Source organism: Bradyrhizobium sp. Pa8 (assembly GCF_052588265.1).
Map to the genome: position 1 here is coordinate 5,390,657 of NZ_CP176767.1, position 53,234 is coordinate 5,443,890.

A 53,234-nucleotide genomic window follows, 5' to 3' on the forward strand; every position below is an offset into this window, starting at 1 on the left:
CCCGTCGGCTATTTGCTGTCGCAGGACCCGCTGCTGACCAGGGCCGACCTGCTGGTTCGCCGCACCGGCAAGAGCCCGATGACGGTCAAGCGCCTCGCCGATGCGCTCGGCCTCAGCGAGCGCACGCTGAACCGGAAGTTCCAGGAGCTCACGCGCGAGCCGCCGCAGGCCTTCATCATGCGCCGCCGCGTCGAGCACGCGCGCACGCTGCTGGAGACGACCGCGCAGCCGATCAAGACCATCGCACGCACGGCCGGCTATGAGGACGAGAGCAGCTTTCGCAAGGCCTTCCGCAAGCTCACCTTGATGTCGCCGCAGGCCTATCGCGCGCGGCGGATGGAGCGGACGGCGTAAGCTGCAAGACCAAGACGTCGTTCAGTGGAGAGCCGCGAGCGAGCCCCTTGTTACGCTGTCGCACGCTGCCGCACGACCATCGCCTCGCCGAACGCCTCGAACAGCTTGCGATTGATGGGATTGCGCTGCGGGTCGTATTCGGCGTGCCATTGCACGCCGAGCGCGAAGGTCGGGGCCTCCGCGATGCGGATCGCCTCGATGGTGCCGTCCTCGGCGATGCCCTCGATCAGCACGCGCTTGCCGGGGTCGAGAATGCCCTGGCCGTGCAGCGAATTGACCCTAATCTTCTCGCAGCCGAGCAGCTGCGCGAAGGCGCCTCCGGGCGTGAGGTCGACGTCGTGACGGTCGGCGAACACCACGGTCGGGTCGGGATGAATCTCGCCGTTCTCGAGCCTGGGCATGCGGTGGTTCATGCGGCCGGGGATTTCGCGGATCTCCGGATGCAGCGAGCCGCCGAAGGCGACGTTCATCTCCTGCAGGCCCCGGCAGATGCCGAACAGCGGAATGCCGCGGGACACGCAGGCGACCGACAGCGCCAGTGCCACCTCGTCGCGGTGGATGTCGTAGGGCTCGTGCCGCTCACACGGATCGACATTGAAGCGGGTCGGATGGACGTTGGCGCGGGCGCCGGTGAGCACGATCCCGTCGACCACATCGAGCAGCGCGCCGATATCGGTGATGTCGGGGGCTCCCGCAAACATCATCGGCAAGCCGCCCGAGACCTCGGCCACAGCGCGCAAATTGCGCTCGCCGACCATCTGGACCTGAAATCGATTTTCGACGCGATGGGCGTTCCCGATCACGCCGACGACCGGCTTTCTCATCTCCCGTTCCGACCTCCCGCGTAAGAAGATTCTCCAAACATGCCCTTGGGATGGAACAAATTCAACAGAAGGGATCGCGGGACGGCAATGCTATTTTCGCGCAAATGCCTCCCGGGCCTCGGTTGTCCCCACGACGGGCAGGCCGGCGGCCTTCAGCGCGGTTGTCGCCACGTCGCCCGGCGTGGCCAGCCAGGGCAGGTTCACGTCGATTCCGCGCGTCACGGGCTCCCCGAGCACCCCGCCGAAATCGATCGGCCAAAACCCATTGGGTACCACCTCGGCGGTGAGGGCACGGATGGCGTAGCCGTCGCCCAAGACCGTATCCGCATGGTCGCGGGCGACAAGGCGCGCGGTCTGGGGGTCTTTGGGATCGCCAAAGCTCACGAGCACGGGGATCAGTTCCCCCTGCACCGGGACCATGCCGGCCTGCCGGCTGATATCGTTGAACGAGACGCGGTTGCCGCGCGCGGCGCCATAGGCACGGAGCGCGACATAGTTGATGTCGTCGAGGTCGAGCTTGCCGCCCTGCTGATGCGCCAGCAATGCCACCAGGTTCTTGGCTTTGCCGCCGTCTTGGCCGAGATCGACGAACACAGCCTCCCCGCGCATCGTGGTGCGGCCGCCACGGTTATAGTTGCGGTCGGGCACGACAGCGAGAACGCCGGACCCCGTCTTGATCCCGTCAGGCGTCGTCACCTCGACCGTGAGGCGGTATTTGTGACCGGGCCGGTTGATCCGGATCTGGTCGCCGATCACGATCACGGCCAGAAGCCCGAGCAGACCGGCCCACTTGCTGATGAAACTCAAGCGCCCCCCACCTGTTTTGTCCTCGTCGCTCTGCACCGTTCGCGCGACAGCGTCAAACCAGCGCGTTGACGCGGTCTTGATCGAAAGCGCGTTTGTCGAAAGAGTGCCGCGCCCGCAGCCGCCGAAAAGGACATGATGTGACCATCCTCGCAGACCAACGCCACACAACCCGCACCGATCTGGCTTGGGCAATTTCGGTCGGCGGCATCGGTGTCGTGCTGTTCACGGCGATGCTGGTCTTCACCTGGTATTTTGCGACCACGCTGCTGCTGATCTTCACCGGCATGCTGCTCGGCGTCGCCCTCAACGCGCTGACCAACGCACTCGGCCGCCGCGTGCACCTGCCGCATCCGGTCCGGCTCGCGATCGTCTGCGTCGTGCTTGCGATGCTGCTCGCGGGCGTCGCCTATCTCGGCGGCGCCACCATCGCCGAGCAGGCCTCGCTGCTGAGCAAGACCATCAAGTCGCAGATCGGCAACGTGAAGACCTTCCTGGACAACCACGGGACCGACACCAGCTTCTTCGATCTCGGCAACGCTGGGTCTGACACTTCGGCCAATCCGCCATCGGACTCGACACCCTCGCCAGCAGCACCCCCGCGCGGTTCCTTGCCCGGCGCCGGCGCGCTGGCCTCCAGCGGTGGCGCGATCGTGAGCCAGACCTTCAAGCTGCTGCTCGGTACCATCCACGGTGTGGGAAACATCTTCATCGTGCTGTTCCTGGGGCTGTCCTTCGCCGCCCAGCCCGGGGTCTATCACGACGGCCTGTTGTTCCTGGCGCCGGCGAGGCATCGCACCCGCGTCACCCTGATCATCGACCGCATCAGCGAGACGCTGGAACGCTGGCTGATCGCGCAGATCGTCGTGATGATTGCGGTTGGCATCGTGACCTGGATCGGGCTTGCCATCATCGGCATTCCCGGCTCGTTCATCCTGGGGATTCAGGCGGGCCTGCTCGCCTTCATTCCGACCGTGGGCGCCATCATTGCCGGCGTCGTCGTGGTGCTCGCGAGCCTCGCCTCGGGCTGGATTCCGGCGCTGTCGGCCTTCCTCCTCTTCATGGGCGTGCACGCGATGGAGAGCTATGTGCTGACGCCGATCCTGCAGCGGCAGGCGCTCGACATCCCGCCGGCCACGCTGTTCGCGTTCCAGATCCTGCTCGGCGTCGTATTCGGCATCTGGGGCCTGGCGCTGGCGCTGCCACTGGTCGCCATCGCCAAGGTCATGATCGACCATTTCAAGACGTATGAGGCGCCGCCTCTGGCAGCATGATCCGGAAAAGCGCGCAGCGGTTTTCCGAAAAGATCATGCTCAGGCACCGAGGCGGCGTAAGGCGTCGTGAAACAGCTCAGGTCGTCAGCACGGTCTCGGTGTGCTCGACATCCGGGGGCGAAGCAAAATACTGACCGACGAGGCCGCGCCATTCGGTGAAATTCTCCGAACCGCGGAAATCGACGGTGTGGTTCTCCAGCGTCGCCCACTTCACCATCAGCCGGTAGCGCTGCGGCTTCTCGATCGATTTGTGTAGCTCGAAGCCGTGAAAGCCCTTCGAGCCGCCGAAGGCAGCCTTGGCCTTGGCGACGGCCGCCTCAAAGTCCTTCTCGCTGCCCGGCTTGACGTCGATTTGCGCGATCTCGGTGATCATCGGTTTCCACCCTGTTTGTCTGATGGGTGTGTCTACCGTAGACCGCAGCGAAGAAAAAGGCACCGAATCGGCGCCCTGACCGGTCAAAAATGCGTGCTCTCAGGCGAACAGCAGAGCGGTGCCTGCCACGATGAGCGCGCAACCGATGAACAGCGCGAGCGGCCAGTAGCTACGGCTTTGCGTGTAGCGCCCCTGGGCGCGGCGCTCGGTGATCAGCGCGCGCTCGTATTCATCCGCGGTGGAGAATACGCAGGCGAAGCCGCCGCGTGCCGAGGCCGCAGCGGCTTCGAGCGACATCAGGGCAGCCTGCGGGTTCTGTCGACGGATCGATTCCATAACCACAATGGTAGGGATCGAATGGTAAACAGCGGATTACCGAAGGCGCCTCTTGAGGCGCCTCTTGGCTTCAGGCGGTGGCCGGACGCGCCTGCGGCGCACTAACCCGCGCAGCACTCTGGCGGCGCCAGTTCTCCAGCGACAGCGGCAGCTCCTCCGCCGCCTCGACCCGGTTACGACCGCTGCGCTTGGCCTGGTAGAGTGCGGTGTCGGCCGAGGCCAGCAGCACCTCCAGCTCGGTGCCGGCCGGACCGCCGGCGACGCCGATGCTGACGGTGGTGTCGACCGGGCCCTCATCGACCACGACGCCGGAGGTCTCGAACGCCTCGCGCACGCGCTCGGCAACCAGCACACCCTCCTCCAGCGAACACGGCAGCAGCGCCGCGAACTCCTCGCCGCCGATGCGGCCCGACATGTCGGTCATGCGCAGGTTGCTGACGACGACGGTCGAGAACAGTTTTAGCATCTCGTCGCCGGCGGGATGGCCGAAGCGATCGTTGATCGACTTGAAATGGTCGATGTCGAAGATCATCACGGTCACGGGACGGCCTGCCCTGGCTTCACGCTCGATCACGCGCCCGCAGGCTTCCGAGAAGCCGCGGCGGTTGAGCATGCCGGTCAGGGGATCGGTGGACGCGGCGGTCCGGTGCGCAGTCACCGTGCGCTCCGATACCAGCATGAAGATCACGAACACGGTGCCGACGGCATAGAGAATGAGCTCGACCGCAAACACCGTAACCCAGATGCTGCCGGAGAAGCCGGCATCGTTCGGACGCAGGAAGCTGCCGAGCACGATCGGCAGCATCAGCACGCAGCCGTGCATCACCGGCACCACGAAGGCCGGCCAGCGCCGTTGCAGGCTCTTGCGCCGCTCGACCCAGAGCTCGCTCGCCGTCAGTGCCGCATAGACCGAGACGATGCCGGCGCCGACGATCATGCGCAGCATGGACGCGGCGGGATCAAGCAGCGTCACGGCGGCGGCCCAGGCCAGCGCGCCGACAAGGAGACCCGGCCAATTCGGCTTGCGGCCGTGGAAGACGCGCGCCGCATTCCACACCATGCCGCAGGCGACGAAGCCGACTGCGTTCAGCGCAAGGTAAAGATGCGGGCCGAGCTTGTCGTCGGCCGCGGTCCATAGCGCGACGGACGCTGCGCCGAGGAGATACGCGGTGCCCCACCATTTCAGCGCGGGGCTGTTCTCCTGCTTGCCGAAAAACACCATCATGGCGCCGAGCAGTGCGGCAACCATGGTGGCGACCAAATAGAGCGTGATGCTATCGAGCGACATCATGTCGGCCCCCTTCTAGACATAGCAAGTTACGCGATCGGCCCAGCCGACTTGCGCGCCCTTCCAGATGCGACGCTATGTCCTGCGAGTTCCATTCAGGTTTTCATGCGGGGCCAAGTTTTCGGGAAACACGTCATCAATTTGCATACAAACGAACAACAAAAAGGGCGCTGAAATCAGCGCCCTTTTGCATCTCATTGAAGCCGCTTTCGCGGCGAATGTGACCGAAGCTATTAACGCTTCGAGAACTGGAAGGACCGGCGGGCCTTGGCCTTGCCGTACTTCTTGCGCTCCACCACGCGGGAGTCGCGGGTCAGGAAGCCGCCCTTCTTGAGCACGGTGCGCAGCTCCGGCTCGAAATAGGTGAGCGCCTTGGAGATGCCGTGACGGACGGCACCGGCCTGGCCGGACAGACCACCGCCGGCAACCGTGCAGATCACGTCGTACTGGCCGGAACGCGCGGCCACCGAGAACGGCTGCTCGATCATCATGCGCAGCACGGGACGGGCGAAATAGACCTCGACCTCGCGCGAATTGACCGTGACCTTGCCGGCGCCCGGCTTGATCCAGACGCGGGCGACCGCGTCCTTGCGCTTGCCGGTGGCGTAGGCGCGATTGAACTTGTCGACCTTCTTCTCGTGCTTGGGCGCGTCGGGCGCCGTCGCGGTCTTGAGCTGCGAGAGCTGGTCGAGCGACTGGATGGATTCGGCCATGTTATGCGGCCCTCGTGTTCTTGCGGTTCAACTTGGCGATGTCGATCTTCTCGGGCGTCTGGGCCTCGTGCGGATGATCGGCGCCGCCATAGACGCGGAGGTTGCCCATCTGGACGCGACCGAGCGGACCACGCGGGATCATGCGCTCGACGGCCTTCTCGAGCACGCGCTCGGGATGCTTGCCCTCGAGGATCTGGCGCGCGGTGCGCTCCTTGACGTGGCCGACGTAACCGGTGTGCTTGTAGTAGGTCTTCTGCTCGCGCTTGCGACCGGTGAGGACCGCATGCTGCGCGTTGATGATGATGACGTTGTCGCCGCAATCAACGTGCGGGGTGTAGGTCGGGAGGTGCTTGCCGCGCAGGCGCATGGCGACGATGGTGGCGAGACGGCCGACGACCAGACCCTTGGCGTCGATCAGTACCCACTTCTTCGTCACCTCAGCCGGCTTTGCCGAAAAGGTTTTCATATCGGAGTTTCCGTGGACGGGGGAGACATCGACGCGAACACCGCGTCGGACTGGCGGTTTTCTAGAGAAGAGACGTGCAACGGTCAATGCCCCAGAACATGAATTACAATAGCAAAATCAATATCTTAAAATTATGGTGCTATATTACCTGCAAAAAGCTCAAACATTTGGAATGGAATAGGTCGAGGTGACATGGGCGATCGGATCGGGCGACGTGCCGGACAGCAGCTTCACCTCGCCGACCGCCAGGCGCTTGCCGAGCTTGAGCAGCCGCGCCTCCGCCAGCACGTCCTGGCCGGGCTGGCCCTTGCGCAGGAAGTTGATGTTGAGATTGGTGGTGACCGCGAGCCCGATCGGCCCGATCGCGGACAGCAGCACCACGTACATCGCGAAATCGGCGAGTGCCATCAGCGTCGGGCCGGACACGGTTCCGCCCGGCCGCAGCATCCTTTCGCTGTAGCGCTGGCGCAAAAGGCAGGTCTGGCCGTCGGCGCTCTCGATCGTGATGTCATCGCCACTGAAGGCCTGGGGAAACTCGTCACGGAGAAACTGCTCGACCTCCGCCACGCTCATTTTCGCTAACGCCATGCTTCGCCTCACCCTCGCTTCACGTCCCCTGTTACATTAAGTTATCTGCGTCATCCAATTGCAAGAATCCAACCGGAAACGCTCCGATGCCCGCCCAGGCCGCCCGCGCCCCCTCCCCCCAACCGTCGATCCTGCTGCGCGAGACCATAGGCCCCATCGCGGTCCTGACGCTGAACCGCCCGGCCGCGCGCAACAGCCTGTCGCAGGCGATGATCGCAAGCCTGCATGCCGAGCTCAACGAGATCCGCGACGACAAGGCGATCCGCGGCGTCGTGATCGCTGCCAACGGCCCCGCCTTCTCCGCCGGCCACGACATGAAGGAGCTCACCGCGCGCCGCACTGACCCGGATCGCGGCCGCGCCTTCTTTGCGGAGATGATGACCGCCTGCAGCGCGATGATGCAGGCGGTCGTGCACCTGCCGAAGCCCGTCGTCGCTGCCGTCCAGGGCATCGCGACCGCGGCCGGCTGCCAGCTCGTGGCAAGCTGCGACCTCGCGATCGCCTCGGAAGCGGCGAGCTTCGCCACGCCGGGCGTCGATATCGGGCTGTTCTGCTCCACGCCGATGGTGGCGTTGTCGCGGAACGTGCCGCGCAAGCAGGCGATGGAAATGCTGCTGACCGGCGAGCCGGTCCCGGCCACGCGCGCCCGCGAGATCGGGCTCATCAATCGCGTGGTCGCGGCCGGCACTGAGCGCGACGCCGCAATTGCCCTCGCCGAACAGGTCGCGCTGAAGTCGGCCTACACCGTCAAGCTCGGCAAAGAGGCGTTCTACCGCCAGGCCGAGATGAGCCTTGCGGACGCCTATCGCTATGCGGCAGAGGTGATGACCGAGAACATGATGGCGCGCGACGCCGAGGAAGGCATCGGCGCCTTCATCGAGAAGCGCACGCCGACATGGCGGGATGAATAGAATTCGTCATTGCGAGCGAAGCGAAGCAATCCAGAATCTTTCCACCGAGGCAGTCTGGATTGCTTCGTCGCTTCGCTCCTCGCAATGAAAGCAAAAAGATGAGCCAATGAACCACGACGCCTATCCCGACAATTACATCCGCGGCATCCTCAACAGCGTGAAGTCGATCGCGATGGTCGGCGCCTCGCCGGTCAATGTGCGGCCGAGCTATTTTGCGTTCAAATATCTGGCGCAGCGCGGCTATGACATGATCCCGGTCAATCCCGGCCATGTCGGTAAGGATCTGCTCGGAAAGCCGTTTGTCGCCTCGCTCTCCGACATCGGACGCCCTGTCGACATGATCGACATCTTTCGCAACTCCAGCCACATCATGCCGGTGGTCGAAGAAGCGCTCACGCTGGATCCGCTGCCGAAGGTGATCTGGATGCAGCTCGGCGCGCGCGACGACGCAGCCGCGGCGAAGGCCGAGGCGGCCGGGATCAAGGTCGTGATGAACCGCTGCCCCAAGATCGAGTATGGCCGCTTGTCGTCCGAGATTTCCTGGATGGGCGTCAATTCTCGCACGCTGAGCTCCAAACGGCCGCCGGCGCCGACGCAAGGCATGCGGCTATCCCTCAATCGGATGAGTGTCGGCGGCGGCGACACCGCGGCATCGGATCGCGCCGCCAAAAACAAGAGCGAACAAAGCTGACGGAATCGCGAAGGATTCATTTCGCTCACGCGACAACGCGTAGCACGATCGTTCCGATGTGACGCGGCGCCTTGACGGCGGGCGCGTCGCCGATCAGCATGCCGCGCGATTTCAGATCACAAGAACAGGACGCCCTCAATGAGCGATCGCCTTCCGGGATTTTCAACCCTCGCCGTGCATGCCGGTGCACAACCCGATCCCACCACCGGTGCGCGCGCGACCCCGATTTATCAAACCACCTCTTTCGTCTTCAACGACGCCGACCACGCCGCCTCGCTGTTCGGCCTGCAGGCATTCGGCAACATCTATACCCGCATCGGCAACCCCACCAACGCGGTGCTGGAAGAACGCGTTGCCGCACTCGAAGGGGGCACCGCCGCGCTTGCGGTCGCCTCGGGCCACGCCGCACAGGTCGTGGTGTTGCAGCAATTGCTCCAGCCCGGAGACGAGTTCATCGCCGCGCGCAAGCTTTATGGCGGCTCGATCAACCAGTTCTCGCATGCGTTCAAGAGCTTTGGCTGGAACGTGGTGTGGGCGGATTCCGATGACATCGCCAGCTTCGAGCGCGCGGTGACACCGCGCACGAAAGCCATCTTCATCGAATCGATCGCCAATCCCGGCGGCAGCATCACCGACATCGAGGCGATCTCGACGGTGGCGCGCAAGGCGGGCGTGCCGCTGATCGTCGACAACACGCTGGCCTCGCCCTACCTGATCCGCCCGATCGATCATGGCGCCGACATCGTCGTGCACTCGCTGACGAAATTCTTGGGCGGCCACGGCAATTCGCTCGGCGGCATCATCGTCGATGCCGGCACGTTCGACTGGTCCACGGGCGGCAAATATCCGATGCTGTCGGAGCCGCGGCCCGAATATCACGGCATTCGCCTCCAGGAGACCTTTGGCAACTTCGCTTTCGCAATCGCCTGCCGCGTGCTGGGCCTGCGCGACCTCGGACCGGCGCTGTCGCCGTTCAACGCCTTCATGATTCTGACCGGCATCGAGACGCTGCCGCTGCGCATGCAGAAGCACTGCGACAACGCCAAGGCCGTCGCCGAATTCCTCGCCGGGCATCCGGCGGTGGCCTCGGTGAGCTATGCGGGCTTGGCAAGCGACAAGTACAACCAGCTTGCAAGGAAATACGCGCCGAAGGGTGCAGGCGCCGTGTTCACCTTCAGCCTGAAGGGCGGCTATGACGCCGGCGTCAGCCTGGTGTCGAAGCTGCAGCTGTTCTCGCACCTCGCCAATGTCGGCGACACCCGCTCGCTGGTCATCCACCCGGCCTCGACCACGCACAGCCAACTCGACGACGCCGCCAAGGTGAAGTCCGGCGCCGGCCCCGACGTGGTCAGGCTCTCGATCGGCATCGAGGACAAGGAAGATCTGATCGCGGACCTGGAGCAGGCGCTGAGCGTGTAGTTTTCCAAATCGTTCCGGGGCACACGAAAGCGCGCCCCGGAACGGGCCTCAGTTAACAGTCATTAACCATATCTGCCGCATACATCGTCCTTGGATCGCCCCTTTGATTCGGAGCCGACGATGCTGCGCTGGATGGTGCCTGCCCTTGCGGCCATGCTGACGGTCTCAGCTGCCGTTGCCGCCGATCTGCCGGCCACAGCGAGACGGCGGGCTGCCGTGCCGCCGCAGGAGCCGCCACAGGTCTATGTCGAGACCGATCCGGATGCGCTGATCTCGCCGGCCTATGGCATCGGCAGCTACATCCGCAACCTGCCGGGCACGCCGCTGCTGCCCGGCTCCAACACGTTGCCGGGCTATTACGGACGCCCCTGGGATTACGATTATCAAGGTCCATACTACGGCGGACCGCAGGTCGGCTATTTCTGGCGCCTGCCCTACGCCTGCGGCGTCTACGGCTATTGCTGACCTGATCAGCCGGCCTGACCGACCGGAACCGCGCGCGGCTGCGCGTGTGCAGATTGTCGCGAGGCCAGCCGCTCCACCTGCATCACCGCAAGCGTGAGCACCACGATCGCAACCGCTTGGTGCGAAAGCGCGAGATCGATCGGCACCTGGTTGAGCAGCGTGAGGATCCCGAGCACAGCCTGCAGGCTGACCGCGGCGAACAGGCAGAGCGCACCGCCGGCCGCCGTGCGCGAGCGCACCGCATCGAGCGCATGCAGCGCCGCCAGCACGAACAGCGCATAGGCCGTCATACGGTGCTCGAACTGCACCGTCAGCACGTTGTCGAACATATTGCGCCACCACGGCGTCTCGAACCAGAGCCGGCCGCCTGCGGGAATGAACGCGCCGTCGATCTGCGGCCAGGTGTTGTAGGCACGCCCGGCGCGCAGACCCGCGACCAGCGCGCCGAAATAGATCTGGACGAAGGTCACGATGAGCAGCAGCACGCTCGTGAATTTCAGCCGCGCGGGCGCAATGATCTGCGGACGCTCGGCGAGCCGCCGCACCGTCCAGACGATGCCGGCGAAGATCAGGAGCGCGAGCACCAGATGCGTCGCCAATCGATATTGCGAGACCTCGACACGTTCGGTGAGGCCCGAGGCCACCATCCACCAGCCGACGGCGCCCTGGAGTCCGCCAAGCGCGAACAGCAGCCACAACCGCCGTTTCAACTCACCCGACAGGCCGCCGCGCCACAGGAAGAACAGGAACGGCAAGAGATAGGCAACGCCGATGAAGCGGCCGAGAAAGCGGTGGCTCCATTCCCACCAGAAAATCTCTTTGAACTCGGACAGGCTCATGCCCGCATTGAGCTCGCGATATTGCGGAATTTTCTTGTAGGCCTCGAACGCCTCGGTCCACTGCGCCTCCGACAGCGGCGGCACGCTGCCCGTGACCGGCTTCCATTCGACGATCGACAGGCCGGATTCCGTCAGCCGCGTCGCGCCGCCGACCAGCACCATCAGCGCGATGAGGGCGGCCACGGAAATCAGCCACCAGCGCACGGCGCGATGCGGATTGGTCGGAGCGAAAATCGTCGTCATTTCAGGGGCAAAACCAAGCCTTGTTGCAAAGAGACTTGAACCGGACTGCGTGCCCCTTATAGTCCCCCGCTCCCGCAGCGCAAGTTACGCGAAGGCCGCAGCATTCCGCCATGACGATCCGCACCCGCAAGTTCCTCGGCGCCATCCTGCTCCTGGTGCTGGCCACCGTCTGGGCCCTGCTCGGCATGGCGCTGGCGCAGATGCCATGGATCGCCGAGTCCGGCTGGCGGCAGGCAATCTACTACGTGGTGGTCGGCATGGGCTGGGTGCTGCCGGCGATGCCGATCGTGAGCTGGATGCAGCGGCCGGATCGCGTCAAATCTTAATTCGTAACGCTGGCGGTCGGTTTCACCGGCGCGAAGGCAACACCGGACACCAGCACACGCAGCATGCGCAGCGATTGTATCCGGCCGTCCCAGGAAATCCGCGGCAGTGCGCGCAGATTGGTGCGCCCCTCCGCATCCACGATGCCCGGGATGGTCGAGACGGCGCTGGCAAAGCCGGCCTCCTCCGCCATGACGACATGGCTGCGCCGGAAAGACGAGCGATCGCCGAACGGAAAGGCCAGATGCCTGATCTCGCGGTCGAAGGCCGCTTCCGCGACCGCCTTGCCCATCGTCATCTCGCGCAACGCGGCGGCGTCCTTCATGTTGGCGAGAACGGGATAGTTCACCGTCGCGCTGCCGACCGTGACCAGCGGATCCGCCGCAAGCCTTGCCAGATCCTCCCAATCCATCGACGCTTCGCGCGAGAGCGCGGCGAGGTCGACCCGGTAGCGCGTGCAGAGATCGGCGATCGCAGCCGACAAATCCGCCGGCGGCAACGAGCGCAGCCAGCTCTCGAGATGCGAAAACAGCGCCTGCTTCTCGGCGTTGCCCGTGACGGTGAAACGCTGCTCTTTCTCGCCCATCATCAGGTTGATGCGGCTCTCGCGCGCGATCATCCGCTCGAGCCCGAGCCACCAGGTCTCTCCGACTCCATCGGGAAACGCGGTGGGCACGTAGATCGTGAACGGCACGGCGTGGCGCGCCAGCACCGGATAGGCGAAGCTGATCAGGTCCTTGTTGGCGCCGTCGAAGGTGAGCGCCACGAAGCGCCGCTTCTCCAGCAGCGTCACCGCGCGGCGGCAGACATCGTCCATGCCGAGGAAGTCATATCCCCACCGCTTCAGCGCACCAATGGCGCGATCGAGGAATTGCGGACTGATCTCGCTTTCACGCAGCGGCTGAAACGCGCCGCGCCGCCGCGGCCGCACGTGCTGAAAGCGCAGGATCGCGCCGGCGCCGCGGCTGCGCAGCACGGCCTGACCGGTGAACCAGACCAGTTCAAGCCGCAACCGCTCCAGCCATCTGTCGTCGGATGCCAATATCCCACCTCCGCGTTCGCCTGATTGTCATTACCCTTTGTTGACATTTCTTTGCAAAGGTCGACCACAGGCCGAAATACGCAAATTTTTCGTTTCTCGACAGGTTTCGTGAATGACAATGGCTGCGGCGATGCAAAGCCGGACGGCAGAATCGCCAGCGCGGTCGAAAGCGAGCCGTATCGCGCATGTCGATATCGTCACCGATCTGGCCGAGGCCGAGACGGTCTGGCGCGCGCTCGAGGAGATCGGCCACCTCTTCACGCCCTACCAGCGTTTCGACCTGCTCAGCCCATGGCAGCGGCTGGTCGGCAGCCACGAAGGCGCCAGTCCCTTCATCGTCATTGCCCGCGACGCCGAGCGCCGGCCGCTCCTGCTGCTGCCGCTCTCACTGCGGCAAAGCCATGGCGTGCGCACGGCCTGCTTCATGGGCGGCAAGCACACGACCTTCAACATGGGCCTTTGGAACGCCGAGTTCGCAGCCCAGGTCGCCATCGCCGATCTCGACGCGCTGCTTGCGACGCTGCGCGAGCATGCCGACGTGCTCGCGCTGACGCAGCAGCCGCTGCGCTGGTACGACCAGCACAACCCGTTCGCGCAGCTGCCGCGGCAGAGTGCGATCAACGGCTGCCCTCTCCTGGCGATGGAGCCGGGCGGGCCGCCCGCATCGCGGATCAGCAACTCCTTCCGCCGCCGGCTCAAGAGCAAGGAAAAGAAGCTCCAGGCGCTTGCCGGCTATCGCTATCACCTCGCCACCACGGATGCGGACGTCTCCCGCCTGCTCGACTGGTTCTTCCGCGTCAAGCCGGCGCGGATGGCCGAACAGAAACTGCCCAACGTCTTTGCCGAGCCCGGCGTCGAAGCATTCATCCGCAGCGCGTGCCTGTCGGCGCGCCGCGAAGGCCGCGTCATCGACATCCATGCGCTCGAGTGCGACGACGAGGTGATCGCGATCTTCGCCGGCGTCGCCGACGGCCAGCGCTTCTCGATGATGTTCAACACCTACACGATGTCCGAGCACGCCCGCTACAGCCCCGGGCTGATCCTGATGCGCTACATCATCGACCACTACGCCGAACGCGGCTACCGCTCGCTCGATCTCGGCATCGGCTCGGACGATTACAAGCGCATGTTCTGCAAGGACGACGACGACATTTTCGACAGCTTCGTGCCCCTGACCGCGCGGGGAAAACTCGCGGCGATGGCGATGTCCTCGCTAAGCCACGGCAAACGGCTGGTGAAGCAGAACCAGATGTTGTTCGATCTGGCGCGGCGGCTGCGGCAGACGTTCGGGTAAGCGTCGAAGACTTTCACTCTCTCCGCTTGCGCGGCTGGCCCTTACCCTCCCCCTCCAGGTAGGGGAATCGCATATGGCTGCGGAGGGCTGTTGCCAAGCGGTTGGAACTGGATTCTTTGGGTCTCTCTCGCTTCCCGAGGGAGACCAGAATGCGCCAGCTCAAGCGCCTGCTTCGACCGCTCAAGGATCCTCGCGCCAGCAACGTTCGACACGATCTGGTGGAGATCATCGTCATTGCCCTGGCGGCAACACTGGCCGGCGCCAAGAATTGCACGGAGTTCGAGTTCTTCGGCAAAGGTCGAGAGGAGTTGTTGCGTCAATTCTTGCAGCTCAGATACGGCATTCCCAGCCACGATACGTTCAGTAACGTCTTCCGCGCTCTGGACCCTAAAGGGCTGGAGGCGGTTTTGCGCAAGTTCAGCAAGAGCTTCGGCGTCAAGGGCGTGGTCAGTATCGATGGCAAGGCGTTACGCGGCGCCTTCGCGCGGGGCCGGCAGGCCACGCCGCTGCATATGGTCAATGTCTGGGCGGCAGGCACACGCATGGCGTTGGCTCAGAGGAAGGCTCCCAATCGCAACGAGGTTGCCGGGGTTCTCGAAGTCCTGGCTTTGCTTGATCTGGATGGCGCTCTTGTCACAGCTGACGCCCTGCATTGCCGCCCCGACATTGCCCAGGCCATTCGCGACCGCAACGGGCATTATGTATTGGCGATCAAGAGCAATCGTGGTCGGCTCTTCAAGGCCGCCAAGGCGCTGCTGGACACTGCTCGGAAGCCAGCACGCGCGTCCCAGCCCAAGGCGTCGGCTCACGGCCGCATCGAACGTCGGCAAGCCGTCGTCGCGCCGGCACCGGATTTGGCAAAGCAATACGCCTTCCCCGCGATCGCTGCCGTCGGCCGCATCGACAGTTGGCGCTCCAGCACGGGCAAGACGGCCAAGCACACAGCTCGATACTTTCTGGCCTCACGCCTGCTGCCGGCCAAGAAGCTGCTGGAGGCCGTCCGCGCCCACTGGAGCATCGAGAACAACCTGCACTGGGTCCTTGACGTCCTGTTCGACGAGGATGCCTGCCGCAGCCGCAGGGACCACGCCCCCGAAAATCTTGCCGTCATCCGCAAGCTGGCCATCAATGCCCTGCAAGCCACGCCGGGTCCGGCACGAACGAGCCATAAAATGCTTCAGGCGAGGTGGAACAACGACTTCCTCCTCACTGTCCTTGCTCATATGCGATAGCCCTACCCTCCAGGGGAGGGTCGCTACGCATGGAGCAAAGCGAAATGCGCAGCGGGGTGGGGTGACGGTCTCTCCCCACCCAACAGTGCCCGTGGGGAGAGATCACCCCACTCCACCCCGTCTCGCCGCGCTGGCGCGCCGCGAGCCGACCCTCCCCCTCCAGCGGAGGGTAAGGGGCGGCACCGATGTCGCGCCCAACTGAACGATAGACCGATGGCGAGCGCTCTCGCCTACGCCGCCACGACGCGCGGCGTCTCCGCCGCGTCCGACGGCTGCACCGGCCTGCTCAGCATCGTCACCTCGCTGAAGCCGACCGCCCTCAGCTGCTCGCACATCAGCGCGCGGGCATCCGGCGCCATCGAGGCATCGGGCACCACGACGGCGCGGGCATGCGCCGTCAGCAGTTCCGCCGGGAGGTCCAAGGCGCTGCCGGCGTCCACCAGCACGTGGTCGTAGGCGCGGAGCAGCGCATCGATCGCGAGCGTTACCCGCGGCGATTGCAGCAGGCTGCGGTCGAAGCCGGGACGGCCGGCCATAACCAGGTGCAGCCGCGAGAGCTTGTCCCGGGTGATGATTTGCGCGAACGAAGCCTCGCCCTGCATCAGCTCGGCGAGGCCGGGAGCCGAAGCATCGACGGACACCGCGGCGATGGTCGGCGAGGATGCGGCGAGATCGACCACAACGACGCGCGTATCGCGCGCCAGGTGCCGGGCCAGCGTCAGCGTCGACAGCGTGATGGCTTCGCCGGCCGCGGTGCCGAGCACCGTGACCTTCTTCGCCGCCGGTCCCGCAGCTCGCAGGCTGTCGGCGAGAAGCTCGATCTCGGCGAATTCAGTGACGTCGGCATCGGCCGTCATCTCGGGCTGAAGCGGCGTAAGGTCTTCCACAACCGGATCGAGCATCGGTTCGGCCACCGGCTGGACCACCGGCGGGACTATCGGCTCTTGGCGCACCGGCGTCTGCGTTTGCGCCGGCGTGAACACGGCCACCGCGCGCGGCGCGGTCTGGCGCAGCAGCTCGCCGGTGACGACGACGCCGGACGAGAGCAGCAGCGTCGCGATCGTCGCGATCAGCACGATCGGCAGCTTCTTCGGATAGGCCGGCGTATTCGAGACGATGGCGCGCGAGATGATGCGGCCCTCCGCCGGCGCGGTATCGATGCTCTCGCGGGCGCTGGCCTCGCGATACTTCCCAAGATACGTCTCGAGCAGGTCGCGCTGGGCCTTGGCTTCGCGCTCGAGCGCGCGGAGCTGGACATCCTGACCGTTGGTCGAGGTTGCCTGCTTCTTGAGCTGATCGAGGCTCGCCGTCAGGCCGTCGACCCGGCCACTGGCGATCCGCGCATCGCTTTCGAGCGAGCGCGAGATCTTGGCCGCTTCGTCGCGAATCTGGTTGTCGAGGTCGCCAAGCTGCGCCTTCAGCTCCTTGATCCGCGGGTGATTGCCGAGCAGCGTGGACGATTGTTCGGCGAGCTGCGCCCGCAGCGTCACCCGCTGCTCCGACAATCGCCGCATCAGCTCGGAGTTCACCACCTCGGACGCTTCGATCGGCTTGCCGCTTTGGAGCATCTCTTTGATCAGCCGCGCCCTGGATTCAGCATCCGCCTTCATCGAGCGTGCGTTGTTGAGCTGGGTATTGACCTCGCCCATCTGCTGGTTCGAGAGCGTGGTGTTGTTGGTGCCGACGAACAGCGACGACTTGGAGCGGAAGTCCTCGACCTTGGCTTCGGCGTCGGAGACCTTCTTGCGCAGATTTTCGATTTCGCCCGAAAGCCACTGGCTGGCGCTCCGCGCCTGGTCCTGGCGCGCATTCTGCTGGAGCACGAGATAGCCGTCGGCGATCGAATTGGCGACGCGCGCGGCAAGGTCCGGGTCAGCGGACTGGAATTCGACCACGATCACGCGCGACTTGTCGACGGCGTAGGCCTGCAGCCGCTCGTAATAGGCATCCAGCACCCGCTCTTCCGGCGTCATCGAGAACGGATCGCGGCCGATGCCGATCAGCGCCGCGAGCGACTTCAGCGGCGAAATGCCTTGCAGCACCGGATCGAATTCGGGGCGCTCCGCGAGCTTGTTCTTCTTGATGATCTCGCGCGCGAGATCGCGCGACAGCACGAGCTGCACCTGGCTGGTCACCGCCTCGGGATCGAGCGACTGCCGCTCTTCGGTGCTGCGGTCGCTGCTCGGCCGCAGGAACACGTTCTCGCGGCCGTCGATCAGGATGCGCGATTCCGACTTGAAACGCGGCGTCACCAGGTTGACGGCAGCGACGGAGGCGACCAGGGCCAGCACCGTCGGCACGATGATCCAGCCGCGCTTGCGGGCGAGCACCGCGCCGAGCGCGTGCAAATCGATGTCGCCGGATTCGGCTTGTGCCTGCTTCGCAGCAACCGGCATAGGCTCTGCTTCAATCTTGGACGCGGCTTCGCTCGATTTGGCTTCGGCTTTGGGCCTCGAAACAGCCCGCTCGACCACCGCCTTGTCCTTGCCGGCACGCCAGAACGCTAAACGCATCGAACACTCCCGCAGGGCAACGCTGCGACTCTACCTCAACCGGGGCGATTACAGTCCATTAAGGTTGCTGCTGGGTTAATCGCACCCTGCCGCGACCCGTGCGAACGGCGCCGACACCGTTTGTTAACCACGAGGGCTCTTAATCCATCTCGATATTTCGAGAATTGTTCGAGCATTCGCCGTCGAGCGCTGGTTCTGATCATGCCCCCCTCTCCCGACCGGCCGCTCCGCATCCTGCACGCCGTGCGCGCTCCCGTGGGCGGCATCTTCCGCCACATCCTCGATCTCGCCAACGGTCAGGTCGATCGCGGTCATCACGTCGGGATTCTCGCCGACAGCCTCGCCGGCGGCGAGCGCGCGGACAAGGCGCTGGCCGAGCTCGCGCCGCGGCTGAAGCTCGGCGTGCACCGGCTGGCGATCCGCCGCGAACCGTCGCCTGACGATTTTCTGGTGTGGCTGCGGATGCGGCGCCTGATCGCCGCGCTCAAGCCCGACGTCACGCACGGCCACGGAGCCAAGGCCGGCGCCTTCGTCCGCATGCGGCGGCGATCCAACGACACCATCCGCATCTACACCCCGCATGGCGGCTCGCTGCACTACCCCCTCAACACCTTCAAGGGCGAGTTTTACGCGCGGCTGGAACGCACGCTGATGGACGCGACGGACCTGTTCCTGTTCGAGAGCGCGTTTGCGCGCGACACTTATCAGCGCATCGTCGGCACGCCCAAGGGCGTGGTGCATTGCGTCTTCAATGGCGTTACGCCGGAGGAGTTCGAGCCTGTTAGCATCGCCGACGATGCCACCGATCTCGCCTATGTCGGCGAGTTCAGGCACATCAAAGGCGCGGATCTGCTGGTCGATGCGGTGGCGCGCCTGCACGAGGGCGGCAAGAAGGTCACGCTCACGCTCGGCGGCGACGGCGAGGAGACGGCGGCGCTGAAGGCGCAGGTCGACAGGCTCGGCCTCTCCAGCGCCATCCGCTTCATCGGTCACGTCAAGGCGCGCTACGGCTTCTCCAAGGGGCGGCTGCTGGTCGTGCCCTCGCGCGGCGATTCCATGCCCTATGTCGTAATCGAGGCCGGCGCGGCCGGCATTCCCATGATCGCGGCCCGCGTCGGCGGCATCCCCGAGATCTTCGGGCATGGCAGCCCGGCGCTGTTTGCGGCGAGCAACGCCGAGGCCATGGCCGAAGCGATCGCGGCCGCACTCGACGATCCGCAAGCGACCGCGCACCGCGCATCCGCCCTGCGCGAGCGCATCTCCGCGCATTTCTCCCAGCAGGCGATGGTTGACGGCGTGCTCGCGGGTTATCGCGACGCATTTGCCAATCATTAACCATCCTTAAGACCGCTTTAGAGAATCTTCCGATTTGTCCGATAATCGACCTGCCAGGGGATGCTCGCCCGGGGCGCAACGCTGCGACCCGCGGGGTTTTTGGAATGGACGTGGAAGCCCGTGGAACCGCTCAACGCACGCTCGATGCTCGACGCCGCGACAAGCGCCGCGACGAAGCCGGCTGACCAACCCTTTGTGGAGCGCCGTCGCCGGCTCTCGCCCGCCGCGCTCGAAGTCGTCAACCAGAAGGTCGCCCGCGCCTATTCGCCGATCGTGATCACCGGATTCGTGCGCTTGGCCGATTTCGCGCTGCTGAGCCTCGTCGGCATCGCGCTCTATGTCGGCTATGTCGTGCCGCTCGCCGGCTCCTTCAGCTGGGTTTATCCCGCGGAGATCATCGCCGTCGCGGTCGCCGCCGTGGTCTGCTTCCAGGCCGCCGACATCTATCAGGTGCAGCTGTTCCGCGGTCAGCTCCGGCAGATGACGCGGATGATCTCCTCCTGGTCATTCGTCTTCCTGCTGTTCATCGGGGCATCCTTCTTCGCCAAGTTCGGCAGCGAAATGTCGCGGCTGTGGCTTGCGGCCTTCTACTTCCTCGGGCTCGCCGCGCTCATCTCCGAACGTCTGGCGCTGCGATCGCTGGTGCGCGCCTGGGCACGCCAAGGCCGGCTCGACCGCCGCACCATCGTCGTCGGCTCCGACAGCAACGGCGAGCAACTGATCGAGGCGCTGAAGGCCGAGGAGGATTCCGACATCCACGTGCTCGGCGTGTTCGACGACCGCAACGACAGTCGCGCGCTCGACACCTGCGCCGGCGCGCGCAAGCTCGGCAAGGTCGACGACATCGTCGAATTCGCCCGCCGCACCCGCGTCGATCTCGTGCTGTTCGCGCTGCCGATCTCGGCGGAGACGCGCATCCTGGAGATGCTGAAGAAGCTCTGGGTGCTGCCGGTCGACATCCGGCTCTCCGCGCACACCAACAAGCTGCGTTTCCGTCCCCGCTCCTATTCCTATCTCGGCGAAGTGCCGACGCTCGACGTGTTCGAGGCGCCGATCACCGACTGGGACCTGGTGATGAAGTGGCTGTTCGACCGCATCGTCGGCGGCCTCGCGCTGCTCGCAGCCCTGCCGGTGATGGGACTGGTGGCGCTGGCGGTGAAGCTCGACAGCCCCGGCCCGGCGCTGTTCCGTCAGAAGCGCTTCGGCTTCAACAACGAGCGCATCGACGTCTACAAATTCCGCTCGATGTACCACCATCAGGCCGACCCGACCGCCTCCAAGGTCGTGACCAAGAACGATCCGCGCGTCACCCGCGTCGGCCGCTTCATCCGCAAGACCAGCCTCGACGAGCTGCCGCAGCTCTTCAACGTGGTGTTCTCGGGCAATTTGTCCCTGGTCGGCCCGCGTCCGCATGCAGTGCAGGGCAAGCTCCAGAGCCGCCTGTTCGACGAAGCCGTCGACGGCTATTTCGCTCGTCACCGGGTCAAGCCCGGCATCACCGGCTGGGCCCAGATCAACGGCTGGCGCGGCGAGATCGACAATGAAGAGAAGATCCAGAAGCGCGTCGAATTCGACCTCTACTACATCGAGAACTGGTCGGTGCTGTTCGACCTCGTCATTCTCCTGAAGACGCCGGTCTCGCTGCTGACCAAGAACGAGAACGCGTATTGAGTTTTGTCGAACCCGAGCCTCACTTCGTCGCCCGGCTGACCGGGCGATCCACTAACCGCCGGCAGTGGAAACTGCCACGAACGGCTCGGAGTACTGGATGCCCCGCTTTCGCGGGGCATGACGGCGGAAGTTGTGTGCGTGTACGAGTAGCGTGAGCATGTGATGGCGTATGCGGCAACAGCCGGTGGAGTGAAATTAGCCGCACCGGCTGCGCCCGGCGTGCTGGCCATCCAGCGCGCGTTGGTGTGGCTGGTCGGCGCCTCCGGCGCCATCGTCTTCATCGAGCCGAGCCCCTACGAGATCGTGACGCTGCTGGCCGCCGTCACCTTCTTCGCGACCGGCCTGCGCCTGCGGCTCGTGCTGATGCCGCTGATCCTGATGCTGATCCTGCTCAATGTCGGCTACACGATCAGCGCGGTCCCGCTGTTCGAACAGTCCGAGGTGGCGAGCTGGATCGCGACCTCCTGGTACATGGCGGTCACCGTCGTGTTCTTCGCGATGGTCACCTCGGAAGACACCGCGGCCCGGCTCGACATGCTCCGCCGCGGCCTCGTGGTCGGCGCGATGGTCGCCTCGCTGTCTGCGGTCGCCGGCTACTTCCATCTGGTTCCCGGCGGAGACGATCTCCTCACACTCTACGGGCGCGCGCGCGGCACGTTCAAGGACCCGAACGTGCTCGGCGCCTTCCTGATCCTGCCGGCGCTGTTCGCGCTCCAGAGCGTGGTCTCCGACAAGTTTGCCAAGGCGTTCCGCAACGTCATCGCCTTCGGCATCATGTCGCTGGCGATCCTGCTCGCCTTCTCCCGCGCCGCCTGGGGCGGACTGGTGCTGACCTCCGCCTTCATGCTGGTGCTGATGGTGCTGACCAGCCGCACCAACGCGCAGCGCTCGCGCATCGTCGTCATGGCGATCGTCGCCGCGGTGCTGGGCCTCGCGCTGATCGCGGTGCTGCTGTCATTCGATTCCACCGCCGAGATGTTCAAGCAGCGCGCGAGCTTCGACCAGAGCTATGACGAAGGCCGCTTCGGCCGGTTCGGGCGGCACATCCTCGGCGCGGAGATGGCGCTCGACCTGCCGTTCGGCATCGGCCCCCTGCAATTCCACCGCTACTTCCCCGAGGACACCCACAACTCCTACCTCAACGCCTTCATGTCCGGCGGCTGGCTCTCCGGCGTGTGCTATCCCGCGCTGGTGTTCACCACCGTGATCATGGGTATCAGGCACATCTTCGTTCGTGTGCCCTGGCAGCGCGCTTATCTCGCGATCTTCTCCGCCTTCGTCGGCACCGTCGGCGAGAGCTTCGTGATCGACACCGACCACTGGCGACACTTCTGGATGATGCTGGGCGCGATGTGGGGCATGATCGCGGCTGCGCAGGCTTACAAGATCAAGGACAATACCGTTCCGATGGAATCGGAACGGTAATGTCTGGCTTTCTGTTTTGACGCGTTTTCTTGACGCGAACCGGTATCCACTTCGCTCGAAAACGCTCTAGCGACGAAGTTTCTTCAGTTTGAGATCCGGCCGCTTTTCCGGCGGCGTGTCGAGCAGTCCCTTCAGCGCCTCGGTTGCCGCGAGCACGCCCTTGTAGCCCTCGGTCGCGAAGCGCAGCAGCAGGCGCAGCTCTTCGTCGGAATAGGCGCCAAACACCTTCTCCATCGCCTGCTGCATCGGCACGTAGAGCTGGCCGATCTTCATCGCCGTCTCCGGCACGACGGAGATGAAGACCTTGCGGCGGTCTTGCTCGTCCCGTTCGCGGCGCACCAGCCCGGCCTTCTCGAGCCGGTCGACCACGCCGGTGATGGCACCCGTCGTCAGCCCGGTGACCTCGGCGAGCCGGCCCGCGGTGACGCGGCCCTCCAAATACAGGATGTCCATGCATTCGAGGTCGGAATTGGCAATTCCGGCAACGTTCGCAACCGTTTGGCCATAGAGCACGCCCTGCGCGGACGACCGCCGCATCGCCTCCTCGAGCTCCTGCAGCAGGGCTGCGCGCGCCTTCGTCCTTGACAAGGTCGGCTCCTTATCTTACTCGATATATATCTTAGTAACTAAGAGATTTAGCGACCGTAATTTCTCCTAGCACCACGGAAACGTCGGGAGCAAGCCATGTCCAACCGTCCCCGCAAGGCCCTGATCATCGGCGCCGGTATCGCCGGCCCTGTCGCCGCAATCCTGTTGCGCCGTGCCGGCATCGAATCCGCGATCTACGAGGCCTGGCCCTATTCGAAGGGTACCGGCGGCGGCCTCCAGATCGCGCCGAACGGCATGCATGTCATGGACGAGATCGGGCTCGCGAACGAGCTGATCAGCCGCGGCTCGATCGCCGAATCCTTCGATTTCTATTCGCAGGGCGGCGAACGGCTCGGCTCGATCAACCGCGACATGGCGCGACGCTTCGGCCAGCCGGCCGTCAACGTCTGCCGCGCCACGCTGAACGAAATCCTGATCGACAAGGCCTGGTGCGCCTGCGTCTCGCTTTATTTCGAGAAGCGCCTGATCAAGATCGAGGACCGCGGCGACCAGCCGATCATCGCCTACTTCTCCGACGGCACCACGGCCGAAGGCGACTTCCTGATCGGCGCCGACGGCGTGCACTCGGTCGTGCGCCGCCAGGTGGTGCCGGACGGTCCGCAACCGTTCGACACCGGACTGATCGGGTTCGGCGGCTTCGTGCCGCACGCCGTCCTCGATGGCAGGCCGATCGGCCGGCACGTCGAGACCACGTTCGGCAAGAGCGGGTTCTTCGGCTATGGCTATTGCAGCCCGGATCCGAACGACGGCGTGATGTGGTGGAGCACGCAGCCCGCGCACGGCATGGACGCGGCGATGTTCCGCGCGCTCGACCACGCGATGCTCAAGCAGCATCTGCGCGGCTTCCATCACGGCTGGCACGATCCGATCCCCGACATCATCGACGCGGCCGAGAACATCGTGGTCACCGACACGCTCGACGTCGCGACCTTGCCGACCTGGTCACGCAAGCGCTCGCTGCTGATCGGCGATGCCGCGCATGCGACCAGCCCCCACGCGGGCCAGGGCGCTTCGCTCGCGCTCGAGGATGCGATGCGGCTCGCGCGGCTGATGCAGGAGGGCCAGGAGCTCGGCGCCACCTTCCAGGCCTTCGAGGCCGAACGGCGGCCGCGCACGGAAAAGATCGTCGCGATGGCGCGCCGCAACGGCAACAGCAAGCGCGAGTTCAGCGCCACCGGCGCATGGGTCCGCAATCAGATGATGAAGTGGCTGTTGCCGCTGGGCTCGAAGAGCATGGAGTTCATGTACGCGTATGATGCGCGGGCGGCGTAGCGGCACGGTGCCGTAGGGTGGGCAAAGCGGAGCGTGCCCACCACTTGCGAAGCGGAACCGCGGGGAGATGGTGGGCACGGCGTGTTGCGCCTTTGCCGATGGCTGAACTAGCCTTCCACCTCAAACCTCAGCCCGGCGTGATCGACCAGCCGCTTGATCAGCTTGTGCTGCATCGCTGCGCCCGGCGTCCAGAGACCGGCCGGAACATCAGGCGTGTCGCGCAACAGGCAGATCGCACATTCGGAGATGATCTTGGCCGTTGACGCATAGCCGGGATCGAGATCGCCCTTCACCGCCGCGCGAACCTGACGACCATCAGGCGCGATCGCAACATAGAGCAGGTCGTAATGACCGTTGTCGCGCTCTTCCTTGGACGGCCCCTCACCGGGCTTGAGTGCTTCAGGACCGGTCTTTTCGCCGTTGGCGGCCATGACGCGCCTGGCGTTGGCCTGCCCTTCGTCCCCCGCGCCCGTCAGCACCATCTCGTCGTAGACGAAATCCCTGCCATACGGGAATCCCATCAGCACGTTCGAGCGATGGACATTGCGCGTGTTGAGCGTCGCCATCGCGAACGGAGCGGACCAGGATTGCAGGTCCTCCTCGAACATGGGCTTGTTGCCGCGCGGTTGCCTGGGCCCTTCGAACCCCGGCGTGAATGCAAATGGGTCCTTGAGGATCGACACCAGGCTGAGATCCTGTGCAACCGCTTCGAAGGTGACCCTTGCACTCGCCGAGGTGCCGCCGGAGAACTTCCAGCTGATGCCGCGGACGCGCCCCTTGACGCGCGGCGCCGGCGCGCCGAACACGCGCCGGGCTTCCTCCTGAACGAAGAACGCACCGAGCTCGAACGGGATGGAATCGAAGCCGCAGGAGAACATGATGCGCGCGCCGCTCGCCCTGGCTGCCGCCTCATGCTTGTCGATCATCTGCTTCAGCCAGATCGGCTCACCGCAGAGATCCATGTAGTCGATGCCTGACGCGACGCAGGCGGCAAGCAGATCGGAACCGTACAGCTGGTACGGACCGACGGTGGTTATGACCAGCTTCGCCTGATCGACCATCGCCCGCAACGAAGCCGGATCGGCTGCGTCCGCAACGATGAGCGGCGTGTCCGCCGATGCGCCGATCGCATTGCGAACGGAGGCGAGCTTGTCTCTGCTGCGCCCGGCCATCGCCCATGTCGGCGCGCCCTCACCTGCGTAGTGCGCGGCGAGGTACTCGACGACGAGCTGGCCTGTGTATCCCGTTGCGCCGTAGACGACGATGTCGAACTTCGCGGACACGGATCACGCTTCCCTGGGACCGTGGGCCTTATGCCTCCACTCCGAACGTTAGCCCGGCACTATCCCGCAGCCGCTTGATCAGCTTGTGCTGCATCGCCGCACCCGGCGTCCAGAATCCGGCTGGGACGTCTGTCACATCGCGCAACAGACACATCGCGCATTCGGAGATCATCTTGGAGGTCGAGCCGTAGCCGGGATCGCGGTCGCCGGTGACGCCGGCGCGAACCATGCGGCCGTCGGGCGCGATCGCGACATAGAGCAGGTCGAAGAGGCCGTTCTCCCGCTCTTCCTTCGACGGCCCCTCGCCCGGCTTCGGCGCGTTCGGACCGGTCTTCTCGGCGTTGGCGGCTACCACGCGCTGCGCGTTGGCTTCGCCCTTTTCGCCCGGACCCGTCAGAACCATCTCGTCGTAGACGAAGTCCTGACCGTAGGGAAAGCCCATCAGCATGTTGGAGCGATGGACGTTGCGCGTGTTGATCAGTGCCATCATGAACGGCGCGGCCCAGGACTGCAGGTCCTCCTCGAGCAGCGACCTGTTGCCCTTCGGCTGCTTCGGGCCGGTGAAGCCCGGCGTCAACGCGAACGGATCGTTCAGGATCGCGATCAGGCTGATGTCCTTTGCGACCGCATCGAAGGTCGCCTTGGCGCTCGCCGCGGTGCCGCCCGAGAGCGTGCCGCGCATGTCGCGCACGCGGCCTTTCACACGCGAGGCCGGAGCGCCGAACACGCGCTTGGCCTCTTCCTGCACGAAGAACGCACCAAGCTCGAACGGCACGGAATCGAAACCGCATGAGAACACGATACGCGCGCCGCTCTCTTTGGCGGCCGCCTCGTACTTGTCGATCATCTGTCGCATCCAGATCGGTTCGCCGCAGAGATCGAAATAATCGGTGCCGGTGGCGACGCAGGCCGCGAGCAGCTCCTCGCCATAGAGCTGATACGGGCCGACGGTGGTGATCACCGACATCGTCTGCTCCGCCATCGCCTTCAGCGAGGCCGCGTCCGCCGCATCCGCGACAATCAGCGGCGTATTCCCGGGCGCGCCGATCGCATCGCGTACCGACTTGAGCTTGCCGAGGCTACGGCCTGCCATCGCCCATTTGAGCGTGTGGTCGCCCTTGTAATGCTGAGTCAGATATTCGGCGACGAGCTGGCCGGTGAAACCGGTCGCGCCGTAGACGACGATGTCGAATTTTGCTGAGCTCATGGTCGACCTTTACTTCTTGGCGTAACTCACGCCCATGCCGGCGCGGACGTCGCTTTGAATCCCATAGGGCGGAATCGGATAGCGCAGGCCGTTCTTGGCCAGCGCCTTCATGCCCTCGATTGCCTTGGCGAGATGCGAGGGCTTCAAGGCCATCAGCATCTCCTCGTCCGGCACGCCGCCATAGCGCCGTTCGGCATAGCATGGCAAGGACAGGCTGGGCTCGCCGGTTTTCAGCGCCCGCCCCCAGGAATCCGCGCAGGCGGTCTCACCGACGACGCCCCATTCGAACTTCCTGTAGCCGGTATATTGCAGCCCGTTGATCAGGATGATCATCTGCCCCGGCGTTGCGTAGACCAGGCAGATGTCGGGCGGATCGAGCCGCCCGCTCGCGAGCGGACTGACCGCAAGCGCCTGATACTGCCCGAACGGAACCACGTCCAGCGCCTCCTGGCGCTTGCGCGCGTCCTCGGCGGTGCCGTGCCAGACCCCGACATAGTTTTCGCCGGCGAGCCATTTTTCGTCCTGCGGCGCAAGCCCGATCACGGCGCGACACTGCGCACCGACAAGATCGTCGGCGGTGATGCCGACCGTCCAGCCCAGACGTGCAGCCATGCTGACGATCTGGTCGGTGGTGTGGACCGCGTTCGGCCGCCGGATTTTCGGGATCGCCTCCATGTCGGCGGCACGCGCGAACAGCTTCATGCCGATCACCGTCGTCTTCAGCCGCAGCAGGCTGTTGAGGTCGGCGACGAGGCCGGCAAGATCGATCCTGTCTGCGCTCTGCTGCTGCATGGCGTCCTCCCGACCGGCGATCGCGCGCCGGTACTCTGTTCTTGTTTTGCGGCTCTCGTTTTAGTCCTTGCCCGGTCCCGGAAGCAACTCGCCGGTCCGCCCCATGATGCGATACGCCAAAAGGCCGATCCATTCGCGCACGGCGACGTCGGTCTTGCCGAGACCATCGGCCCCATTGCGGGTGAAGGCGAAGAGCCCGTCGCGCCCGCCCATCCGCCAATCCACCGGATAGGCTTCGGCATCAAATCCGGCCTTGCGGAAAATGCCCATCGCGCGCGGCATGTGGAAAGCCGACGTGACCAGAAGCCAGCGTTCGCCCGGCTTCGGCGTCACCAGCTGCTTCGTGAAGATCGCGTTCTCCCAGGTGTTGCGGGAGTCGCGCTCGAGGATCAGGCGCTCCTTCGGTATGCCCAGGCTCTCCAGGATCGGCGCGGTGTAGTCGGCCTCCCTCGCCTCCGTCGCGACCAGGTTCGCCGAGCCGCCGGTGAAGACGATACGCGCGTTCGGATAGCGCCGCGCGAGCTCGGCCGGCGCCAGCATGCGATCGGCCGCGTGCGCAACCACGGGCGTGCGATGCGCCGCCGAAAGATCGGTGTCGATCGAGCCGCCGAGCACGATGATGCCGTCGGGGGCGCCCCGCGACGGGTCCCACGCCGGGAAACGCGACTCCAGCGGATAGAGCAGAAGATTGCCGATCGGCGAGAACGCGACCAGCGCCAGCAGCGCCAGCGTGGTCACGGCGAGCTTGCGGCCGACCGCAGCAAACCGCGTCGCCATCAGCAGCAGCGACAGGATTCCGAGCTCGATCAGGAGATTGATCGGCAGCAGAGCGGTGCCGAGGGTCTTGGAAAGAACGAAATACAGGGGAGCCTCGCTGGAATGATCGTGCCGGGCTTGACCGGCCCGTCCATCTTCAGAAATCTTCTTGAAAGAGGATCGATCGCCCGGTCAAGCCCGGGCATAACAGGTTCTCATGACGAGTTCTGATGAAACCGATTGGACGCGGCCAATGACCCATCACCACCTGCATTCAAGCCCCGAGACCTGCCATTGGGGCTTCTTCGAAGCCACGCTCAAGCCCGTCCTCACCGTCAAAAGCGGCGATGAGGTGACGGTCGACACCATCAGCGGCGGGCCCGACATGCTGCCCGACCGCAACAAATTTCACATTCCGCCGGAGATGTTCGAGGTTCACGCCAAAAACGAGCGCATGCTGCCCGGCCACATCCTCACCGGCCCGATCGCGGTCGAGGGCGCCGAGCCCGGCGACGTGCTCGCGGTCGAGATCCTCGACGTCCAACTCCGGCAGGATTGGGGCTGGAACATGATCAAGCCGCTGTCCGGAACCCTGCCCGACGATTTCCACGAAACGCGCATCCTGAACATCCCGATCGACCGGTCGCGGATGGTCGGCCGCATGCCCTGGGGCCTCGATCTGCCGCTCAAGCCGTTTTTCGGCGTGATGGGCGTCTCGCCGCCGCCGGCCTGGGGCCGCATCTCGTCGCTCGTGCCGCGCGCGATGGGCGGCAATCTCGACAACAAGGAGCTCGGGGCCGGTGCGACGCTCTATTTGCCGGTGTTCGTCCCGGGCGCGATGTTCTCCTGCGGCGACGGCCATGGCGTACAGGGCGACGGCGAGGTCTGCGTCACCGCGATCGAGACCGCGCTCCAGGGCCGCTTCCGCCTGACGCTGCGTAAGGACCTCAGGTTCGACTATCCCCGCGCCGAGACGGCGACGCATTACATGACCATGGCCATGGATCCCGACCTCGACCAGTGCGTGGTGCGCGCGCTGCGCGACATGATCGTACTGCTCGGCGAGACGCGAAACCTGTCGCGCGAGGACGCCTACACGCTGTGCAGCCTGGCCGCCGACCTGCGGGTGACGCAGACCGTCAACGGCTGCAAAGGCATCCATTGCATGATCGAAAAGGCGATCGTGCACGGCTAGCCCCACCCGCCTGCCCGGACCCGTCTCCACTCCGCCGCCGCTCGGCATCCCGCGCGGCGCGCGGAGTCGCGCCTGATTTCCCTAGTGATTCCAATGAGCTGAAACACCGGTCTCGCCCGGATTTGACTCCTACCCCCGAACCTAAATAGAGTCTTAATCGTTACTTTTATGTACCCGAGTAAGAGGCTAGCGTTCGGGCCATGGCCACCGAAAAAGCCGAGACTGACCGCATTCCCGTAACCTTGGCGCTCTCGACCATCACCTATCTGGAAAAACTGGTGAGACAGGGCACCCACGGCACCAGCGTTCCCGGCGTCGCACGCACACTGATCGAGGAAGGCATCCGTCTCGCCATCAAGGACGGGCTTTTGTCGATTCGCGACAACGGCAGAACGTGAGCGCGCGCCGGACGTGAGGCGGACGGATCTCGAGAGGCGGATGGCCGACATCTGCAACCTGGGACCGCTACAATGCCTGTTCTCTCACCAACTTCTTCACCGACTGCTTCTTCACCTACCTGGACCAACGAACGAATTGAACTTCTGAAGCAGCACTTCGAGGCCGGCCTCACCTGCAGCGAGATCGCTGCCGACATCGGCGTCAGCCGCAACGCGGTGATCGGCAAGCTGTCCCGGCTCAATCTCACGCGCGGCAGGACGAGCGACGAGCGCAAGCTCGAGCGGAGCCTCGCGCCGCGGCGCGGGACGCGAGCCGTACCGCGGCTGCAATATGAGATGCTCGCCACGATCTACGGCGACACCGACACACCTGTGGTCGCCGGTCCAATCGACGATGCCAACCGCTGCTCGCTGCTGGAGCTCTCAGAGAACCGCTGCCGCTGGCCGATCTCGACGCCGGGTGCAGACGACTTCTGCTTCTGCGGCAATACCGCGCCCGACGGCCAGTCCTACTGCGTCGGCCACAGCCGCCTCGCCTACCGGCCGAACTCGCGCGCCCGTGTGATGCGCGGCTGAAGGAAAATCCCAAAACGAAAAACCTCCGGCGGGGCATCACCGGAGGTTTCTGGAGGCTTAGCATGAAGCTAAGAGCCGCGACTTTCGTAATCGGCTGAAAACAAGATAGCTGATCAACTCAGGTAAGTAAATAAATTTGAGGGCGATCGAATCGCATAGCTCGTCTTCGTCGTTTGCAACGTGTTACCGGATTTTCCGAAGGCCGCTTTCATGAAAAAGCCCCGGCGGTTTCCCGCCGGGGCTCTCTCAGATCGGAACGGCCTTGAGCTTACCAGTTGCGCTGGGCGCGCAGCAGCAGGCTGTAGGTGTCCTGGTCCTTCAGCTCGTAGGTTGCCGCAGGCTTGGCAACCGACGTCAGCGCCGGGGTGGTGATCACGCCCGAGTACTTCTGGTCGAGGTGGCTGTAGGTGAAGTCAGCCGAGAAGGTCAGGTTCTTCACCGGCGTCCAGCGGGTGATGACACCGATCTGGCCGATGTTGAAGTCCGGGTTGCAGGTGCCGGTCAGGGTCGCGAACGCCGCGCTGCCGCAGATCATGGACTTGGCCGTGCCGCTATAGTTGACCGCAGCCCACGCGCCGTAGAGCGCCGTGTTCCAGTACGGGCTCCAGTTGTGGGTGTAGGCACCACGGAAGCCGTAGGTCTTGGTCAGCTCGAGCTGGCCGTTGGGACCGAACACCGCGTCAGACACGCCGGCAAAGCCGATGCTCTGATACACGCTGCCCGAACCACCGAACATCGAGTAGCTGGTCGCAGCCAACTCCTGGAAGTTGTAGCGGCTCGCACCGTCGGTGTAGACGCCCGAGATGTTGATCACGTCGCCGGCGCCGGTCGGGATGTTCTTGATCTGCAGAGCGAGCTGCACGGCCCAACCCCACTTGTCTTCCGGATGACCGGTGACTTCCGTCGCGCCGTAGTAGGCGGCGTGGTTGTCGTGCGCGGCCACCGACGCCTGGAACAGGCCCCAGGCCTGGTCGACACGGACCATGGCGACCAGGTCGGGAGACCGGGTGCCGCCAAGGTCGTTCGAACCGTAAGCGCCGCCGAGAACGCCGGAGGTGGTCATGCCCGCGGTGTTCCAGATGCTGGTCTGGAAGGCTTGGGTCTGATCCTGCGCCGAGAACGCAGCCGTCACGCCCTGGCCGAAATCAGCGGTGTAGGTGAACTGGGCAACGCCGTTGGTGGTGCCGCTGCCGCCGACCAGCTGGTCGAAGTTGTTGCCGGGATAGTTGATCCAGGGCGCGTCGAACTGCGACACGGCCTTACCCATCGTGAAGCCGGCGAACTGGATGAAGGCGTAGTAGACGCCGAGCGTACCGCCCGAGATATTGCCCGCGTTTGCGTTGTTCGGCGCAGACACCCCGGTGCTTCCGAGTTGTGAGTAAACGGTCGCACCCGGCGTCGTGCCGCTTCCCGTCGTGAAATCGGTCGTCCAGGTGAACACGGCGTCAAAATAAGTACGAACCACGCCGTATTCGGTCGCGGTACGGGTATCGATGTTGAGGTCTTCGCGAGCGCGCGCCGAGTAGTAGTTGGTCAGGCGGTTATTCGACGCGGAAACACTGTTGTAGGAGCCGCTGTAGTTGCCGCCGGCATTGAGCGCGACTTCAGCACGCAGATAGCCGCCGAGCTTGATGCAGGTATCGCTGCCCGGGATGTAGTAGAAACCCGCGCCGTAGAGCGTGCAGATCTTGACGTACTCGACCGCCTTGGCCTTGACCGGAAGATCGGCCGCCTGGGCTCCACCGACGGCGATCAGACCCGCCGCAGTGCCGAGCAAAAGGCTCTTCACCACTTTCATTTAAAACCTCCAAGTTGCTCATTTTGCGGAGACCGGACCGTGAGGCCCCCCAGATCCCCGTCTCTTAAAATCCGCTCGGCCGCTTCGCGCTCTTGGACACCCGCTTTTAACGCGAGGGACGTGAACGAACCACCTGCAACGGGACGATCGAGTACCCCCCACCGTCACGGGTCAATATGCCTGCGCCGTTCCACTAATCAAAATAGTTTATTAGATCACCTTTGTTGTTTCACTAAACCTGTGCCCCGCGCGCAACACTGCGGGCGGGGGAATATGCTGAGCTGATCATCTTTGTAGTTTTAGTGACAAAATTACCCTGCTCTGCACTTGCGTCAGGGCAGACTTGCGTGGACTATGACCGTGCAAGACACCGGCCGGAAAAGAATCAGATCACGGGAGTGACGCTGTGTCAGCGACGAGGAAGGAAGGAGCGCGCCTCCGCTCCATCGGCAATCTCGATATCATCAGGCGTTTCACCTGGGAGATATCGTCGATCAACATGTATCTGGAGGAGTTGCGTCAGTTCTGGGCGAGAACGCTGGGCATCAGCGGTCCGCAATGGCTGATCCTGATGGCGATCTCCGACCTCGACAAGGACGATGGCGTGCCCGTCAACGTGGTCTCCAAGCTGCTCCACGTCGATCCGTCCTTCGTCACCACCCAGTCCAAGCTGCTGGAGAAGAAGGGCCTGCTGCGACGGCGGCCCTCGCCGACCGACGCCCGCGTGGTGCGGCTGTCTCTGGTCGAGAAGACGCAGAAGCACATCGCAAGCCTCAACGAGCAGTACAAGACGATCCGCGAATTCGTCTTCCAGGAATTCGACGAGAACGAACTGACCGAATTCACCGGCAAGCTCGCGACGCTGAAGACCAGGCTCGAAAAGGCCTGCGTCAGGATCTCCCTCGACTACTAAAGCATGATCCGGATCCGAAGGGCCGCGTTAGCGCACAGTGCGAAGCGGTTTTCCGAGAAGATCATGCCCAAACAACAACCTAAAGCGCGATGACGATTCATCCCAATCTCATCGCGCTTTAAGACGGCAGGCGGCGTTCAGATCCGCCGCCCCGTGGCGCCCAGTTGCGATTCCAGCCAGTCGAAGATGTATTCGTTGGCAAGGCTGGGATTGTCCGCGTGGGCCTGCGCCGCGCCGGTCTCCTGCGCGGTGAACACCTTCAGCACGATGTCGGAGCTGCCGAGCCGCGACTTCTGCACGATCTGGCGCGCCCGGTCGGCCTTGAGCCAGCCGTCCTCGCCGAGTGTGATCAGCACCGGACAGTCGACGCTCGAGGCCATCAACGGCGCCGACGGCACCGGGACGATGCTGAGGTCGCTCATCGCAAAGCGGCTGGCGAAGAAGGATCGTTCGTGCAGGTCCCACAGACCGCCGTCGCAGACGGCCGCGGCGAGCCTCGGCTCCTGCAACACCGCGCGCGCGACGAACGAAGAGCCCCACCCGTCGGCCACGATGGCAACGCGATCGAAATCGACGTCGCCGCGCGTCTCCAGATAATCCATGACGCTGGCAATCGAGCTCTCGAGGTCGCGGCGCTGCAAGAGCGTGTCGGTATAGTCGTCACGCTGGTCGCCGAGCAGGTCCAGCGCGAGCATCGACAATCCGCGTTCCCGCGCATGCGGCGCGAGCTTGAACAGGAATTCCTCCTTGCGGTGTCCGGGCTCACCGATGCAGATCACGGTCGGAGCCCGCTTGTTGGCCGGGGACGCAGGCAGGAAATAGCCTTGCAAAACGTGTCCGTCGTCGGCCCAGGGAATCGTGACGACCTCGCCAGCCGGACCGCGCGCAGTGAGGAAGCGGCGCGCACATTCCTGCATGGCGAGCACCGCGACCCAGCGGCGCTCGTCGGCCTGGTCCAGCGGCATCGCGGCCGCGCCGTAGTAGTTCATCGCCCGCAGCCAGTTGCGCTGCGCGGTCGCCATGTGGCCTTCCGCGAACGCCGCCTCGGCACGCTGCCGGTTGGCTTGCGCCAGCCGCTTCCACTCGCGGTGCCAGGACTGCTCGCCGCCCTGCTTGAGCTGCCGCGCGATCATCAGGCATTCTGCGATGGTGGCGCCACCCTCCTGCGCCGCGGTGAGGAGCCGCGTGAATTCAGCGGAAATATCCTCTCTCTCCGGGCAGAGGATCCAGTCGTCGGAGAGGCATGCGGGTATCATCGGAGCTACGCTTTATGATGGCGTTACCCCTGATTGACTAAACTATTTTGGTTCACCAACCAAGCTGCCGTGCGCCGAATGAGACCCGTTTCACATCACCATCGCTTGAACATTGCTTGAACGATGGAGCGTGTCGCATGCGTGAATTCCAAATCGTCATAAGGCGTCGGAAATTGGCAAGAGGTGGCACGTAAAGTGACCTGCGTAACATGTAAATTACCTGCGTAATAATACGTCCGCACCTCTTGCCATGATGGTCGTCATACCTGCATACACGGACGTTCGTTGACAGTCTCAGCCAAACCGACTCAACCGAGCCGCCAGCCAACTTCCTGCGTAAAGCTTTCGTAGAAGGCGCGGTCATAGGCCTGCTCCGGCGTTGCGCGCACGCGTTCGTCAAGGCGCTTTGCGTCTTCGCCCACAAGAATGCGCCATCGCTCCGCCTTGACCCCGTCGAGGATGATCTTCGCGGCCTGCGCAGCCGTCGTCGGCGCATCCTCGAGGAAACTGCGGGCGCGTTCGGCGAACGCAGCCTGGATGTCCTCGTCCGACATTTTGTCGGCATCCGGCACGCCCGCCGCGACCATCCGCTTGCGGGTCAGCGCGACCTCGTCGGCATTGAGCCGCTCCGACCCGTCGGCGCTCTGTACCTTGCGCGAATTGGAGACGATCGAGGTGCCGATATGGCCGGGCATCACCACCGAGCATTTGACGTGCGGCGCGTGCAGGCGAAGGTCGTTGATCAGCGCTTCGGTAAATCCCTTCACCGCGAACTTGGCCGAGCTGTAGGCGGTGTGCGCCTGCCCCATGCCGATCGAGGCCCAGAAGCCGTTGACGCTCGCGGTGTTGACGATGTGGGCCTCGTCCGCCGCGACCAGCATCGGCAGGAAGGTGCGCACGCCGAGATAGACGCCGCCCCAGCAGATGTTGAAGGTACGCTCCCACTGTTCGCGCGTGTTGGTGAACAGGCTGCCGCCGCCACCGATGCCGGCATTGTTGAACAGGAGATGGATCCGGTCGGTCTTCTGCTGCTCCGCGAGCTCGTCGCGAAACCGCTTGAGATGGTCTTCGATCGAGACGTCGGCGATATGGGTCGTGACCCGCAGGCCCTGCGGCAGCTTCTCGACCTCGCACAGCCGCTTGGTCTCGGCCATCGCGGCTTCGGAGACGTCGCACATCGCGACATTGCAGCCCTCGGCGACGAGCTGCCGTGCGAGCTCGCGTCCCATCCCCGTGCCGCCGCCGGTGATGACGGCGATCTTTCCTGCAAAATCCTTCATGGGACTTCGGTCCCTCCCCTTGTCGGTATGTTTCTTCACAGCTAGCGCCGCGCATCGCGGCGCGCGCAAAATGTAGCAGCGCCGCATCCGCAGGTAAAAGCGGATCGGCGCTGCCATCTTCACATCAGTTATTTCGGCTTGCGGACTATTCAGCCGCTTCGACACGCACCCCGTTCAGTGCCCCGAGCGCCTCCAGCGCCTTGCGGGTGGCGGCCTGCTGCGCCGGCGAGGCCTCCGGCATCGGCGCGCGCGGATAGGTCCTGGGCAAGCCCTGGAGCGTCTGGGCGTAACGCGTGCAGGCCGGCAGATTGTCGGCGATAACGGCGTTCCACAGCGTCAACAGCTTCTTGTGCAGGTCGAGCGCGCGCGGATGGTCGCCCGCCTTCACCGCATCCCACAGCGCGACGGAGGCATGCGGCGCCGCGGTCAGGATCGCGGCGATCGAGCCATGGGCCCCGAGCGTATAGGACGGGTACATGAGGGCATCGACCGCGCTGTAGATCAGCTTGTCCGGCGCCATCATCATGAGATCCGCGAACAGCTTGAGATCGCCCGCGCTCTGCTTGACACCGACCACCAGCGGCACCTCGGTCATGATCCGCACCAGCAGCGCCGGCGAGAGGTACGACCACGGCACCACGTTGTAGATGATGATGGGCATGCCGGTCTCGTCCGCCATGGCGCGGAAGTGCGCGACCATCGCCTCGTCATCGGGCTTGAACAGATAATGCACCGGCGTGACCTGGAGTGCTGCGACATTCATGTCGCGCACCAGCTTGCCGCGACGGATCGCATCGCGCGTGGAGTCCACGATGATGCCGGCGATCACGGGAATGCGTCCCTTCACTGCCTCGACCGTCGCGGCCATCAGGTCGCGATATTCCTCGTGATCGAGCGTGTGGCCCTCGCCGGTCGAGCCGCCGGCCGCGACGCCATGCGCGCCGGCGCCGATCATCCAGTCGACCTGGGGCGCCACGAGCCCAAGGTCGATCTCGCCGTCTTTCCGGAACGGCGTCGTCATCGGCGGGATCACGCCGGTTGGTCGTGCCTTCATGGTCTGCCCTCGCGTTTCCTTTGGTCCCGTGGCGGCCCCGCTCTTTTGACGAGTATCCGCACGCTTCCGAGCCTATCGGCTGCGCAGGCCTTGTGAAGGGGCGGTTCGCGCGGCGCTGCCCCCACAATCGCTCATTCCTGCGAACCTTCCTCGCTCTTTTCCTTGGGGATTCCCCGTATTTGCCCGGCTTCGGTTTAGGGGCAATTTTTTTACAATCCGAATCACCAAATGGGGTGGACGCTGGGTCGAGTCGGCCAGGCCAGCGTGTTGTTTGCGTCACAGGCTCTGGCACTCCGCTTGCATCCTCTTCGTAGTCTGAAACTACCGATGAGGTGACAGGAATGTTCGTGACCGTGGTTGCCGTGCTCTGCCGGCTGAGCGCAGCCAGCTCAGGCAGTTGCATCGAGGAAATCGTGACCGACAGCAACATGACGCCCGAGATGTCGATGATGCAGTGCGCGATCGGCGCACAGGCTCCGCTTGCCAAATGGATGGGCGAGCATCCGATCTATCACGCCAATTGGCGCCTCGAGCGCTACAAATGCGTGCCGGGTCACTACGAGATCAAGGGCCACGCCTAAGGCCCCGCAAAACTACTGATACCAAGACTACGGATGAGGAAACGCCCCGGAGGTAGCCTGGTCTCCGCGCGGGCACCGCTAGCGCCAGACGCCATTGCGGCGGCGCGCCCCAGTGACAACGATCACGCCTTCCCTTTAAGCCACTGCTCGCAAAATGATCGCACGCGCCTGTCGCCCTTCCGGCGTCGGCATCAGCGCGAAATTGTGCGGCTGGTCACGGAGCAGATTCAGCTCGACCAGCACGCCCGCCGCCCTCGCCCGCTCCGCGAGATCGACGCTATCCGGATAGAGCAGATCGCGCGTGCCCGAGAAGATCGTCATCGGCGCGAGCGAACGGAAGGCGCCATTGAGCGGGCTGACGAAGGGATGTCCGACATCGAGCTCGCCGGCATAGAGCCGCCCCGCCTCAAGTATCCCCGGAATGTCCTGGATCGGATCGCGCGCCGCGATCTCGACCTGCTCGGGGCGGCTGACCGATGCATCGGCCGCCGGCGAGATCAGCACCATCCGGTTCGGCTGCCGATGCCCGCGATCGCGTAGCCATTGGCACGCCGCGAGCGCAAGCCCCGCGCCGGCGGAGTTGCCGACAACGGTGACCTTTGCGGGCCCCGCATCCTCCAGCAGCATCCGCAACAGCTCGGCCGTCGCCGGCACGACATCCTTCGCGGTGGCGCGCGGCGCCAGCGGATAGATCGGCACGACACACACGACGCCCGCCTTGCGCGTCATCTCGCCGACAAAGCGCCAATGCGCCGGCACGATCTCGTTGATGTAGCCGCCGCCATGCAGGAACATGACGAAGTTGCAGCCCTCATGGCCCGACGACGGCGCGGAGTAATAGACCGGCCATCCCCCCATCTTGGTCAGCGTCGCCTCGACGCCGCGGCCAAGCCCCGTCGGCTCGAACGAGGCCGGCTCCAGCGCGAGCTTCTGCACATGCGCCTGCACCGCTTCGACTGACGCGAGCTGCTGCTTGTACGGAAGCAGCCCGAGCAGCAGGTTGAAGGCGCGGCTTTGCAGGCTCGGCGCGGAATCGCGGGGTGGCCGCGCGCCGAACACGCAGCCGCCCGGGCAGAATTGAAAGGCCGACACAAGTCTTGCAACGCTCATGGTCCGTTCTCCGCCTGGCTCAGCATCCATATGGCGACAAAGAGGCTTGGCGACAGGGCGCCATAGGCTGATATAATGCGAGCATTCACTCGCTTTTCCTACTCGCATTCAGGATCGCAAGACCATGGCGCGCAAGCCACCGACAAAACCCCGGAAAAACGCCTCGCAAGCGAGATCCCGCGCCACCGTCGACGCGCTGGTCGAGGCGACTGCTCGCATTCTGGTCCGCGAAGGTTTTGAGAAGACCACCACCAACCGGATCGCCGAAATCGCCGGCGTCAGCGTCGGCTCGCTCTACCAGTATTTTCCAAGCAAGGAGGCGCTGGTCGTCGCCGTGATCGACCGTCACAACGACGAGATCATGCAGATCGTCCGCGCCGCGTTCGTCGAGGTCGCGGACATGCCGATCGAAAAGGCCGTGCGCCGCCTCGTCACCGTCGCGATCGAGGCCCATCACATCGACCCGGACCTGCACCGCGTCCTCGCCGAGCAGATTCCACGCTCCGGCCGGCTCGCCGAGGTCGAAGCCTTCAATCACGAGGTCCACGGCCTCGTCCGCGCCTATCTCGAAAACCACCGCAAGGAGATGCGCAAGATCGATCCAGGACTGGCCGCCTTCATGTGCGTCAGCGCGATCGAGGCGGTCGCGCACAACACGGTGCTGAACCCGGCCGAGATGCTGACGGAGAGGATGGTGAAGACGCTGGTGGATGAGACGACACGGATGGTGGTGAGGTATTTGAGGTAGCTCGGTGCCGATCCACGATGGACGTCCCTAGGCCCGACCATTCGCCTTCAACAGCGTGCTGCACCGCAGCAAGACAACTGACTTGCTGCGATGCCCCTACGCTCATGCTCCGCAGCGTCGGTATGCAATCACCATTTTGCGAGACGCGAGCGCGCGTTCAGGAACACGGCCTCATGAGCTTGCATTGTCGGCTTGATCTTCAATTTGTTGATGAGGCCGACAATGCATCTTCTCGTCACAATGGTAGCGATTGCGACAGTCCCTGCCTGGATCGGATTGACCGCGAACTCCGCTGTCGCCCAGGATTTCAACGACCGATGGTCCATCATTCCAAAGGCTCACGCAGAGCAGCCTCCTGCGGCACTCCAGACAAAGAAGGATGAACCGGAAGCGCGACCTCCGAACGGACAAGAGCCATCGGAAGATCGCTCAGGCGCGCGATCTTTCAACCGAGTCTTTTCCGGAAAAGCCTCCTACTATTCGTATTCCAAAGGCAAGACAGCGAGCGGTTCGTCATTCAATCGGAATCTCCTAACGGCAGCACATCGCAGCCTGCCGTTCGGCACCAAGGTCCGCGTGACCCATGGCGGAAGCAGCGTCATCGTCACCATCAATGACCGAGGCCCATTCATTCGTGGCCGCGTCCTAGATCTCTCGCTCGCTGCCGCGCACAGCTTGGGGATTACGGATCGTGGCGTAGCTCAGGTTCGTGCCGAGGTGTTGTAGCGGATGCCTTAAAGTACCCCGACGCTATTGCGGCTATCACGTCACCTCTCGGGACTCACCGCCTTCATGTGCGTCAGCGCGATCGAAGCGGTCGCGCACAACACGGTGTTGAACCAGGCCGAGATGCTCTCGGAGAAGATGGTGCGGACGCTGGTGGACGAGACGACGCGGATGGTGGTGGGATATTTGAGGTAGTTTGCGAAAACGGCGCCTCATGCCCGCTCTACGCGGGAGAGCGGGCATCCTGCTAAGCAGTTGATTTATCTGCGGGCTGCATTGAGCCGAGCCCATGGCCATGAGTTTTCCATTTTTGATGGCGATCAATTCAGCTTTCCTATTGAGGACAAAACATATGCCCAAGAAAAATTGCCTGATAGTCCATGCCGCCGGAAGACAGCTCGACCTACTGCGCGGAGAGGCTTCCCGCATTGCGAAGGCGAACAAGGTCGACTGGTGGATCGATCGTGCCGACGTCGGCACACTTTTTTGCTTTGAAGACGCAAATGCTACAGATGCCTTCGCTCGCACCTGCGACAACTTCGGAGTCCGATGCAAAGACGGCTAGCTCAAAAACCCCGCCGACTTTGTGAGCCGGCGGGAGTTGAGTGAATACCTACGAAAACCGGCCCATCGCCAAACGCGCGTCGGACGGTGGGGCCGTTCCGGGTGGATGGCGAGACCTTGAGGAGGTCCAGATTCGCCACAGACCGATTTTTCAATCTCTCCCTTGGAGAGTCGTTCCTCAGACGCCGCGATGCCAATATTTTTGTGATCTGGCGCAAAAGGAAGGCCCCAGCCAATGGGGAAGACTGGGGCCTTCACAGGCCTTGCGATGGATCACACGCAAGACCGATCGCTGGATAGCTGCAGGAGCGCTCGTTCCTCCTGCGGAACCAATCTCGACCCAAGTTGGCTGCAACGCCAGATGAGTCGCGCCAGCCAGCATTCCAGCAGCCAAATAGGGGCTAGAGTGTGTCCGAAGTTGAAGTAGACGCGGGCGAAACCAACGTGCTTGAAGTCGCTATCCAACTCGAGTGTTTCGCAAATTATCGATTCTTCGTAGGCCGAACCCGCGGCGAACGACTAGGGCGCGTGGGTGAAGATATCCACTCGTCGATTTCGTCTGGCTCTACTCGCCACGAAGGTGAGACGCAATCGGCTGTCCGGGCTGTGACACGGTATCGGCGCTTACGCAGCTTGGCTGCCAAATTCTTCGCGCCATCTTCGTCTCGACATTCAATAGAAAAATTACCGTAACAAACAACCCAGCGCTTTCGACTTACTTTTCGTTTGGATCGCGCTGAACGCTCCATCTAAGGGACCCCGTGAGTCCCCAAGCCCGTCCCAATATCAATACTCCATTCTTACCAAACCGTTTAAACTGGACCGCGACCTCGCCAAGGGCAGCGGGCTACCACCACCCTAGCAACCCCGATCTAGCGTCCACAGGTGGTCGTCCAGTTGGATCATGCCTGCGAAGCCATTGACGTCGTCAAGCGCACCTACCGAGCATGCGACGCACGCGATGGCTCCGAGAGCGGATCGTGTCTATTGTTCCCAAAGACAATTCACGCCAGCGCCAGACGTCGTTGAACTTCTGGAACCAATGGCCCAACACACCGATCGAGACTATCGCTGGCTCGCCGCCGAGCTGGTGGAGCGGCCCCGACCAGCTCAAAGACGTCGAAGCCTTCAACCGCGAGGTCCACACCCTCGTCCGCGCCTATCTCGAAAGCCACCGCAAGGAGATGCGCAAGATCGACCTCGATATAGCGACGTTCGTCTGTGTTAGCGCAATAGAAGCCGTGGCGCACAACACGGTGTTGAACCATGCCGAGATGCTGTCGGAAAAGACGGTGCGGACGCTGGTGGACGAGACGACGCGGATGGTGGTGGGGTATCTACGGTAAGGCGCAATTGCGGACGGAATAGAATCCTCGAAATCGTTGCAGTTTCAGCACACCTGATTCGATTCCTGCCTCTGCGCGCGTGAGTCCAATTGCGTTGATCGCCAATGGCCGCAATGATCAACGGATGCAGCGCAATTCGGAAACGATCAGTGAAGTTGCGAGGTATCTTGCGCTCGCTGAAGACTGCCGCGCGCATGCGCTGGAGGCGCGATGGGCGCCTGATGAGGCAGCTTGGCTGGCCCTTGCGGATGAGTGGCAAACGCTCGCGCGACAGCTTCCCAATCGCGCTAGTCCTCGCGCCGCATCCGACTGACAGCCACGATCAAGTCGGGCCGTTCAAGAACTTCAACCAATTGATCAAGAATAACGCGCTCGTTGTTGCGCGGCTGAGGCTTCAAATACTCTTCAAGAATCCGCTGCGCGTCGCTGACGGCTTGAAGAGCTAGCTGGTCATCTCGCATGTAACTCACCATGACGTGTGACGCACTAGAGACTAGCGTGGCTGGATTTTGTTCCAACTATATTAAAAATCTTTGCGTGCGCGGATCGGGAAAATGGCGCCTAGTCTTCAGATCGCGCACTTTTACGCGTGAATAGCGGCGCCAACGCTCGCATGCCGCCAACGACGAGTTGAAGATTTCAAGCGGAACGTCTCGTGGAGCGATCAACAACCTACGCCGCGCGTGAAAGTGCTTACCACTAACTTGTCGCTGTCGATCGTTATCACGCTGGAGCCTAACCGGCAGGATTGCTGACTTGATGGATAGAAACAGGAGCGAACCCGCGAGAGAAATCCGGACGGCCTGAAATCCGGCTAAAAATGGTCGGAGCGAGAGGATTTGAACCTCCGACCCCTAGTCTCCCAGACGAAGGCGATAGGGTAACGAAGCGTAACGAGACTGAACGTCCATCACCCGCAATACAGCTGATATTCATTGATTGTTTGCGATTTATTGGGCATGTTACGAACACGGGGTAACAGCCACTAACAGCACTAAGGCGTTACCCCACAGCACCTTGGGGTAACGGCATGCCAAAGACTAGGGCGCTATCCAATCTCGCGATCGAGGGGCTTAAGCCGCGCGCCGTCCGCTACGAAAAGTCCGACGGCGGCGCCGTCGGCCTGTTCCTAGTGGTGCACCCCTCGGGCGTGAAGTCTTGGGTTTTTCGGTTCCGCTCCCCCGTCGAACGCGACGAAGTTGGTCAGCGCGCGCCCAAGAAGCTGACACTGGGATCTCTGGCGCTCTCGGCGTCCCAGTCCGAGCCGCAAATCGGCCATCCCCTGACACCCGGGCAAGCCCGCATGCTCGCCACGGCCGCCGCGGAGGACGTCCGGCGCGGCATCGACCCCACCCATGTCCGGCGCCAGGACAAGGCCGAGGCCAAGCGTGAGGCGGTCCGCGACAATACGATTGACGCCGCCATGGTCGAGTTCCTTAAACGGTACAAAGGCCGCAAGCGCCAAGGGTTGCGCGAATCGACCCGCCTGCTCACCGCCCATTATTTCGGTCTCAAGCCGGATCCCGAGAATCAGGGCGAATGGGAGAAGTCCGGCAACGGCGTACTCGCAAAGTGGTCAGGCCGGCCGCTAGCATCCATCACCAAACACGACGCGATCGTGCTGCTCGATGGCCTGGTCGATTCCGGCCGCGGTGTGACGGCCAATCGCACCCTGACCACCCTCAAGACGTTTTTCGACTGGTGCGTCGACCGCGACTTGCGGGAATCCTCCCCCGTTTCCTCACTCGACGCCTTCGCCCACGAAACGGAGCGCGAGCGCAAGTTGACGGCTACCGAGCTGGTCGTCGCCTGGAAAGTCGCCGACCGCGAGGGCTATCCCTTTGGCCGTCTGGTGCAATGCTTGATCCTGCTTGGGCAACGACGCGACGAACTGCGCGAGCTGCCGCGGACGGAACTGGACCTGAAAGGCACTTCCGTGGTTCTCGACGATGGCAGCCGTTGGAGCGAGCCGTTATGGACCATTCCGAAGGAGCGCACGAAAAACGGGCGCGAGCACCTTGTGCCGTTGAGCCCCCAAGCGGTCGAGCTGTTGAAGTCTTTCCCCGCCATCAAAGGCAGAGGCTTACTTTTCACCACGACCGGTGAAACGCCCATTAGCGGCCTCTCGAAGGCAAAGAAGCGCTTCGATGAAGCCATGCTTGTTGAGCTTCGTAAGGCCGATCCCGATTACCAAATGGAGCCTTGGACGCTGCACGATCTACGCCGGACCTTCTATTCCGGTCTACAGGCCCTTGGGTTCTCAATCGAGATCGCCGAGGCGTGCGTCAATCACTCGTCGGGCGCAATCCGCGGTGTGGCCCGGGTGTACGCGCGGCACAAATATTTGCGCGAAAAGACCCAAGCCTTCGCGGCATGGGGACGATATGTCGAGGATCTGGTGAACAACCGCCCGGCCAGCAACGTCTATGCATTCCAGAGGGAGCCGGCATGAAGAAGGCAAACGGTTACAAAACCGCTCCGTTCGCCGCCGGCAAACGCATGGGAGCAGTTGAAAGGGCGCTTCGGCTGGCTGGTTACGACGCGGCTATCCCTCTTCCCTCTGACGATTTTTTCGGCGCCGTGGTCAAGGCGACCAAAGCATTCGGCGGTGCGAAGCTGCGTGCAGCCTGTGGTGAAGACGGGCCGACAGTTGACTTGATTCTTTGGTTGCTATCCGATCGGCCGCTTAATCAAGGTGATCGCCGCTCCCTGGCAACGCTCCTCGCCGGCGAGTTGAACTCCGCAGGTCGCCCACGGGCCAAAGCTTCGAGCCTGCGCAATTATGTCGAGCTGCTCACTGAGGCGAAGCAAAAGCGTCGTGAGTTTTCCGGTAAGGATGCCGGAGAGCGCGCAGCAAAGTGGGCGGCCCGAGACCCGCGCGCCCTGAATAAGTCGGCGTCTACCATCGCGCGAGATATGGAGCGCAAGCGCTCTTATTGGGACTTGTGACCCACCGGCAAAAATTCTGCGTACTTTTCACCGCTAGATAGGCGGGACTGCCTCGTGAGACCTTGTGCGTAACACATGAGGTCACGATGTCCGCTGACGATCCCAACGCTCTGATTCCCACATCTCAGGTCCGCGCCCGCTACGGCGGCGTGAGTCACATGTGGGTTGAGCGCCGTCTGAAAGACGATCCCGACTTCCCTCGCCCGCTCTACATCGCGAAGCGTCGTTTCTGGCGCCTCGTCGAGCTTAGCGCTTGGGAGCGCTCGGTCGCCGCGCGTCGCCAGCCCATCGCCGCGTGATGTTGACAATAAACATGAGTGCAAACTTTCAACATGACCGCCGGTCGCCACCGGGGGTCATGTAGCGCGGGGCTGGTGTCCATTCCTCCGCCGGTCCCGCGCCACCCCTCAACATCCAAGGAGATCACATGTCCAAAGTTACCGTTCCCGCCGTCCCGCTTTCCGAGTCCGATGGTTCGTTCGGCCACCACGTCGAGACACCGCGCATTCGCGCGAGTTCTGACGGATCGTTCGGACACCACGTCGACGGGCCGGACATTGCGATGCAGAGCACGGTCAACGGTGTGACGACCGTTTTGCCGCCCGACAATCGGAAGCGCTGACGCGCTCCCCTCAAGCACAAGGCATCGAACATGGTCGACTTCACCACCGAACTCGCAAACGCTGTAAAGGGCGCCAACCGAGCGATCGTTGCACAGCAGCTTCGTTTCGCGGGGTCCGTCCCCGGCAACGTGCGCGCGTTTAATGTCGAGCTTGTTAAAATCGGCTGGCGATACATCGACAAGCTCGACGGCCTGGCATCGCAGGGCGCCAACGTTACCGCGACGAAAGCGACAATCTCCAACCTTGTCGCAACCGCATCGACGTTGGCCGTGAACAACGGCACCGTCAAAGTGCCAGCGGCGGCTTAATTCGAACATCAATCTGCGAGGGGCATCCTATGGCATCACAATATTTCACCGATCCCGTCAGTGGCGCGCGCTACATCGAAGAATGGCGCATCATTCCGGGCAGTCTCGAAGCCGAACGTGATCGTCTCAAGGACGGATTCAACCGCGAGATCCTGGCGGCTCAACTTCTTCGCGCGGGATTTGGCACCGGCGCCGTCAACGCGTTCAAAGCCGATGTGGACGGTTTGTCTTCGCGCTATTCGAAGAAGTTCGACGGCCTGGCATCGCAAGGGGTCGACGTGAGCGCTGCAAGAACGGCGATCGCGACCCTGGCGACCGCGGCAAAGGCGGCGGCCACGAGTGCCAACGCGGTCGACGTGCCGTCGGCAATCTGATTCCAACTCTAAGTATTCGAAGGTTCCCATGTCCAAGTTTTTCGCCGACGTCATCAACCAACTCGACAACAGCCGACCGATGCAGAAGCAGGTCGGCGACATCATGCGCTTGCAACTCGGCATCAAAGCCGGCGCTAAGGAAAAGGCGGCCGGCGCCGAGAAGTTGCCGCGCTGGGAGCACCTTAACGACATGGGGCGCAAGGCGGCGAAGCGCGACGAGATCGCCGATTTCGTCAAGTCCAATGCGCAAGCGCGGCTCTCGCTGCGGAAGCTCCGGGCGGACATCAAATCATCGCTGCCGAAGATGCCGGGCCGGGAGAAGGACGATATTGCAGGCGCCCTACAGGACCAGGAATATCGCGCGTACGTTCGCGGCCTTCCGCAAGAGCAGCGCGATCGCGCGCAGCGTCTTCATCCCGACATCGCGGCAGCGGTGGCCAGGGCGCCCGCCGAATTGAGCGGTGTCCCCGAGAGCGTTCACACCGAACTCGTTAACGACATGCTCCGCAAGACGCACGGCGCCGAGCTGGCCAAGGTTGCCGCTGACGTCGCGGCAATGGAAATGGCCGACGAACTGATTCGGGCGGCCGATCAGGAGATCCGCGCCGCGGCGGAAGTTCAGCACGGGACGGACTTCCGCGTTTGGGCCAAGCCTCTCGTCGACGAGCTGCTGACCGAAGCTGGCACCGATTTCGACGAGCTTTACCGACGCCAGGAGCCGGAGGCGCGGAACGTGCTCGGTTCACTTGCGTTCGCGGCGGAGTAGTGCCGTGACCGAACGCAAAGGGCGCCCGCAACAAGAACGTAACCCGCCATACGCAGACATGCAGACGCTCGATCCAGATTTCGATGACAGGGTCGATGCGGACGCAGAGTTCGCGACCTGGCGGTGGCCAGAGCGCAAATCGCCCATCGTATCGGCCGGTGGATAGATGGAAATGAGCGCTCTCAACATCATTTGCCAACCGCGTTACGGAGCCATCACGATGGCGACCGATGCAGCGTCGTATGACGAAAACGGCGTGGTCGTAGCGTTCTCGCCGAAGATATTTCCGGTGCCGGCATGGCCGGGTGCGATCTCGGGCCGCGGAGCCACCTGGGCAGTCGATTTTGCCAAGGTTCAATTGAGCGAATGCCCGACGTTCGACGATGCAGTCGCTCGTTCGGGAGAGATTCTTCGCAGCATCAGCGGTGCTTTCGAAATTGTCCTTACCGGGTTCTCAAAAACCCGTCGATCACCGGAGGCATGGTTTGTCCGAACGGCGGGCGGACCGGCTGGCCCCGACTATCCCGATCCTTACGAGCCGCTTCTGATGCCGCCGGTCGCCGTTGGACCGCGGCTCTCGGAGAACGTCGACATCGACATCAACGCTGACCCAAAAACGGTCGCGAAGGCGCTACGTAAAGTCCTCGAAATTCAGCGGCACTGCCGCCACGGAGACAGCACATGGTACTCAATCGGAGGGTATGGGCAGATTGCCAGGATCACCCCGGAAGCAATCGAAATGCGGCTACTGCAGCGTTGGCCGGAGGATCGCGTCGGCGAACTCATTCTGCCGGCGCCAATCGAGTGGTCTATCTGGAATCGTATCAACGGATTCGCAGCGTAGACCACCGGAGAAGAACGCAAGCCCAACTCGGCGTTTTCGACCTGGCCAAGGCGCAACAGGCCTCACGGGACAATCTCAAAGCACTTGCAGCACAGGGCCTGCTCGACCCGAACAATCCAAAACAGTGGGCGGCGGCGAACGTCGCGGCAGCGAAGTCGCTCGAACAGCTTTCGGACCAGGCCGCCGTCGCGGGTTCGAACTTCGAGCAGTTGAAGCGTTATCAGCTCGACGCGACGAACACCCGCACGCTGTTTGATGGCTTCTCAACGCGTTCGCTCGACACCTTCGCCGACGGTCTGACCAGTATCGTGACCGGGACCAAGAGCGTCAAAGACGCATTCAGCGACATGGCAAAGTCGATTCTCGCGGACCTGGCAAAGATCGCGATCAAGCAAGCTATAGTTGGGCCGATCGCAGGCGCATTGCAGGGCATCGGCGGCGGTCTGCTCGGGGGTGGCGGCGGAGTCATGTCGTCGGGCCTTGGCGCCGGTACGGGCGGCCTGTCGTTCCCGATGTTCGCCAGCGGCACGAACTCGGCGCCCGGCGGCCTGGCCATGATCAACGAGGGCGGTCGGGGCGAAATCGTTGACTTGCCGCGCGGCGCGCGCGTCATTCCGCATGACGTTTCCATGGCCATGGCACGTGCCCGCGGCGGCACGACCATTTCGATGGGCGACACGCAAATCGTCGTCAACGGCAATGCCGACGACTACGCCCTGAACCAAATTCGCGCCGAACTGGCAACCCACCGCAAGGCGATCGCGGCGGGCGCCAAAAGCAGCGTGAGCAGCCAGCGTTTTGCTCAGACGGGTGTCGGATGACGGAGGAACAGGCTTTGGAAATTGCGGAACGCGTCGACATGCTTTTCTGCAATCTCGCTTCCGACATTGATCCAAACGCGGTCGCCGCGGAGTTCATTGCGCGCGGCTTGTCTGGAATTTTTGGCATCGAAATGACGACCAGTCGCGAGCAAGTTGGCGTGCTGCTGAAAGGCATCGCCGATGCCATTGGCGAGCAACTGACCAACATGGGTGTTGGCTAATTCAAGTTCAGTAGGGGAGTATCGAGATTATGGGTTTGAGTGCAACGGGCAAGATTTCCGACGATCCCGACAAGCCGTTTTTAGACGGCACTGAAAAACTGGCCGCCGTGGGTGGTGGCATCAATTACGGCATCCTGCTGTCTACGATTCGATCGTGGGTATTGAGCAGCATCTCCGGTCTCACAACCGCGATGTTCGCGGCGAATGTCATTGACACCGATACAACGCTTGCGGCCAACAGCGATACGCGGCTCGCATCGCAGAAGGCCGTCAAGGCTTATGCCGACGCGAGGATCGCGGCGCAGGACGCGATGGTGTTCAAAGGGGCGACCGATTGCTCCGGCAACCCGAACTATCCCGCAGCCGATCGCGGACACACTTACCGCGTTTCAGTCGCCGGCAAGATCGGCGGCGCCTCCGGCGTGGTCGTCGAAATCGGCGATATGTTCATTTGCAACACTGACGCCACGGCCGGCGGCAACCAGGCGGCGGTAGGCGCAAAGTGGAACGTCATTCAGACCAATATTGACGGAGCTGTGACCGGCCCGGCGAGCGCGACATCCGGAAATCTCGCGACCTACAACGGCACGAGCGGCAAGATCATTCAAGACGGCGGCGCGGCGATCTCGACCGATGGAACATTTGCGTCGAACGCCGACACCAAAGTGCCGACTGAGAAAGCGGTAAAGACGTATTTTGCAGCCAACGCAGGAGCCGGTCGAGCTGTGCTGACCGCTGATCGGACCTACTATGTTCGGTCTGACGGGAATGATAGCAACAACGGCCTGGCCGACACGTCTGGTGGTGCATTTCTGACAATCCAGAAGGCGATGGATGTTGCGGCGGCGATAGACTGTGGTCATTGGCAATTAACAGTGTCGGCTCAAGCTGGCACATGGACCGCGCCTGTCGTTCTTCCGCGGATGTTGAGCGCCAAGGCGCCGATTCTCACCGGAGTTGGATCGACGACCATCTTGAGCGTCGCCGCCAATACCGGGATTTTGGCGAACGGTTGCACGCCGTGGATTCTCCAGAACATGAAGCTGACCGGCAGCGGCGCCGGCGCTTATTGTGTCAGGCTGACGAACGGTGCAGCGATCACACTTGGCTCCGGCATCGAATTCGGAGCAACGACCGGTTATCACATCTATGTCCATGGCGGCTGCGGTCTCACGATCACGAGCAATTACACGATCAGCGGCGGCGCCGACTTTCACCTCGTAAGCAATGGTTGGGTGTATTCGTCAGGGATCACCGTGACGCTGACCGGCACGCCGACCTTTAGCAGCGGCTATTGCGTCTTCAACCTCTCCGGTGCGAGTTATTTTGCCTCTGGCATGACATTCAGCGGCAGTGCAACGGGACAGCGGTTCATCGTCAGCAACGGCGCCTCGATCTACACGGGCGGTGGCGGGGCCAACTACTTCCCCGGTAACGTTGCGGGATCTGGCACCAACCCCGGCGCATCCCCCTACGGCATGTATTCATGAACGATTTTGGAGGCCTGATATGGTGACTTCGGCCCCGATCATTCCGCTGACCGTCACCGATCAGGGAGCGTGATTGATCACGGCAAGGACGCCATCGACGAAGGCCTGACACTCAGCATGAGTCTTGAACGTGCCTCTATATTTTCCGAACAGGAAGATGATTCGACCGTGGCCCTTTCCGAACAAGTATTGGCCCACCTGCCTCCCGGCTTCGTCTTTAAGCTCAATGCTCTCGATGCTTTGGACCGCTTTGAGGTCGGTCACGGGAAGCTTGATCTGCACAAGGTAACTCCGCGGGATTGGACCGGCCGCCTAGGTTAGCGCGCCAATGCGCGGAAGGCCACGCGATCAGGAGGAGTGAAGCATCCGGTCAAATCGGTTCGGTGTGTTTCTATCGGCCAAGTCTGAGAACGCCGCGTCGAACCGGCACTAGTCAAAACCCCGGGACGGGTCCCGACACTTTGATCGTGGCGTCTTCCCCCGTTACTTCGCTCAAGATGATATCGATCACCTGGCCATCGCGGAGGCGAAGCTGCGATTTCCCGGCGGTGAACACTTCGAACAAGACGTCCATGTCGCCTTGAAGCGAACCAGACGCGCTTTTCGACGATGCAGATTGAAAGACGCTGATGTCGTAAGACACTTCGCCCTTAGCGGTACCGTTGACCATGAGAATCCCTTTGCCGTTTAGGTGACCGAGTACGTGCATAGGTGTTTCCTTGTGATTTGAGAGTCAAACCTGGTCGCCGTGCCTACGAGCAAATTCCGCTCGCTCGTAGGCGCCTTCGACGAACTCCCGCAAGCCACCCTTGAAACTACGGCTCAGCCGCCGGACCTCGACCCCGAATCCCGCGGCCTCGGCATCCTCTTTCAATCGATCCGCGCGGACACCAGCGAGATAACGATGATCGCTAGGATCCGTGTGGTCACCTAGGCTACCGAGATTCTTCGACGTCCACTCTCGCAGAAACTTCTCAAAGTTCGGGTTCAGATCGTCGCTCATCAAGTTTTCCTATTGAATATCGGTGCCCGGTCCAGTGGGTTCGGGGCGTTTTCCACTTCGGGAAGGTCGGTAAACGCCGCCTCGACCCGTAGACGGTCCCAAATCACCCGGCCGTCGATTTTCTTCGGCTTCGGCATGCGTCCGTCGGCGACCATCTCGTCGAATTTTGTCGTCCCCACGCCGACGTAGCGGGCCGCCTCGTCGCGAGACATGCCGCGCGGTGCGTAGGAGAACGAGTCGTGCTTGGTCATCCCTTCTAACCGCACTTTCCCCACTGTTGCGGCCACCCGACGCCCCGCGTTAGGTCGAAGTCAAGCACGGCGTCGCCCAATTGCACACGCAGCCGCTTACCCTTGCGCAGGCCGCTTATCACCTGACTTTCGAGCGTCCCCGGCCACGCGTAGAGCGTTTGTCCGTCCTGGCTGAACAGCGCGCCCGTGGTCATGACCACCGGTCCATTGTCCAGGCGCCAAGACACGCCGATTCCATTTCCAAAGCCCACTCGCTCGGTCCACACGAGCCGCGGTTGGACATGACCATTGAGACAGCCCACAAGCAGGGTTGCGCCACCGCTCTGCGCGCTTGCCCATGTCAACTCGCGGTCGGTCAGGCGGTCGCGCTCGTGGGTGACCGTCCAAGCTGACGCGGGCGTCGCCAATAGCGCAAAGCTCGCGGCGGCAAACATCGCAATACGCATTGAAAATCCCCCCGAACGCATCCAACCGCAACTTGCACGAGAATGCAACAAAAAGCCTGTGAAAATAGGGGTTTATGTTGACAGTCAACATGAAAAGCGCCGCGACCGTGCTACCGCTCGGTTGTGACCGATTGGACCGACAAAACCCTTAGACCTTTGGATGAGCTGGCGCGGCTCGCCTTTCCGGAAGGCAGCGGCGTGACCGCTGACACGCTCAAACGCTTGGCGCGAGCGGGGAAGCTCGTCGTCTATAGGCCGGGCAAGCCGTTCCTGTCGACGCTGGCTAACGTATGGGAGATGGTTCAGGCCACGCGAGTGGGACGCAAGCCGCCGCCGCGGCCCGCGTCGTCCGACGTTCCCAACGGTCTCGGGTTGACCGAGGTCGAACTGGCGCAGATGCGTTGTGAGCACGCGCTGAATAAATTGCGGAACGAAGCGATCGAGCGGGAGCGCGAAGACGCTTGGGAACGGAAGTATGAAGCGCGAAAGGCAGCGCGAGCTAAAGCCCGGCCGCCCCGCAACAAGCGCTAATGCGTCCGACGCTTCCGCAGTTCGTCCCAGCGCGCGGCAACAGTGCGTTGGTCCATGAAGTAGAGATGGCGATCCCGTCGGCCGCGCCGCGCTGCATGCCATTGGATGTCGGATTCGCTATAGCCGAGTGCCGCCAGCTTCTCGCGCAGCGCGTCGGCGGCCGCATCTCGGGCTTCTGCCCTGGTCATCGCGAAACCGTACCGGCGGGCCGCTGCGACACTCTCAGTTATCCCCGCCGGGCTTGCCTCTTTGGTGAACGTCTGCACGGCCGCCTCGTATTGGCGACGCTCAAAGACGAATTCCATAAAGGCGCCCCCGTTGGAAAAGAAAGCACCCGGAAGAGTGTAGATGTGCGTGCTGCGGGCGGGGTTGAAGGTGGCAAGATTAATCATGCTGCTCTCCGATTCGGCCGGGCTGTTGCCTCAAGCTCGGAAATAACGTATATGCGATATATGCGGTTTGTCAATAACGCATATGCGCTATTTGTGAGGAGTACCGATGCCACGCCCCGAAATCTATCCGATCAAAAAGCTCGTCGGCCTCAGCGAGAGCATGCTTGAAGCGATCGACAAGTGGCGTGCCAAGCAAAAGCCGATTCCGAACGTGTCCGATGCGATCCGACAGCTCATCGAGATCGGATTGAAAGCGCGCGTTAAGGAGTAGCGCGCCGACCCGCGACGTTAAGCGACAATTAAAGAATCGAGCGCATCCTTGCGCTG

At 63.2% G+C, this 53,234-nt stretch carries 64 protein-coding genes (1 of these 64 cut by a window edge); 38 read left to right on the forward strand and 26 right to left on the reverse strand.

Annotated elements, in window-relative coordinates; translation table 11 throughout:
* A protein-coding gene (locus ACKWRH_RS25100) for a GlxA family transcriptional regulator (protein WP_445215704.1) crosses the window boundary here: on the forward strand, positions 1-354 show its 3' portion. Its footprint begins 624 nt before the window's first position; only the last 354 of its 978 coding nucleotides appear in the window; its start codon lies beyond the left edge, outside the window; it ends in the stop codon at positions 352-354.
* Between the two features lie 50 nt (positions 355-404).
* Here the strand turns inward: ACKWRH_RS25100 and ACKWRH_RS25105 are convergent, their stop codons facing one another.
* Positions 405-1,178 carry a gamma-glutamyl-gamma-aminobutyrate hydrolase family protein gene (locus ACKWRH_RS25105; protein ID WP_028155911.1) on the reverse strand — a complete coding sequence of 258 codons (774 nt, stop codon included), beginning with the start codon at positions 1,176-1,178 and terminating at the stop codon, positions 405-407.
* A gap of 90 nt (positions 1,179-1,268) precedes the next feature.
* Positions 1,269-2,021 carry a hypothetical protein gene (locus ACKWRH_RS25110; protein ID WP_445215705.1) on the reverse strand — a complete coding sequence of 251 codons (753 nt, stop codon included), beginning with the start codon at positions 2,019-2,021 and terminating at the stop codon, positions 1,269-1,271.
* Between the two features lie 101 nt (positions 2,022-2,122).
* Between ACKWRH_RS25110 and ACKWRH_RS25115 the strand changes: the two genes are divergently transcribed.
* Positions 2,123-3,256 carry an AI-2E family transporter gene (locus ACKWRH_RS25115; RefSeq protein WP_445215706.1) on the forward strand — a complete coding sequence of 378 codons (1,134 nt, stop codon included), beginning with the start codon at positions 2,123-2,125 and terminating at the stop codon, positions 3,254-3,256.
* 76 nt (positions 3,257-3,332) lie between these two features.
* Here the strand turns inward: ACKWRH_RS25115 and ACKWRH_RS25120 are convergent, their stop codons facing one another.
* The 6 genes from ACKWRH_RS25120 to ACKWRH_RS25145 form a co-directional block, all read right to left on the reverse strand.
* Entirely contained in the window at positions 3,333-3,629 is a 297-nt protein-coding gene (locus ACKWRH_RS25120) for an antibiotic biosynthesis monooxygenase family protein (RefSeq protein WP_445215707.1), read from the reverse strand.
* Between the two features lie 99 nt (positions 3,630-3,728).
* A complete protein-coding gene (locus tag ACKWRH_RS25125) occupies positions 3,729-3,965 on the reverse strand; it encodes a hypothetical protein (RefSeq protein WP_014494818.1) in 237 nt (78 codons plus the stop codon).
* Positions 3,966-4,035: 70 nt separating this feature from the next.
* Positions 4,036-5,256 (reverse strand): diguanylate cyclase, encoded by a 1,221-nt coding sequence (locus ACKWRH_RS25130; RefSeq protein WP_445215708.1) that lies wholly within the window; start codon positions 5,254-5,256, stop codon positions 4,036-4,038.
* Between the two features lie 230 nt (positions 5,257-5,486).
* Positions 5,487-5,966 carry a 30S ribosomal protein S9 gene (rpsI, locus tag ACKWRH_RS25135; protein ID WP_445215709.1) on the reverse strand — a complete coding sequence of 160 codons (480 nt, stop codon included), beginning with the start codon at positions 5,964-5,966 and terminating at the stop codon, positions 5,487-5,489.
* Between the two features lies 1 nt (position 5,967).
* Complete coding sequence (gene rplM / locus ACKWRH_RS25140) at positions 5,968-6,432, reverse strand: 50S ribosomal protein L13 (protein WP_008137961.1); 465 nt, start codon at positions 6,430-6,432, stop codon at positions 5,968-5,970.
* Positions 6,433-6,591: 159 nt separating this feature from the next.
* Positions 6,592-7,020 carry a PaaI family thioesterase gene (locus ACKWRH_RS25145; RefSeq protein ID WP_039147848.1) on the reverse strand — a complete coding sequence of 143 codons (429 nt, stop codon included), beginning with the start codon at positions 7,018-7,020 and terminating at the stop codon, positions 6,592-6,594.
* Between the two features lie 86 nt (positions 7,021-7,106).
* Here ACKWRH_RS25145 and ACKWRH_RS25150 point away from each other — a divergent pair, with 86 nt between their 5' ends.
* From ACKWRH_RS25150 to ACKWRH_RS25165, 4 genes are all read left to right on the forward strand, one after another.
* A complete protein-coding gene (locus ACKWRH_RS25150) occupies positions 7,107-7,931 on the forward strand; it encodes an enoyl-CoA hydratase (RefSeq protein WP_445215710.1) in 825 nt (274 codons plus the stop codon).
* 106 nt (positions 7,932-8,037) lie between these two features.
* The gene (locus tag ACKWRH_RS25155; RefSeq protein ID WP_028149016.1) at positions 8,038-8,622 is read left to right on the forward strand and encodes a CoA-binding protein; all 585 of its coding nucleotides are present in this window, start codon (positions 8,038-8,040) and stop codon (positions 8,620-8,622) included.
* A 138-nt stretch (positions 8,623-8,760) separates the two neighbouring features.
* Complete coding sequence (locus ACKWRH_RS25160) at positions 8,761-10,041, forward strand: O-acetylhomoserine aminocarboxypropyltransferase (RefSeq protein WP_445215711.1); 1,281 nt, start codon at positions 8,761-8,763, stop codon at positions 10,039-10,041.
* A 120-nt stretch (positions 10,042-10,161) separates the two neighbouring features.
* Positions 10,162-10,506 (forward strand): hypothetical protein, encoded by a 345-nt coding sequence (locus tag ACKWRH_RS25165; RefSeq protein ID WP_445215712.1) that lies wholly within the window; start codon positions 10,162-10,164, stop codon positions 10,504-10,506.
* A 5-nt stretch (positions 10,507-10,511) separates the two neighbouring features.
* Here ACKWRH_RS25165 and ACKWRH_RS25170 read toward each other — a convergent pair whose 3' ends face one another.
* On the reverse strand, positions 10,512-11,588 hold the full coding sequence (locus ACKWRH_RS25170) for a COX15/CtaA family protein (RefSeq protein ID WP_445215713.1): 1,077 nt from the start codon (positions 11,586-11,588) through the stop codon (positions 10,512-10,514).
* A gap of 110 nt (positions 11,589-11,698) precedes the next feature.
* Between ACKWRH_RS25170 and ACKWRH_RS25175 the strand changes: the two genes are divergently transcribed.
* Complete coding sequence (locus ACKWRH_RS25175) at positions 11,699-11,914, forward strand: DUF2842 domain-containing protein (RefSeq protein ID WP_014494810.1); 216 nt, start codon at positions 11,699-11,701, stop codon at positions 11,912-11,914.
* Here the strand turns inward: ACKWRH_RS25175 and ACKWRH_RS25180 are convergent.
* On the reverse strand, positions 11,911-12,954 hold the full coding sequence (locus tag ACKWRH_RS25180) for a polysaccharide deacetylase family protein (RefSeq protein WP_445215714.1): 1,044 nt from the start codon (positions 12,952-12,954) through the stop codon (positions 11,911-11,913). The genes ACKWRH_RS25175 and ACKWRH_RS25180 overlap by 4 nt on opposite strands.
* A gap of 112 nt (positions 12,955-13,066) precedes the next feature.
* On the opposite strand from ACKWRH_RS25180, the gene ACKWRH_RS25185 reads away from it, so the two are divergent.
* Complete coding sequence (locus ACKWRH_RS25185; RefSeq protein WP_445215715.1) at positions 13,067-14,248, forward strand: GNAT family N-acetyltransferase; 1,182 nt, start codon at positions 13,067-13,069, stop codon at positions 14,246-14,248.
* Between the two features lie 149 nt (positions 14,249-14,397).
* Positions 14,398-15,480: an ISAs1 family transposase gene (locus ACKWRH_RS25190; protein WP_445215716.1), complete on the forward strand. Its 1,083-nt coding sequence runs from the start codon at positions 14,398-14,400 to the stop codon at positions 15,478-15,480.
* 230 nt (positions 15,481-15,710) lie between these two features.
* Here the strand turns inward: ACKWRH_RS25190 and ACKWRH_RS25195 are convergent, their stop codons facing one another.
* A complete protein-coding gene (locus ACKWRH_RS25195; protein ID WP_445215717.1) occupies positions 15,711-17,993 on the reverse strand; it encodes a GumC family protein in 2,283 nt (760 codons plus the stop codon).
* Between the two features lie 201 nt (positions 17,994-18,194).
* Here ACKWRH_RS25195 and ACKWRH_RS25200 point away from each other — a divergent pair, with 201 nt between their 5' ends.
* The 3 genes from ACKWRH_RS25200 (at position 18,195) to ACKWRH_RS25210 (ending at position 22,424) form a co-directional block, all read left to right on the forward strand.
* On the forward strand, positions 18,195-19,328 hold the full coding sequence (locus ACKWRH_RS25200) for a glycosyltransferase family 4 protein (protein ID WP_445215718.1): 1,134 nt from the start codon (positions 18,195-18,197) through the stop codon (positions 19,326-19,328).
* A 120-nt stretch (positions 19,329-19,448) separates the two neighbouring features.
* Positions 19,449-20,999: an undecaprenyl-phosphate glucose phosphotransferase gene (locus tag ACKWRH_RS25205; RefSeq protein WP_445215719.1), complete on the forward strand. Its 1,551-nt coding sequence runs from the start codon at positions 19,449-19,451 to the stop codon at positions 20,997-20,999.
* Between the two features lie 162 nt (positions 21,000-21,161).
* A complete protein-coding gene (locus ACKWRH_RS25210; protein WP_445215720.1) occupies positions 21,162-22,424 on the forward strand; it encodes an O-antigen ligase family protein in 1,263 nt (420 codons plus the stop codon).
* A 66-nt stretch (positions 22,425-22,490) separates the two neighbouring features.
* On the opposite strand, the gene ACKWRH_RS25215 is transcribed toward ACKWRH_RS25210, so the two are convergent.
* Positions 22,491-22,961, reverse strand: a complete 471-nt coding sequence (locus tag ACKWRH_RS25215) for a MarR family transcriptional regulator (protein WP_063986329.1) — start codon at positions 22,959-22,961, stop codon at positions 22,491-22,493.
* 147 nt (positions 22,962-23,108) lie between these two features.
* Between ACKWRH_RS25215 and ACKWRH_RS25220 the strand changes: the two genes are divergently transcribed.
* Entirely contained in the window at positions 23,109-24,305 is a 1,197-nt protein-coding gene (locus ACKWRH_RS25220; RefSeq protein ID WP_445215721.1) for an FAD-dependent monooxygenase, read from the forward strand.
* A gap of 107 nt (positions 24,306-24,412) precedes the next feature.
* Here ACKWRH_RS25220 and ACKWRH_RS25225 read toward each other — a convergent pair whose 3' ends face one another.
* From ACKWRH_RS25225 to ACKWRH_RS25240, 4 genes are read right to left on the reverse strand one after another with little or no spacing between them, the layout of a single operon-like run.
* Positions 24,413-25,588, reverse strand: coding sequence for a saccharopine dehydrogenase family protein (locus ACKWRH_RS25225; protein ID WP_445215722.1), 1,176 nt, complete (start codon positions 25,586-25,588; stop codon positions 24,413-24,415).
* Between the two features lie 28 nt (positions 25,589-25,616).
* Positions 25,617-26,795: a saccharopine dehydrogenase family protein gene (locus tag ACKWRH_RS25230; RefSeq protein ID WP_445215723.1), complete on the reverse strand. Its 1,179-nt coding sequence runs from the start codon at positions 26,793-26,795 to the stop codon at positions 25,617-25,619.
* Positions 26,796-26,804: 9 nt separating this feature from the next.
* Positions 26,805-27,587, reverse strand: coding sequence for a DUF169 domain-containing protein (locus ACKWRH_RS25235; RefSeq protein ID WP_445215724.1), 783 nt, complete (start codon positions 27,585-27,587; stop codon positions 26,805-26,807).
* 60 nt (positions 27,588-27,647) lie between these two features.
* Entirely contained in the window at positions 27,648-28,364 is a 717-nt protein-coding gene (locus ACKWRH_RS25240) for a YdcF family protein (protein ID WP_445215725.1), read from the reverse strand.
* Positions 28,365-28,596: 232 nt separating this feature from the next.
* Here ACKWRH_RS25240 and ACKWRH_RS25245 point away from each other — a divergent pair, with 232 nt between their 5' ends.
* The 3 genes from ACKWRH_RS25245 (at position 28,597) to ACKWRH_RS25255 (ending at position 30,512) form a co-directional block, all read left to right on the forward strand.
* A complete protein-coding gene (locus ACKWRH_RS25245) occupies positions 28,597-29,538 on the forward strand; it encodes an acetamidase/formamidase family protein (protein ID WP_445215726.1) in 942 nt (313 codons plus the stop codon).
* A gap of 200 nt (positions 29,539-29,738) precedes the next feature.
* Positions 29,739-29,936 (forward strand): hypothetical protein, encoded by a 198-nt coding sequence (locus tag ACKWRH_RS25250; RefSeq protein WP_007603456.1) that lies wholly within the window; start codon positions 29,739-29,741, stop codon positions 29,934-29,936.
* Between the two features lie 72 nt (positions 29,937-30,008).
* Complete coding sequence (locus tag ACKWRH_RS25255; protein ID WP_028152622.1) at positions 30,009-30,512, forward strand: GcrA family cell cycle regulator; 504 nt, start codon at positions 30,009-30,011, stop codon at positions 30,510-30,512.
* A gap of 268 nt (positions 30,513-30,780) precedes the next feature.
* Here the strand turns inward: ACKWRH_RS25255 and ACKWRH_RS25260 are convergent, their stop codons facing one another.
* Positions 30,781-32,310 carry a porin gene (locus ACKWRH_RS25260; protein WP_445215727.1) on the reverse strand — a complete coding sequence of 510 codons (1,530 nt, stop codon included), beginning with the start codon at positions 32,308-32,310 and terminating at the stop codon, positions 30,781-30,783.
* A gap of 406 nt (positions 32,311-32,716) precedes the next feature.
* On the opposite strand from ACKWRH_RS25260, the gene ACKWRH_RS25265 reads away from it, so the two are divergent.
* Complete coding sequence (locus ACKWRH_RS25265) at positions 32,717-33,223, forward strand: MarR family winged helix-turn-helix transcriptional regulator (RefSeq protein ID WP_028152624.1); 507 nt, start codon at positions 32,717-32,719, stop codon at positions 33,221-33,223.
* A 137-nt stretch (positions 33,224-33,360) separates the two neighbouring features.
* Here the strand turns inward: ACKWRH_RS25265 and ACKWRH_RS25270 are convergent, their stop codons facing one another.
* The 3 genes from ACKWRH_RS25270 to ACKWRH_RS25280 form a co-directional block, all read right to left on the reverse strand.
* Complete coding sequence (locus tag ACKWRH_RS25270; RefSeq protein WP_445215728.1) at positions 33,361-34,479, reverse strand: alpha/beta hydrolase family protein; 1,119 nt, start codon at positions 34,477-34,479, stop codon at positions 33,361-33,363.
* Between the two features lie 308 nt (positions 34,480-34,787).
* Entirely contained in the window at positions 34,788-35,759 is a 972-nt protein-coding gene (locus ACKWRH_RS25275; RefSeq protein ID WP_445215729.1) for an SDR family NAD(P)-dependent oxidoreductase, read from the reverse strand.
* 145 nt (positions 35,760-35,904) lie between these two features.
* Entirely contained in the window at positions 35,905-36,813 is a 909-nt protein-coding gene (locus ACKWRH_RS25280; protein ID WP_028152627.1) for a dihydrodipicolinate synthase family protein, read from the reverse strand.
* A 341-nt stretch (positions 36,814-37,154) separates the two neighbouring features.
* Between ACKWRH_RS25280 and ACKWRH_RS25285 the strand changes: the two genes are divergently transcribed.
* Positions 37,155-37,394 (forward strand): hypothetical protein, encoded by a 240-nt coding sequence (locus ACKWRH_RS25285; protein WP_028152628.1) that lies wholly within the window; start codon positions 37,155-37,157, stop codon positions 37,392-37,394.
* 135 nt (positions 37,395-37,529) lie between these two features.
* Here ACKWRH_RS25285 and ACKWRH_RS25290 read toward each other — a convergent pair whose 3' ends face one another.
* Positions 37,530-38,504, reverse strand: coding sequence for an alpha/beta fold hydrolase (locus ACKWRH_RS25290; protein ID WP_445215730.1), 975 nt, complete (start codon positions 38,502-38,504; stop codon positions 37,530-37,532).
* Positions 38,505-38,628: 124 nt separating this feature from the next.
* Between ACKWRH_RS25290 and ACKWRH_RS25295 the strand changes: the two genes are divergently transcribed.
* From ACKWRH_RS25295 to ACKWRH_RS25380, 18 genes are all read left to right on the forward strand, one after another.
* Positions 38,629-39,252 carry a TetR/AcrR family transcriptional regulator gene (locus ACKWRH_RS25295; RefSeq protein ID WP_445215731.1) on the forward strand — a complete coding sequence of 208 codons (624 nt, stop codon included), beginning with the start codon at positions 38,629-38,631 and terminating at the stop codon, positions 39,250-39,252.
* A 222-nt stretch (positions 39,253-39,474) separates the two neighbouring features.
* Positions 39,475-39,978, forward strand: coding sequence for a septal ring lytic transglycosylase RlpA family protein (locus ACKWRH_RS25300; protein WP_445215732.1), 504 nt, complete (start codon positions 39,475-39,477; stop codon positions 39,976-39,978).
* 66 nt (positions 39,979-40,044) lie between these two features.
* Complete coding sequence (locus ACKWRH_RS25305; protein WP_445215733.1) at positions 40,045-40,173, forward strand: hypothetical protein; 129 nt, start codon at positions 40,045-40,047, stop codon at positions 40,171-40,173.
* Positions 40,174-40,267: 94 nt separating this feature from the next.
* Complete coding sequence (locus tag ACKWRH_RS25310) at positions 40,268-40,543, forward strand: hypothetical protein (RefSeq protein WP_445215734.1); 276 nt, start codon at positions 40,268-40,270, stop codon at positions 40,541-40,543.
* A 979-nt stretch (positions 40,544-41,522) separates the two neighbouring features.
* Positions 41,523-41,888 (forward strand): hypothetical protein, encoded by a 366-nt coding sequence (locus tag ACKWRH_RS25315; RefSeq protein WP_445215735.1) that lies wholly within the window; start codon positions 41,523-41,525, stop codon positions 41,886-41,888.
* Positions 41,889-41,992: 104 nt separating this feature from the next.
* Positions 41,993-42,334 (forward strand): hypothetical protein, encoded by a 342-nt coding sequence (locus ACKWRH_RS25320; RefSeq protein ID WP_445215736.1) that lies wholly within the window; start codon positions 41,993-41,995, stop codon positions 42,332-42,334.
* Positions 42,335-42,918: 584 nt separating this feature from the next.
* Entirely contained in the window at positions 42,919-44,340 is a 1,422-nt protein-coding gene (locus ACKWRH_RS25325) for a tyrosine-type recombinase/integrase (protein ID WP_445215737.1), read from the forward strand.
* The gene (locus ACKWRH_RS25330) at positions 44,337-44,837 is read left to right on the forward strand and encodes a hypothetical protein (protein ID WP_445215738.1); all 501 of its coding nucleotides are present in this window, start codon (positions 44,337-44,339) and stop codon (positions 44,835-44,837) included. Before ACKWRH_RS25325 ends, ACKWRH_RS25330 begins: the two co-directional genes overlap by 4 nt.
* 86 nt (positions 44,838-44,923) lie before the next feature.
* Positions 44,924-45,136 carry a hypothetical protein gene (locus tag ACKWRH_RS25335; RefSeq protein WP_445215739.1) on the forward strand — a complete coding sequence of 71 codons (213 nt, stop codon included), beginning with the start codon at positions 44,924-44,926 and terminating at the stop codon, positions 45,134-45,136.
* Between the two features lie 128 nt (positions 45,137-45,264).
* Positions 45,265-45,459 carry a hypothetical protein gene (locus ACKWRH_RS25340; protein WP_445215740.1) on the forward strand — a complete coding sequence of 65 codons (195 nt, stop codon included), beginning with the start codon at positions 45,265-45,267 and terminating at the stop codon, positions 45,457-45,459.
* 30 nt (positions 45,460-45,489) lie between these two features.
* Positions 45,490-45,768: a hypothetical protein gene (locus ACKWRH_RS25345; RefSeq protein ID WP_445215741.1), complete on the forward strand. Its 279-nt coding sequence runs from the start codon at positions 45,490-45,492 to the stop codon at positions 45,766-45,768.
* Positions 45,769-45,797: 29 nt separating this feature from the next.
* Entirely contained in the window at positions 45,798-46,142 is a 345-nt protein-coding gene (locus ACKWRH_RS25350) for a hypothetical protein (protein WP_445215742.1), read from the forward strand.
* A gap of 79 nt (positions 46,143-46,221) precedes the next feature.
* On the forward strand, positions 46,222-46,908 hold the full coding sequence (locus tag ACKWRH_RS25355; protein WP_445215743.1) for a hypothetical protein: 687 nt from the start codon (positions 46,222-46,224) through the stop codon (positions 46,906-46,908).
* Positions 46,909-47,080: 172 nt separating this feature from the next.
* On the forward strand, positions 47,081-47,752 hold the full coding sequence (locus ACKWRH_RS25360; RefSeq protein WP_445215744.1) for a hypothetical protein: 672 nt from the start codon (positions 47,081-47,083) through the stop codon (positions 47,750-47,752).
* Entirely contained in the window at positions 47,713-48,573 is an 861-nt protein-coding gene (locus ACKWRH_RS25365; protein ID WP_445215745.1) for a phage tail tape measure C-terminal domain-containing protein, read from the forward strand. Before ACKWRH_RS25360 ends, ACKWRH_RS25365 begins: the two co-directional genes overlap by 40 nt.
* Positions 48,570-48,794: a hypothetical protein gene (locus tag ACKWRH_RS25370; RefSeq protein ID WP_445215746.1), complete on the forward strand. Its 225-nt coding sequence runs from the start codon at positions 48,570-48,572 to the stop codon at positions 48,792-48,794. Before ACKWRH_RS25365 ends, ACKWRH_RS25370 begins: the two co-directional genes overlap by 4 nt.
* Positions 48,795-48,823: 29 nt before the next feature.
* Positions 48,824-50,284, forward strand: coding sequence for a hypothetical protein (locus ACKWRH_RS25375; protein WP_445215747.1), 1,461 nt, complete (start codon positions 48,824-48,826; stop codon positions 50,282-50,284).
* 69 nt (positions 50,285-50,353) lie between these two features.
* Complete coding sequence (locus ACKWRH_RS25380; RefSeq protein WP_445215748.1) at positions 50,354-50,605, forward strand: hypothetical protein; 252 nt, start codon at positions 50,354-50,356, stop codon at positions 50,603-50,605.
* 112 nt (positions 50,606-50,717) lie between these two features.
* Here ACKWRH_RS25380 and ACKWRH_RS25385 read toward each other — a convergent pair whose 3' ends face one another.
* From ACKWRH_RS25385 to ACKWRH_RS25400, 4 genes are read right to left on the reverse strand one after another with little or no spacing between them, the layout of a single operon-like run.
* A complete protein-coding gene (locus tag ACKWRH_RS25385; protein ID WP_445215749.1) occupies positions 50,718-50,993 on the reverse strand; it encodes a hypothetical protein in 276 nt (91 codons plus the stop codon).
* Positions 50,994-51,017: 24 nt separating this feature from the next.
* Positions 51,018-51,287: a hypothetical protein gene (locus ACKWRH_RS25390; protein WP_445215750.1), complete on the reverse strand. Its 270-nt coding sequence runs from the start codon at positions 51,285-51,287 to the stop codon at positions 51,018-51,020.
* Positions 51,287-51,538 carry a hypothetical protein gene (locus ACKWRH_RS25395; protein ID WP_445215751.1) on the reverse strand — a complete coding sequence of 84 codons (252 nt, stop codon included), beginning with the start codon at positions 51,536-51,538 and terminating at the stop codon, positions 51,287-51,289. Before ACKWRH_RS25395 ends, ACKWRH_RS25390 begins: the two co-directional genes overlap by 1 nt.
* Positions 51,539-51,543: 5 nt before the next feature.
* On the reverse strand, positions 51,544-51,984 hold the full coding sequence (locus tag ACKWRH_RS25400; RefSeq protein WP_445215752.1) for a hypothetical protein: 441 nt from the start codon (positions 51,982-51,984) through the stop codon (positions 51,544-51,546).
* 123 nt (positions 51,985-52,107) lie between these two features.
* Here ACKWRH_RS25400 and ACKWRH_RS25405 point away from each other — a divergent pair, with 123 nt between their 5' ends.
* Positions 52,108-52,515 (forward strand): hypothetical protein, encoded by a 408-nt coding sequence (locus ACKWRH_RS25405; protein WP_445215753.1) that lies wholly within the window; start codon positions 52,108-52,110, stop codon positions 52,513-52,515.
* Here ACKWRH_RS25405 and ACKWRH_RS25410 read toward each other — a convergent pair.
* Entirely contained in the window at positions 52,512-52,907 is a 396-nt protein-coding gene (locus tag ACKWRH_RS25410) for a hypothetical protein (protein ID WP_445215754.1), read from the reverse strand. The genes ACKWRH_RS25405 and ACKWRH_RS25410 overlap by 4 nt on opposite strands.
* Before the next feature lie 106 nt (positions 52,908-53,013).
* Between ACKWRH_RS25410 and ACKWRH_RS25415 the strand changes: the two genes are divergently transcribed.
* Positions 53,014-53,178 carry a hypothetical protein gene (locus ACKWRH_RS25415; RefSeq protein WP_445215755.1) on the forward strand — a complete coding sequence of 55 codons (165 nt, stop codon included), beginning with the start codon at positions 53,014-53,016 and terminating at the stop codon, positions 53,176-53,178.
* Positions 53,179-53,234 lie beyond the last annotated feature (56 nt).

What these genes read in the sequence shown, in the direction of transcription:
- ACKWRH_RS25295 (WP_445215731.1), top strand. Translation starts at nt 38,629, where the DNA reads ATGGCGCGCAAGCCACCGACAAAACCCCGGAAAAACGCCTCGCAAGCG.
- ACKWRH_RS25255 (WP_028152622.1), top strand. Translation starts at nt 30,009, where the DNA reads ATGCCTGTTCTCTCACCAACTTCTTCACCGACTGCTTCTTCACCTACC.
- ACKWRH_RS25280 (WP_028152627.1), bottom strand. Translation starts at nt 36,813, where the DNA reads ATGAAGGCACGACCAACCGGCGTGATCCCGCCGATGACGACGCCGTTC.
- ACKWRH_RS25340 (WP_445215740.1), top strand. Translation starts at nt 45,265, where the DNA reads ATGTCCAAAGTTACCGTTCCCGCCGTCCCGCTTTCCGAGTCCGATGGT.
- ACKWRH_RS25395 (WP_445215751.1), bottom strand. Translation starts at nt 51,538, where the DNA reads ATGACCAAGCACGACTCGTTCTCCTACGCACCGCGCGGCATGTCTCGC.
- ACKWRH_RS25150 (WP_445215710.1), top strand. Translation starts at nt 7,107, where the DNA reads ATGCCCGCCCAGGCCGCCCGCGCCCCCTCCCCCCAACCGTCGATCCTG.
- ACKWRH_RS25125 (WP_014494818.1), bottom strand. Translation starts at nt 3,965, where the DNA reads ATGGAATCGATCCGTCGACAGAACCCGCAGGCTGCCCTGATGTCGCTC.
- ACKWRH_RS25310 (WP_445215734.1), top strand. Translation starts at nt 40,268, where the DNA reads ATGGCCATGAGTTTTCCATTTTTGATGGCGATCAATTCAGCTTTCCTA.
- ACKWRH_RS25245 (WP_445215726.1), top strand. Translation starts at nt 28,597, where the DNA reads ATGACCCATCACCACCTGCATTCAAGCCCCGAGACCTGCCATTGGGGC.
- ACKWRH_RS25370 (WP_445215746.1), top strand. Translation starts at nt 48,570, where the DNA reads ATGACGGAGGAACAGGCTTTGGAAATTGCGGAACGCGTCGACATGCTT.
- ACKWRH_RS25200 (WP_445215718.1), top strand. Translation starts at nt 18,195, where the DNA reads ATGCCCCCCTCTCCCGACCGGCCGCTCCGCATCCTGCACGCCGTGCGC.
- ACKWRH_RS25105 (WP_028155911.1), bottom strand. Translation starts at nt 1,178, where the DNA reads ATGAGAAAGCCGGTCGTCGGCGTGATCGGGAACGCCCATCGCGTCGAA.
- ACKWRH_RS25165 (WP_445215712.1), top strand. Translation starts at nt 10,162, where the DNA reads ATGCTGCGCTGGATGGTGCCTGCCCTTGCGGCCATGCTGACGGTCTCA.
- ACKWRH_RS25210 (WP_445215720.1), top strand. Translation starts at nt 21,162, where the DNA reads ATGGCGTATGCGGCAACAGCCGGTGGAGTGAAATTAGCCGCACCGGCT.
- ACKWRH_RS25330 (WP_445215738.1), top strand. Translation starts at nt 44,337, where the DNA reads ATGAAGAAGGCAAACGGTTACAAAACCGCTCCGTTCGCCGCCGGCAAA.
- ACKWRH_RS25185 (WP_445215715.1), top strand. Translation starts at nt 13,067, where the DNA reads ATGACAATGGCTGCGGCGATGCAAAGCCGGACGGCAGAATCGCCAGCG.
- ACKWRH_RS25250 (WP_007603456.1), top strand. Translation starts at nt 29,739, where the DNA reads ATGGCCACCGAAAAAGCCGAGACTGACCGCATTCCCGTAACCTTGGCG.
- ACKWRH_RS25120 (WP_445215707.1), bottom strand. Translation starts at nt 3,629, where the DNA reads ATGATCACCGAGATCGCGCAAATCGACGTCAAGCCGGGCAGCGAGAAG.
- ACKWRH_RS25240 (WP_445215725.1), bottom strand. Translation starts at nt 28,364, where the DNA reads ATGGCGACGCGGTTTGCTGCGGTCGGCCGCAAGCTCGCCGTGACCACG.
- rplM (WP_008137961.1), bottom strand. Translation starts at nt 6,432, where the DNA reads ATGAAAACCTTTTCGGCAAAGCCGGCTGAGGTGACGAAGAAGTGGGTA.
- rpsI (WP_445215709.1), bottom strand. Translation starts at nt 5,966, where the DNA reads ATGGCCGAATCCATCCAGTCGCTCGACCAGCTCTCGCAGCTCAAGACC.
- ACKWRH_RS25350 (WP_445215742.1), top strand. Translation starts at nt 45,798, where the DNA reads ATGGCATCACAATATTTCACCGATCCCGTCAGTGGCGCGCGCTACATC.
- ACKWRH_RS25375 (WP_445215747.1), top strand. Translation starts at nt 48,824, where the DNA reads ATGGGTTTGAGTGCAACGGGCAAGATTTCCGACGATCCCGACAAGCCG.
- ACKWRH_RS25275 (WP_445215729.1), bottom strand. Translation starts at nt 35,759, where the DNA reads ATGAAGGATTTTGCAGGAAAGATCGCCGTCATCACCGGCGGCGGCACG.
- ACKWRH_RS25220 (WP_445215721.1), top strand. Translation starts at nt 23,109, where the DNA reads ATGTCCAACCGTCCCCGCAAGGCCCTGATCATCGGCGCCGGTATCGCC.
- ACKWRH_RS25415 (WP_445215755.1), top strand. Translation starts at nt 53,014, where the DNA reads ATGCCACGCCCCGAAATCTATCCGATCAAAAAGCTCGTCGGCCTCAGC.
- ACKWRH_RS25335 (WP_445215739.1), top strand. Translation starts at nt 44,924, where the DNA reads ATGTCCGCTGACGATCCCAACGCTCTGATTCCCACATCTCAGGTCCGC.
- ACKWRH_RS25190 (WP_445215716.1), top strand. Translation starts at nt 14,398, where the DNA reads ATGCGCCAGCTCAAGCGCCTGCTTCGACCGCTCAAGGATCCTCGCGCC.
- ACKWRH_RS25300 (WP_445215732.1), top strand. Translation starts at nt 39,475, where the DNA reads ATGCATCTTCTCGTCACAATGGTAGCGATTGCGACAGTCCCTGCCTGG.
- ACKWRH_RS25390 (WP_445215750.1), bottom strand. Translation starts at nt 51,287, where the DNA reads ATGAGCGACGATCTGAACCCGAACTTTGAGAAGTTTCTGCGAGAGTGG.
- ACKWRH_RS25360 (WP_445215744.1), top strand. Translation starts at nt 47,081, where the DNA reads ATGAGCGCTCTCAACATCATTTGCCAACCGCGTTACGGAGCCATCACG.
- ACKWRH_RS25155 (WP_028149016.1), top strand. Translation starts at nt 8,038, where the DNA reads ATGAACCACGACGCCTATCCCGACAATTACATCCGCGGCATCCTCAAC.
- ACKWRH_RS25260 (WP_445215727.1), bottom strand. Translation starts at nt 32,310, where the DNA reads ATGAAAGTGGTGAAGAGCCTTTTGCTCGGCACTGCGGCGGGTCTGATC.
- ACKWRH_RS25400 (WP_445215752.1), bottom strand. Translation starts at nt 51,984, where the DNA reads ATGCGTATTGCGATGTTTGCCGCCGCGAGCTTTGCGCTATTGGCGACG.
- ACKWRH_RS25285 (WP_028152628.1), top strand. Translation starts at nt 37,155, where the DNA reads ATGTTCGTGACCGTGGTTGCCGTGCTCTGCCGGCTGAGCGCAGCCAGC.
- ACKWRH_RS25230 (WP_445215723.1), bottom strand. Translation starts at nt 26,795, where the DNA reads ATGAGCTCAGCAAAATTCGACATCGTCGTCTACGGCGCGACCGGTTTC.
- ACKWRH_RS25170 (WP_445215713.1), bottom strand. Translation starts at nt 11,588, where the DNA reads ATGACGACGATTTTCGCTCCGACCAATCCGCATCGCGCCGTGCGCTGG.
- ACKWRH_RS25235 (WP_445215724.1), bottom strand. Translation starts at nt 27,587, where the DNA reads ATGCAGCAGCAGAGCGCAGACAGGATCGATCTTGCCGGCCTCGTCGCC.
- ACKWRH_RS25195 (WP_445215717.1), bottom strand. Translation starts at nt 17,993, where the DNA reads ATGCGTTTAGCGTTCTGGCGTGCCGGCAAGGACAAGGCGGTGGTCGAG.
- ACKWRH_RS25145 (WP_039147848.1), bottom strand. Translation starts at nt 7,020, where the DNA reads ATGGCGTTAGCGAAAATGAGCGTGGCGGAGGTCGAGCAGTTTCTCCGT.
- ACKWRH_RS25325 (WP_445215737.1), top strand. Translation starts at nt 42,919, where the DNA reads ATGCCAAAGACTAGGGCGCTATCCAATCTCGCGATCGAGGGGCTTAAG.
- ACKWRH_RS25385 (WP_445215749.1), bottom strand. Translation starts at nt 50,993, where the DNA reads ATGCACGTACTCGGTCACCTAAACGGCAAAGGGATTCTCATGGTCAAC.
- ACKWRH_RS25160 (WP_445215711.1), top strand. Translation starts at nt 8,761, where the DNA reads ATGAGCGATCGCCTTCCGGGATTTTCAACCCTCGCCGTGCATGCCGGT.
- ACKWRH_RS25345 (WP_445215741.1), top strand. Translation starts at nt 45,490, where the DNA reads ATGGTCGACTTCACCACCGAACTCGCAAACGCTGTAAAGGGCGCCAAC.
- ACKWRH_RS25320 (WP_445215736.1), top strand. Translation starts at nt 41,993, where the DNA reads ATGGCCGCAATGATCAACGGATGCAGCGCAATTCGGAAACGATCAGTG.
- ACKWRH_RS25290 (WP_445215730.1), bottom strand. Translation starts at nt 38,504, where the DNA reads ATGAGCGTTGCAAGACTTGTGTCGGCCTTTCAATTCTGCCCGGGCGGC.
- ACKWRH_RS25355 (WP_445215743.1), top strand. Translation starts at nt 46,222, where the DNA reads ATGCAGAAGCAGGTCGGCGACATCATGCGCTTGCAACTCGGCATCAAA.
- ACKWRH_RS25130 (WP_445215708.1), bottom strand. Translation starts at nt 5,256, where the DNA reads ATGATGTCGCTCGATAGCATCACGCTCTATTTGGTCGCCACCATGGTT.
- ACKWRH_RS25270 (WP_445215728.1), bottom strand. Translation starts at nt 34,479, where the DNA reads ATGATACCCGCATGCCTCTCCGACGACTGGATCCTCTGCCCGGAGAGA.
- ACKWRH_RS25175 (WP_014494810.1), top strand. Translation starts at nt 11,699, where the DNA reads ATGACGATCCGCACCCGCAAGTTCCTCGGCGCCATCCTGCTCCTGGTG.
- ACKWRH_RS25215 (WP_063986329.1), bottom strand. Translation starts at nt 22,961, where the DNA reads ATGCGGCGGTCGTCCGCGCAGGGCGTGCTCTATGGCCAAACGGTTGCG.
- ACKWRH_RS25410 (WP_445215754.1), bottom strand. Translation starts at nt 52,907, where the DNA reads ATGATTAATCTTGCCACCTTCAACCCCGCCCGCAGCACGCACATCTAC.
- ACKWRH_RS25305 (WP_445215733.1), top strand. Translation starts at nt 40,045, where the DNA reads ATGTGCGTCAGCGCGATCGAAGCGGTCGCGCACAACACGGTGTTGAAC.